At 69.9% G+C, this 56,414-nt stretch carries 50 protein-coding genes and 1 pseudogene (2 of these 51 only partly in view); 24 read left to right on the top strand and 27 right to left on the bottom strand.

All coding sequences use genetic code 11. The annotated features are described in order from the left end of the window. Positions 1-316, bottom strand: partial view of an SMC-Scp complex subunit ScpB gene (scpB, locus tag C7444_RS02520; RefSeq protein WP_110399266.1) — the 5' portion only. The gene continues 380 nt to the left of window position 1, outside the view; only the first 316 of its 696 coding nucleotides appear in the window; the start codon lies at positions 314-316; the stop codon falls past the left edge of the window. Positions 317-590: 274 nt separating this feature from the next. Continuing rightward, a complete protein-coding gene (locus C7444_RS02515) occupies positions 591-1,673 on the bottom strand; it encodes an RluA family pseudouridine synthase (RefSeq protein WP_110399265.1) in 1,083 nt (360 codons plus the stop codon). Positions 1,674-1,731: 58 nt separating this feature from the next. Here C7444_RS02515 and C7444_RS02510 point away from each other — a divergent pair, with 58 nt between their 5' ends. Beyond that, positions 1,732-2,556 carry an outer membrane protein assembly factor BamD gene (locus C7444_RS02510; RefSeq protein ID WP_110399264.1) on the top strand — a complete coding sequence of 275 codons (825 nt, stop codon included), beginning with the start codon at positions 1,732-1,734 and terminating at the stop codon, positions 2,554-2,556. Positions 2,557-2,589: 33 nt separating this feature from the next. Here the strand turns inward: C7444_RS02510 and C7444_RS02505 are convergent, their stop codons facing one another. Continuing rightward, entirely contained in the window at positions 2,590-4,569 is a 1,980-nt protein-coding gene (locus C7444_RS02505; RefSeq protein ID WP_211317467.1) for a DNA repair helicase YoaA, read from the bottom strand. Beyond that, a complete protein-coding gene (locus C7444_RS02500; RefSeq protein WP_110399263.1) occupies positions 4,566-4,769 on the bottom strand; it encodes a YdcH family protein in 204 nt (67 codons plus the stop codon). The genes C7444_RS02505 and C7444_RS02500 overlap by 4 nt, the downstream gene beginning before the upstream one ends. 54 nt (positions 4,770-4,823) lie before the next feature. Between C7444_RS02500 and C7444_RS02495 the strand changes: the two genes are divergently transcribed. Continuing rightward, a complete protein-coding gene (locus C7444_RS02495; protein ID WP_110399262.1) occupies positions 4,824-5,591 on the top strand; it encodes a PP2C family protein-serine/threonine phosphatase in 768 nt (255 codons plus the stop codon). A gap of 15 nt (positions 5,592-5,606) precedes the next feature. On the opposite strand, the gene zapE is transcribed toward C7444_RS02495, so the two are convergent. From zapE to C7444_RS02465, 6 genes are all read right to left on the bottom strand, one after another. Beyond that, on the bottom strand, positions 5,607-6,707 hold the full coding sequence (gene zapE / locus C7444_RS02490; protein WP_110399261.1) for a cell division protein ZapE: 1,101 nt from the start codon (positions 6,705-6,707) through the stop codon (positions 5,607-5,609). A gap of 95 nt (positions 6,708-6,802) precedes the next feature. Beyond that, the gene (lpdA, locus tag C7444_RS02485) at positions 6,803-8,230 is read right to left on the bottom strand and encodes a dihydrolipoyl dehydrogenase (RefSeq protein ID WP_110399260.1); all 1,428 of its coding nucleotides are present in this window, start codon (positions 8,228-8,230) and stop codon (positions 6,803-6,805) included. A gap of 11 nt (positions 8,231-8,241) precedes the next feature. Further along, entirely contained in the window at positions 8,242-8,589 is a 348-nt protein-coding gene (locus C7444_RS02480) for a PspC domain-containing protein (RefSeq protein WP_110399259.1), read from the bottom strand. A 49-nt stretch (positions 8,590-8,638) separates the two neighbouring features. Beyond that, positions 8,639-9,871 (bottom strand): 2-oxoglutarate dehydrogenase complex dihydrolipoyllysine-residue succinyltransferase, encoded by a 1,233-nt coding sequence (gene odhB, locus C7444_RS02475; protein WP_110399258.1) that lies wholly within the window; start codon positions 9,869-9,871, stop codon positions 8,639-8,641. 117 nt (positions 9,872-9,988) lie between these two features. Next, positions 9,989-12,844, bottom strand: a complete 2,856-nt coding sequence (locus tag C7444_RS02470) for a 2-oxoglutarate dehydrogenase E1 component (RefSeq protein WP_110399257.1) — start codon at positions 12,842-12,844, stop codon at positions 9,989-9,991. A 252-nt stretch (positions 12,845-13,096) separates the two neighbouring features. Beyond that, on the bottom strand, positions 13,097-14,182 hold the full coding sequence (locus C7444_RS02465) for a TIGR03790 family protein (protein WP_110399256.1): 1,086 nt from the start codon (positions 14,180-14,182) through the stop codon (positions 13,097-13,099). A gap of 88 nt (positions 14,183-14,270) precedes the next feature. Between C7444_RS02465 and C7444_RS02460 the strand changes: the two genes are divergently transcribed. Beyond that, positions 14,271-15,062: an IclR family transcriptional regulator gene (locus C7444_RS02460; RefSeq protein ID WP_110399255.1), complete on the top strand. Its 792-nt coding sequence runs from the start codon at positions 14,271-14,273 to the stop codon at positions 15,060-15,062. 35 nt (positions 15,063-15,097) lie between these two features. Here the strand turns inward: C7444_RS02460 and pbpG are convergent, their stop codons facing one another. From pbpG to C7444_RS02420, 8 genes are all read right to left on the bottom strand, one after another. Continuing rightward, the gene (pbpG, locus tag C7444_RS02455) at positions 15,098-16,174 is read right to left on the bottom strand and encodes a D-alanyl-D-alanine endopeptidase (RefSeq protein WP_110399465.1); all 1,077 of its coding nucleotides are present in this window, start codon (positions 16,172-16,174) and stop codon (positions 15,098-15,100) included. A gap of 138 nt (positions 16,175-16,312) precedes the next feature. Next, positions 16,313-17,854, bottom strand: coding sequence for a 2-isopropylmalate synthase (locus tag C7444_RS02450; protein ID WP_110399254.1), 1,542 nt, complete (start codon positions 17,852-17,854; stop codon positions 16,313-16,315). 13 nt (positions 17,855-17,867) lie between these two features. Next, positions 17,868-19,568, bottom strand: coding sequence for a 2-isopropylmalate synthase (gene leuA, locus C7444_RS02445; protein ID WP_110399253.1), 1,701 nt, complete (start codon positions 19,566-19,568; stop codon positions 17,868-17,870). Between the two features lie 202 nt (positions 19,569-19,770). Beyond that, positions 19,771-20,613 carry a CDP-diacylglycerol--serine O-phosphatidyltransferase gene (pssA, locus tag C7444_RS02440; RefSeq protein WP_110399252.1) on the bottom strand — a complete coding sequence of 281 codons (843 nt, stop codon included), beginning with the start codon at positions 20,611-20,613 and terminating at the stop codon, positions 19,771-19,773. A 47-nt stretch (positions 20,614-20,660) separates the two neighbouring features. Beyond that, positions 20,661-21,464: a class I SAM-dependent methyltransferase gene (locus C7444_RS02435; protein WP_110399251.1), complete on the bottom strand. Its 804-nt coding sequence runs from the start codon at positions 21,462-21,464 to the stop codon at positions 20,661-20,663. Positions 21,465-21,669: 205 nt separating this feature from the next. Continuing rightward, a complete protein-coding gene (gene ilvC / locus C7444_RS02430; protein ID WP_110399250.1) occupies positions 21,670-22,686 on the bottom strand; it encodes a ketol-acid reductoisomerase in 1,017 nt (338 codons plus the stop codon). A gap of 164 nt (positions 22,687-22,850) precedes the next feature. Next, positions 22,851-23,342 (bottom strand): acetolactate synthase small subunit, encoded by a 492-nt coding sequence (gene ilvN / locus C7444_RS02425; protein ID WP_110399249.1) that lies wholly within the window; start codon positions 23,340-23,342, stop codon positions 22,851-22,853. 167 nt (positions 23,343-23,509) lie between these two features. Beyond that, the gene (locus tag C7444_RS02420; RefSeq protein ID WP_110399248.1) at positions 23,510-25,291 is read right to left on the bottom strand and encodes an acetolactate synthase 3 catalytic subunit; all 1,782 of its coding nucleotides are present in this window, start codon (positions 25,289-25,291) and stop codon (positions 23,510-23,512) included. Positions 25,292-25,582: 291 nt separating this feature from the next. Between C7444_RS02420 and C7444_RS02415 the strand changes: the two genes are divergently transcribed. The 6 genes from C7444_RS02415 to C7444_RS02390 all read left to right on the top strand — a co-directional run bounded on the left by C7444_RS02415 (position 25,583) and on the right by C7444_RS02390 (position 29,033). Then, the gene (locus C7444_RS02415; protein ID WP_110399247.1) at positions 25,583-26,149 is read left to right on the top strand and encodes an RNA polymerase sigma factor; all 567 of its coding nucleotides are present in this window, start codon (positions 25,583-25,585) and stop codon (positions 26,147-26,149) included. A 32-nt stretch (positions 26,150-26,181) separates the two neighbouring features. Continuing rightward, complete coding sequence (locus C7444_RS02410) at positions 26,182-26,634, top strand: DUF3619 family protein (RefSeq protein ID WP_110399246.1); 453 nt, start codon at positions 26,182-26,184, stop codon at positions 26,632-26,634. Continuing rightward, complete coding sequence (locus C7444_RS02405; RefSeq protein ID WP_110399245.1) at positions 26,631-27,401, top strand: DUF3106 domain-containing protein; 771 nt, start codon at positions 26,631-26,633, stop codon at positions 27,399-27,401. The genes C7444_RS02410 and C7444_RS02405 overlap by 4 nt, the downstream gene beginning before the upstream one ends. Before the next feature lie 9 nt (positions 27,402-27,410). Beyond that, on the top strand, positions 27,411-27,917 hold the full coding sequence (locus C7444_RS02400) for an RDD family protein (protein ID WP_245909372.1): 507 nt from the start codon (positions 27,411-27,413) through the stop codon (positions 27,915-27,917). Between the two features lie 31 nt (positions 27,918-27,948). After that, positions 27,949-28,362, top strand: coding sequence for a diacylglycerol kinase (locus C7444_RS02395; protein ID WP_110399243.1), 414 nt, complete (start codon positions 27,949-27,951; stop codon positions 28,360-28,362). Positions 28,363-28,427: 65 nt separating this feature from the next. Further along, positions 28,428-29,033 carry an LOG family protein gene (locus C7444_RS02390; protein WP_110399242.1) on the top strand — a complete coding sequence of 202 codons (606 nt, stop codon included), beginning with the start codon at positions 28,428-28,430 and terminating at the stop codon, positions 29,031-29,033. An 86-nt stretch (positions 29,034-29,119) separates the two neighbouring features. On the opposite strand, the gene C7444_RS02385 is transcribed toward C7444_RS02390, so the two are convergent. From C7444_RS02385 to C7444_RS02370, 4 genes are all read right to left on the bottom strand, one after another. Next, the gene (locus tag C7444_RS02385; protein ID WP_110399241.1) at positions 29,120-29,458 is read right to left on the bottom strand and encodes a P-II family nitrogen regulator; all 339 of its coding nucleotides are present in this window, start codon (positions 29,456-29,458) and stop codon (positions 29,120-29,122) included. Between the two features lie 95 nt (positions 29,459-29,553). Further along, positions 29,554-31,218 (bottom strand): energy-dependent translational throttle protein EttA, encoded by a 1,665-nt coding sequence (gene ettA, locus C7444_RS02380; RefSeq protein WP_110399240.1) that lies wholly within the window; start codon positions 31,216-31,218, stop codon positions 29,554-29,556. Between the two features lie 112 nt (positions 31,219-31,330). After that, a complete protein-coding gene (locus tag C7444_RS02375; protein WP_110399239.1) occupies positions 31,331-32,185 on the bottom strand; it encodes an EF-hand domain-containing protein in 855 nt (284 codons plus the stop codon). 15 nt (positions 32,186-32,200) lie between these two features. Beyond that, positions 32,201-33,025 (bottom strand): winged helix-turn-helix domain-containing protein, encoded by an 825-nt coding sequence (locus C7444_RS02370; protein WP_110399238.1) that lies wholly within the window; start codon positions 33,023-33,025, stop codon positions 32,201-32,203. A 228-nt stretch (positions 33,026-33,253) separates the two neighbouring features. Between C7444_RS02370 and imuA the strand changes: the two genes are divergently transcribed. The 4 genes from imuA (at position 33,254) to C7444_RS02340 (ending at position 40,049) form a co-directional block, all read left to right on the top strand. Continuing rightward, positions 33,254-34,090, top strand: a complete 837-nt coding sequence (gene imuA / locus C7444_RS02365; RefSeq protein ID WP_110399237.1) for a translesion DNA synthesis-associated protein ImuA — start codon at positions 33,254-33,256, stop codon at positions 34,088-34,090. Beyond that, positions 34,023-35,555 carry a Y-family DNA polymerase gene (locus tag C7444_RS02360; protein ID WP_170130603.1) on the top strand — a complete coding sequence of 511 codons (1,533 nt, stop codon included), beginning with the start codon at positions 34,023-34,025 and terminating at the stop codon, positions 35,553-35,555. Before imuA ends, C7444_RS02360 begins: the two co-directional genes overlap by 68 nt. Positions 35,556-35,841: 286 nt before the next feature. Next, on the top strand, positions 35,842-39,435 hold the full coding sequence (locus C7444_RS02345) for an error-prone DNA polymerase (RefSeq protein ID WP_375136900.1): 3,594 nt from the start codon (positions 35,842-35,844) through the stop codon (positions 39,433-39,435). Between the two features lie 146 nt (positions 39,436-39,581). Then, on the top strand, positions 39,582-40,049 hold the full coding sequence (locus tag C7444_RS02340; RefSeq protein ID WP_110399235.1) for a type IV pilin protein: 468 nt from the start codon (positions 39,582-39,584) through the stop codon (positions 40,047-40,049). A gap of 27 nt (positions 40,050-40,076) precedes the next feature. Here the strand turns inward: C7444_RS02340 and C7444_RS02335 are convergent, their stop codons facing one another. Then, positions 40,077-41,012 carry a histone deacetylase family protein gene (locus C7444_RS02335; protein WP_110399463.1) on the bottom strand — a complete coding sequence of 312 codons (936 nt, stop codon included), beginning with the start codon at positions 41,010-41,012 and terminating at the stop codon, positions 40,077-40,079. Positions 41,013-41,080: 68 nt separating this feature from the next. Here C7444_RS02335 and C7444_RS02330 point away from each other — a divergent pair, with 68 nt between their 5' ends. The 5 genes from C7444_RS02330 (at position 41,081) to C7444_RS02310 (ending at position 50,079) form a co-directional block, all read left to right on the top strand. Next, the gene (locus C7444_RS02330) at positions 41,081-42,040 is read left to right on the top strand and encodes an AAA family ATPase (RefSeq protein WP_375136897.1); all 960 of its coding nucleotides are present in this window, start codon (positions 41,081-41,083) and stop codon (positions 42,038-42,040) included. 1 nt (position 42,041) lies between these two features. Then, the gene (locus C7444_RS02325; protein ID WP_110399233.1) at positions 42,042-43,103 is read left to right on the top strand and encodes a DUF58 domain-containing protein; all 1,062 of its coding nucleotides are present in this window, start codon (positions 42,042-42,044) and stop codon (positions 43,101-43,103) included. Next, positions 43,100-45,235, top strand: a complete 2,136-nt coding sequence (locus C7444_RS02320) for a transglutaminase TgpA family protein (protein ID WP_110399232.1) — start codon at positions 43,100-43,102, stop codon at positions 45,233-45,235. Before C7444_RS02325 ends, C7444_RS02320 begins: the two co-directional genes overlap by 4 nt. 80 nt (positions 45,236-45,315) lie before the next feature. Next, entirely contained in the window at positions 45,316-45,720 is a 405-nt protein-coding gene (gene gloA, locus C7444_RS02315; protein ID WP_110399231.1) for a lactoylglutathione lyase, read from the top strand. Between the two features lie 42 nt (positions 45,721-45,762). After that, positions 45,763-50,079, top strand: coding sequence for a DEAD/DEAH box helicase (locus C7444_RS02310; protein WP_110399230.1), 4,317 nt, complete (start codon positions 45,763-45,765; stop codon positions 50,077-50,079). 107 nt (positions 50,080-50,186) lie between these two features. Here C7444_RS02310 and C7444_RS20470 read toward each other — a convergent pair. Further along, positions 50,187-50,416 (bottom strand): annotated as a pseudogene (locus tag C7444_RS20470) (transposase); the annotation flags it as partial. A gap of 730 nt (positions 50,417-51,146) precedes the next feature. Here C7444_RS20470 and C7444_RS02300 point away from each other — a divergent pair. Continuing rightward, positions 51,147-51,368 (top strand): hypothetical protein, encoded by a 222-nt coding sequence (locus tag C7444_RS02300; RefSeq protein WP_146219329.1) that lies wholly within the window; start codon positions 51,147-51,149, stop codon positions 51,366-51,368. A gap of 121 nt (positions 51,369-51,489) precedes the next feature. Here the strand turns inward: C7444_RS02300 and C7444_RS02295 are convergent, their stop codons facing one another. Next, entirely contained in the window at positions 51,490-52,398 is a 909-nt protein-coding gene (locus C7444_RS02295) for a LysR family transcriptional regulator (protein ID WP_110399228.1), read from the bottom strand. Positions 52,399-52,535: 137 nt separating this feature from the next. Here C7444_RS02295 and C7444_RS02290 point away from each other — a divergent pair, with 137 nt between their 5' ends. Both C7444_RS02290 and C7444_RS02280 read left to right on the top strand, forming a co-directional pair. Further along, entirely contained in the window at positions 52,536-52,730 is a 195-nt protein-coding gene (locus C7444_RS02290) for a tautomerase family protein (RefSeq protein ID WP_110399227.1), read from the top strand. Between the two features lie 397 nt (positions 52,731-53,127). Next, positions 53,128-53,649, top strand: a complete 522-nt coding sequence (locus C7444_RS02280; protein ID WP_211317466.1) for a hypothetical protein — start codon at positions 53,128-53,130, stop codon at positions 53,647-53,649. On the opposite strand, the gene C7444_RS20155 is transcribed toward C7444_RS02280, so the two are convergent. Continuing rightward, positions 53,586-53,750, bottom strand: coding sequence for a hypothetical protein (locus C7444_RS20155; RefSeq protein ID WP_170130602.1), 165 nt, complete (start codon positions 53,748-53,750; stop codon positions 53,586-53,588). The genes C7444_RS02280 and C7444_RS20155 overlap by 64 nt on opposite strands. A 189-nt stretch (positions 53,751-53,939) precedes the next feature. Between C7444_RS20155 and C7444_RS02270 the strand changes: the two genes are divergently transcribed. The 3 genes from C7444_RS02270 to C7444_RS02260 all read left to right on the top strand — a co-directional run bounded on the left by C7444_RS02270 (position 53,940) and on the right by C7444_RS02260 (position 55,640). Next, positions 53,940-54,272: a hypothetical protein gene (locus C7444_RS02270; RefSeq protein WP_146219328.1), complete on the top strand. Its 333-nt coding sequence runs from the start codon at positions 53,940-53,942 to the stop codon at positions 54,270-54,272. A gap of 164 nt (positions 54,273-54,436) precedes the next feature. Next, positions 54,437-54,874, top strand: a complete 438-nt coding sequence (locus C7444_RS02265) for a DUF1801 domain-containing protein (RefSeq protein WP_110399224.1) — start codon at positions 54,437-54,439, stop codon at positions 54,872-54,874. Positions 54,875-54,899: 25 nt separating this feature from the next. Further along, the gene (locus C7444_RS02260; protein ID WP_110399223.1) at positions 54,900-55,640 is read left to right on the top strand and encodes an SDR family oxidoreductase; all 741 of its coding nucleotides are present in this window, start codon (positions 54,900-54,902) and stop codon (positions 55,638-55,640) included. 10 nt (positions 55,641-55,650) lie between these two features. Here C7444_RS02260 and C7444_RS02255 read toward each other — a convergent pair whose 3' ends face one another. Next, a protein-coding gene (locus C7444_RS02255) for a chemotaxis protein CheW (RefSeq protein WP_110399222.1) crosses the window boundary here: on the bottom strand, positions 55,651-56,414 show its 3' portion. Its footprint extends 760 nt past the window's final position; the window shows 764 of its 1,524 coding nt (coding positions 761-1,524); its start codon lies off the right edge, out of view — the gene reads right to left on this strand; it ends in the stop codon at positions 55,651-55,653.

The following is a 56,414-nucleotide window of genomic DNA, read 5'->3' as shown; positions in this document are numbered from 1 at the left end:
GGGTGACCGGTTGCCGGTAGGCGATGATGGCCAGCGTCTCCATCGTCGCGCGAGAGTACTTCGGCGGTTTCTCCGGGTGCAGCCGGTCCATGAAGACACGGATCTCCGCCCGGCTCTGGTAGCGCCAGCCGGAGGCCACGCACACCAGCTCCACGCCACGGTCCATGCAGTCGCGCACCAAGTCATCCAGCAGCGCCCGTATCGTGTCGGCCCCGACCGCCCCCTCGAACAGCGCACGCATCTCCCGCACCGCCATGGGCTTGTGCGAGCAGATCAGGGCCGCTTCGAGGACGCGTCGGGCATCCCGGGTATTCATCTAATTGATCGATCGAACTTCGGAGGATGGAGCCGCCACTGCAGCATCGGAGCCGACCAGCGGCCGTCCAGCCTCGGTACCTTCAGGTAACTTCAAGCAGGGGCCGGACAGCGATTCCATTCAGGGGAGGAACATCCGCATCCGGCATGACAGTCGGTCAGAGCACCCGAGCCAGTGCGTCGGCACCCGGTGGGCGAAGGTCACTGGCCTTGACCGTCCGGCACCTCGAGCCGCGGACCTGGCGTCGCTCGTGGCCGCGTGGACCGGGGCTGCATCAGCGCACTGCTGGCGTGCATTGTCCGTCATTGTAGCCAAATGCGGCGAAGACGGAGGCCTGATCACCGGCCATCGAGGCCCAGGCCTGGGCCAGATCGTCAGGAAGTGGCGCTTCGAACACCATCCAGGCCCCGGTGACCGGGTGATGCAGCGACAGCCGGGCCGCATGCAGCGCCTGCCGCTGCAGGCCCAGCACCGGCTTGCCGCCGTAGACCGCATCGGCCAGCAGCGGATGGCCGGCCTGCGACAGGTGCACGCGGATCTGGTGCGTGCGGCCCGTGTGCAGCTTGCAGTGCACGGCCGCCACCGAGGCCCGACCGCCCTCGGGCGTCGCCACCGCCAGCACCCGCACGTCGGTGCGGGCCGGCTTGCCCGAAGCCACCACCGCCATGCGCACCCGGGAGACCGGATCACGCCCGATCGCCGCCTCCAGGGTGTGCACCGACCAGGCGGGGCGCCCGTGGATCAGCGCCAGGTACTCGCGCCGGACCTCGCGCGCGGCGATCGCGCGCACCAGCGCCGTCTGCGCCTCGAGCGTCTTGGCCACGACCATCAGGCCCGACGTGTCCTTGTCGAGCCGGTGCACGATGCCCGCCCGCGGCAGGCCGGCCGCAGCGGCATGGTGGGCCAGCAGCCCGTTGAGCAGCGTGCCCGACCAGTGACCGGCGGCAGGGTGCACGACCAGGCCGGCGGGCTTGTGCAGCACCAGCAGCGCCGCATCCTCGTGGACCACGTCCAGCGCCATCGGCTCGGGCCTGAACGCCGTGCTGTGGGCCGTCGGCTGCAGCACCACGGCGATGACCTGGCCGGCCGTGACCTTGCGCGACGCACTGGCCAGCACCTGGCCGGCGCAGCGCACGTGACCCGCCTCGATCAGCGTCTGCAGGTGGCTGCGCGAGAACTCCGGCGCCACCCCCACCAGCCAGCGGTCGAGCCGCAGACCGTGGGCCGCCGCATCGACGGTGGCCGTGCGCGTTTCGGGCTCGCCGCCCTCGGCCAGGCCACCACCGGGATCGACGCCCTCCTCCGTGTCTTCGAGCTCTGCGGGGAATTCAGGCGGGACGCCAGGGGACCGGTTCATATAATCCAACTTCTTCTTCTGAAACGAGCCGGGCCTGCGACCGCCGGCCACTGTGAACATGCTCAAGCTTCGTCTACCCGCGGCCCGCTTCCTGTGCTCCCTCTTCGCGACCGTCGTGCTCGCGGCTTCGGTGACAGGCTGCGCCTCGGACCCCAAGAACAAACCCGAGACGAAGAACGTCGCGAAATTGTACGAAGAAGCGCGCGAGGAACAGGCCGCCGGCGCCTACGAGCGGGCCATCAAGCTCTACGAGCAGCTCGAAGGGCTGGCCGCCGGCACGCTGCTGGCCCAGCAGGCACAGCTGGAGCGGGCCTACCTGCTCTACCGGTCGGCCGAACCCGCCCAGGCACTCGCCGTGACCGAACGGTTCCTGAAGTTCCACCCGACCAGCCCGGCCGCCGACTACGCCTACTACCTGCAGGGCCTGATCAACTTCAACGACGACCTGGGCCTGCTGGGCTCGCTGGCCAAGCAGGACATGTCCGAGCGTGACCAGCGTGCCGCCCGCGAGGCCTACGACAACTTCGTCCAGCTGGTCGACCGTTTCCCGGATTCGAAGTACGCCCCGGACGCCCGCCAGCGCATCAACTACATCGTCAACGCGCTGTCGGCCTACGAGGTGCATGTGGCACGCTACTACTACACCCGCGGCGCCTACGTGGCGTCGGCCAACCGGGCGCAGAGCGTGCTGCAGGATTTCCGCGCCGTGCCCGCCAGCGAGGAGGCGCTCTACCTGATGGCCGCCAGCTACGACCGCCTGGGCATGACCCAGCTGCGCGACGATGCCGTGCGGGTGCTGCGCACCAACTTCCCGAAGAGCGCCTGGCTGGACCGCATCGGCGCGGACTTCCAGGTCGAGAAGCGCTGGTGGACGCTCTGGTGAGCTGATGCCGCGACCCCGCAGGGACGCGGCGCCTCAACGTCCCTGCGGCACGGGGGCGGCCAGCGCCTCCAGCCACTTCAGCGCCTGCGGCTCGGTCCCGAGCAGGGGCATCGGCGGCAGCGCCGCCAGCAGCCGCCGACCATAGCCCATGCTGACCAGCCGGGTGTCGCAGATGACCAGCAGCCCCCGGTCGGACTCGCTGCGGATCAGCCGGCCGGCCCCCTGCTTGAGCGAGACCGCCGCCTCGGGGATGAAGTAGTCGTTGAAACCCGTGCCGCCGGACGCCTCCAGCGTGCGGCAGCGGGCCTCCACCAGCGGATCGCCGGGTGGCGGGAACGGCAGCTTGTCGATGACGACGCACTGCAGCGCCTCACCCGGCACGTCGATGCCCTCCCAGAAGCTCTGGGACCCGACCAGCACCGCCCGAGGTGCCGCCAGGAAACGCGCCAGCAGGGCCCGCTTGGGCCCTTCGCCCTGCACGACCACCTCGATCGGCCCGGCCAGCGTGGCCAGCTGCGCACGCAGGCGGGCCCCGATCGCCTGGAGGGCCCGCAGCGTCGTGGTCAGCACGAAGGTGCGTCCGCCCAGCGCGGCGGCGCAGCGGGCGGCGAGATCGGCGACCGCATCGCTGTGGACCGGATCGGCCGGGCGCGGAAACCGCGTCGGCACGTACAGGCGGGCATGGGCGCCATAGTCGAACGGGCTGCCCGCCCGCACGATGCGCGCCTGCTCCAAGCCGGCGCTGCGGGTGAACCAGCTCAGCTCGGCATCGTCGCCCAGCGTGGCCGAGGTGAAGATCCAGGCCCGCCGGGCCCCGTCGACCTGCGCACGCAAGGACTCCCGGATGTCCAGCGGCGATTCGATCAGGCGCACCTGATGCTGGCCCAGGTCGATCCAGCGCACCTGGCCGGCCTCGGGCGGGCGGGCAAACGCGCCCGCCTGGGCCTGCAGCGCGATGGCCCGCTCGGCCAGGCGGTCCAGGTCGGGGGCACTGCCCGCGACGCCCTCCAGCGCCTGCAGGCTGGCCTCGCAGGCGGCCTCGACCGCCGCCAGCGCGGCCTCGAAGTCCGGCTGGCCGGCCCGCAGGTCCCAGCGCAGGCGAGACGCCTGGCGCAACGGCCCGGCACTGGCCAGCCGCAGGTCACGGGCCACCGTCTCGCACTGCGCCGCCAGCTCGCGCCAGGCACCCAGGCCACGCGCGCGGGACAGGCCCACCGTCAGCAGGTCACGCGAGAACTCCAGCAGCTGACCGCTGCCCAGCGAGCGACCCAGGAACTGGATGCCGGCCTCGTTGAGCTGGTGAGCCTCGTCGAACACCAGCGCATCGACCGTGGGCAGCAGTTCGGCCATGCCGGTGTCGCGCAGCGTCAGGTCGGCGAAGAAGAGGTGGTGGTTGACCACCACGATGTCGGCCTGCAGGGCCTCGCGGCGCGCCTGCATCACGTGGCAGAGGCGGAACTCCGGGCAGTCGCTGCCCAGGCAGTTGTCGCGGGTCGAGCTGACGATCGGGATGATGGGCGAACGCTCGTCCAGGCTGTCGAGCTCGGCCAGGTCACCGGTGCGGGTGCCCAGGGCCCAGGCCTCGATGCGGGCGAGCATGCGCAGCGCGGAGCGGTCCGACCACTCCTCGGTCTGGCGCGCGTGGGACAAACGGTGCTGGCACAGATAGGACGAACGCCCCTTGAGCAGCGCCACCTGCACCGGCAGGCCCAGCGCCCGCACCAGGCGAGGCAGGTCACGCAGGAAGAGCTGGTCCTGCAGGCTCTTGGTGGCCGTGCTGACCAGCGCCCGCCGGCCCGACAGCAGCAGGGGCACCAGGTAGGCGTAGGTCTTGCCGACCCCCGTGCCAGCCTCGGCCACCAGGGCACTGCGCTCGTCGAGCGCCTGCGCCACCGCATCGGCCAGATCGGTCTGCACCTCGCGGGGCAGGAAGCGGGCATCCGAGCGCGACAGCAGGCCCCCGGGCGCGAAGGCCTCGGCCACCTCGTCCCTCAGCAGGGAATGCACCGTCATGCGGGCTCGCCCGGATCGAGCTGCTGCTCCAGGCTGGCGATGTGGTCACGCAGCGCCAGGCGGCGCTTCTTCAGGCGCCGCACCTGGAGCTCGTCGATCGGCTGGATCTGCGCCAGCCGGTCCAGCGTGTCGTCCAGATCGGCGTGTTCGATGCGCAGTTCGATCAGGCGTCGCTGCGGAGAATGCAAGTTGTCATCCATAAGCGTGCATCATGACCGGACCCGGGGGGCAAGGAAGGATTATAGTTTTTGCCCATGATCGCCACACCTCCCAGCTACCGCCTGTCTGCGGCCACAGCCATCGACCGGGGTGATCGGCTCTATCAGCAGGATCAGGTCGAAGTGATCGCTCACCCGCGCACCCAGGGCTGCCTGCTGGCCGTGCTGGCCGACGGCATGGGCGGCAAGAGCGGCGGGCGCAAGGCCGCCGACCAGGTGCTGCTGGTCGCCCAGCAGCTCTTCGACCGGTTCTCGCCCGCCAAGGATGCGCCGGTGGACCTGCTGCGCAAGCTGGTCCTCGAATCGCACGTGATGATCAAGCTGACCGCGATCACCGCGGAGCAGGAGCCGCACAGCACGATCGCCGCCGCCCTGGTGCTGCCCAACCGCGAATGCCACCTCGTGCACGCCGGCGACTCCCGCGTCTACGTCTTCCGCGGCGCCGAACTGGTGGCGCGCACCTACGACCACTCGCTGGTCCAGCGCATGGTCGACCAGGGCGAGCTGAGCGAGGCCGAAGCCAACGACCACCCCCACTCCAACCTGCTGACGGGCTGCCTGGGCGCCGACGAGGACCCGCCACTGACCTTCGGGCGCATCGATCACCTGGAGGTCGGCGACACGCTGCTGGTCTGCAGCGACGGCCTCTGGCACTACTTCACCCCCCGCGAGCTGGGTTCGATCCTGAATGCGCTGCGCCCGCGCGACGCCAGCCAGATGCTGATCAGCAAGGCGCGCCAGCGGGCCCGCGGGGGTGGCGACAACCTGTCGCTGGCCATCGTCAAGCTCGACAGCCTCGACTGAGGCCGTCGCCTCCGCTCAGGTCAGCGAGGTATCGACGTCCCGGCGCTCCAGCGACAGGAACTCCTGCGACTGCATCTCGTTGAGCCGGGAGATCGTGCGCGGGAACTCGTGCGACATCGGGCCCTCGGTGTAGAGCTGCTCGGGCGGCACCTCGGCCGACATGATCAGCTTGACGCGGCGGTCGTACAGCACGTCGACCAGCCAGGTGAAGCGCCGCGCTTCCGACGCCAGCCGCGGCGGCATCATAGGCACGTTCGACAGCAGCAGCGTGTGGAACTGCGAGGCCAGCTCGAGGTAGTCGTTCTGCGAACGCGGCCCGCCGCACAGCTGCCTGAAATCGAACCACACCACCCCGCCGGCCTTGCGGCGGGCGTGCATCTGGCGGTGCTCGATGTTCATCACCGGCTCCTCGTCACGGGCCTCGGCCAGCTCGCTGAAGGCCTGCTCCATCGCCGCATCGGCCGAAGCCCCCAGCGGCGTGTGGTAGAGCTGCACATGCTGCAGCGTGCGGCGGCGGTAGTCGGTGCCGTTGTCCACGTTGATGACCTCGAGCCGGGCCTTCAGCAGCTCGATGGCGGGCAGGATGCGGTCGCGGTGCAGCCCGTTCGGGTACAGCCCGTCGGGGTGGAAGTTCGAGGTGGTGACGATGGAGACGCGGTGGGCGAACATCGAGTCCAGCAGCCGGTGCAGGATCATCGCGTCGGTCACGTCGGCGACATGGAACTCGTCGAAGCAGATCAGCCGGAAGCGCCGCGCGATGCGCTTGCCCAGCTCGTCGAGCGGATTCTGGATGCCCTTGAGGTCCTGCAGCTCGCGGTGCACCTCACGCATGAACTCGTGGAAATGCAGGCGGGTCTTGCGCGTCAGCGGCACGGCCTGGAAGAAGCTGTCCATCAGGAAGCTCTTGCCGCGCCCCACGCCACCATACATGTAGACCCCGCGCGGGATCGGCGGGCGCACCAGCGCCTTGGTGATGGCATTGCTGCGACGGGCCTTGTAGGCCGCCCACTCGTCCTGGCAGCGCTGCAGCGCGGCCACGGCATTCAGCTGGGCCGGATCGGCCTGGTAGCCCCGCTCGGCGAGGGTCTGGTGGTAGAGCTCGGTGACGGTGGTCATGGTCGCAAACGCCGGGTTCTGGAACGGAAAAAGGGGCGGCTCGCGCCGCCCCTGTCTGCCCTGCGGGGTCGTGCAGGCAAGAGGCCTGCGCCGCCTCAGAAGTTGAGGGTGCGCTTGTCCACGGCCAGTGCCGCTTCCTTGGTCGCCTCGGACAGCGACGGGTGCGCGTGGCAGATGCGGGCGATGTCCTCGGCCGAGGCCTTGAACTCCATCGCGACCACGGCTTCGGAGATCAGCTCCGAGGCCATCGGGCCGACGATGTGCACGCCCAGGATCTCGTCGGTCGTGGCATCGGCCAGGAACTTGACGAAGCCGGTGGTGTCACCCAGCGCACGCGCGCGGCCGTTGGCCAGGAACGGGAACTGGCCGGACTTGTAGGCCACGCCATCGGCCTTGAGCTGCTGCTCGGTGCGGCCGACCCACGCGATTTCCGGGCTGGTGTAGATCACCCACGGGATGGTCGCGAAGTTGACGTGACCGTGCTGGCCGGCGATGCGCTCGGCCACCGCCACGCCTTCTTCCTCGGCCTTGTGCGCCAGCATCGGGCCGCGCACCACGTCACCCACCGCCCACACGCCCGGCAGGTTGGTCTTGCACTCGGCGTCGACGACGATCAGGCCACGCTCGTCGAGCTGCAGGCCGACCGCTTCGGGGTTCAGGCCGATGGTGTTGGCCACGCGGCCGATCGAGACGATCAGCTTGTCGACCGCCAGCGTGACTTCCTCGCCCTTGGCGTTGGCATAGGACACGACCACACCTTCGCCCTCGGCGTCGACCTTGGAGATCTTCACGCCGAACTCGAACTTCAGGCCCTGCTTGGTGAAGGCCTTCAGCGCTTCCTTGGCCACGCCTTCATCGGCGGCGGTCAGGAAACCGGGCATGGCTTCGAGGATGGTCACCTCGGCACCCAGGCGGCGCCAGACCGAGCCCATCTCCAGGCCGATCACGCCCGATCCGATCACGCCCAGCCTGGCGGGCACCGCGCCGATGCGCAGCGCGCCGTCGTTGGACAGGATCTTCTCTTCGTCGAACGCTGCACCCGGCAGCGCGCGGGCGTTGGAGCCGGTCGCGACGATGACGTGCTTGGCGGTCAGCACCTCGCTGGCCGCACCCGCGACGTTGATCTCGTAGCCACCTTCGACCGCCTTGGCGAACGAGCCGCGGCCGTGGAAGAAGCTGACCTTGTTCTTCTTGAGCAGGTACAGGATGCCGTCGTTGTTCTGCTTGACGACGCTGTTCTTGCGGCCGACCATCTTCGAGACGTCCATCTTCAGGTCGTTCAGCGTGATGCCGTGGTCGCCGAAGTGATGGGCCGCGTGCTCGTAGTGCTCCGACGACTGCAGCAGCGCCTTCGAGGGAATGCAGCCGACGTTGGTGCAGGTGCCCCCGGGAGCGGGGCCACCCTTGTCGTTCTTCCATTCGTCGATGCAGGCGACGTTGAAACCGAGTTGTGCCGCACGGATGGCAGCGATGTAGCCGCCGGGGCCGCCGCCGATGACGACGACGTCGAATTGCTTGGACATGTGGGAGTTTCCTATCTGGCCGAGAACGGCACGGGCGTGGACGACGTGTCCTCTTCAGGCACGAAGATCCACAGCAGAAGGTAGAGCAGGACGCCGGTGCCGGCGAACAGGAACAGCAGCGCGAAGCACAGCCGCCAGATCCAGGCCTGTGCGCCTGTCAGGCGGGCGAGTCCGCCGCACACACCGGCGACCCAGCGGTCGTCGAGCGACCGCCTGAATCGGTTGACGACCCCGACCGCGGCAGGAGGTGCGGCGGGTGCCTCCAGGATCCTGCGCTTGGCCAGCTCGAACTCTTCCGGATCGAGCACGCCACGTTCACGCAGTTGCTCCAGCTTGAGAAGGTCATCGGCAAGGCTCATCGCAGGCTCCTCGGGGGCGGTGGGTCGTCAGGTCATGGACAACCGGACCTCAGATGTCGAACAGCAGGCGGGCCGGATCTTCCAGCGCTTCCTTCATCGCCACCAGGCCCAGCACGGCTTCGCGGCCGTCGATGATGCGGTGGTCGTAGGACATGGCCAGGTAGTTGATCGGACGCACCACGACCTGACCGTTCTCCACCACCGCGCGGTCCTTGGTGGCGTGCACGCCCAGGATGGCCGACTGCGGCGGGTTGATGATCGGGGTCGACAGCATCGAGCCGAAGGTGCCGCCGTTGGAGATCGAGAACGTGCCACCGCTCAGGTCGTCCATCGAGATCTTGCCTTCCTTGGCCTTCTGGCCGAACTCGGCGATCTTCTTCTCGATCTCGGCGAAGTTCATCTGGTCGGCGTTGCGGATGATCGGCACGACCAGGCCACGGGGCGAGCCGACCGCGATGCCGATGTCGAAGTAGCCGTGGTAGACGATGTCGTTGCCGTCGACCGAGGCGTTGAGCACCGGGAACTTCTTCAGGGCGTGCACGGCCGCCTTGACGAAGAAGCTCATGAAGCCCAGCTTGACGCCGTGTTCCTTCTCGAACTTGTCCTGGAACTTCTTGCGCATCTCCATCACCGGGGCCATGTTCACTTCGTTGAACGTGGTCAGGATGGCGTTGGTCGACTGCGATTGCAGCAGGCGCTCGGCGACACGGGCGCGCAGGCGGCTCATCGGCACGCGCTGCTCCGGACGGTCACCCAGCTTCATCGGGACCGGTGCGGCCACGGGGGCCAGCGCCGCCTTGGGGGCTGCGGCCACAGCGGCGGCGGGCTTGGCGGCGACGGCGGCCAGCACGTCACCCTTGGTGACACGGCCGTCCTTGCCGGTGCCGGCCACGGCAGCGACCGACAGGTTGTTGTCGGCCAGCAGCTTGGCGGCGGCAGGCATCGCCACGTCGCCCTTGTCGACGGCAGCGGCGGCCGGTGCAGCAGCCGCTGCGGCGGCCACGGGCGCGGCGGCGGCCGGCGCGGCAGCGCCCGCCTTGGCGTCGGTGTCGATCTGGGCGATCACCTGGTCGCTGACCACGGTGCCGCCGTCAGCCACGACATGGGCGACCAGCACGCCGGCGGCCGGGGCCGGCACCTCGAGCACGACCTTGTCGGTCTCGATCTCGATCAGGATCTCGTCGATCGCCACGGCTTCGCCGGGCTTCTTCTTCCATTGCAGCATGGTTGCCTCGGCAACCGACTCGGACAGCTGGGGGACTTTGACTTCTACGATGGCCATGATGATTCGATTCTTGTGGGGTTCAGATCCGAAGAGCGCGCTCGCACCGTGCCACGCAGACGCTCCCGGAGGAGCGCCTGCGCGCCGGACTGCCGCGACGCGCTGCGTCGCAACAGGTTATTTGGTCAGGACAAAGCCCTTGAGCTTGCCGAAGGCCTGGTCCAGCAGCGCCTTCTGCTGTTCCTGGTGCAGGTGGGCATATCCGACCGCCGGGGAGGCGGAGGCCGGACGGCCGGCGTAACCGAGACGCTGGCCGTCGGCCATGTTCTCGTGGATGTAGTGCTGGACGAAGAACCAGGAACCCTGGTTCTGCGGCTCGTCCTGGCACCACACCAGATCGCTCAGGTTCGGGTACTTCTTCAGCTCGGCGCTGAAGGCCTTGTGCGGGAAGGGATAGAGCTGCTCGACGCGGATGATGGCCACGTCGAACGCCTTCTTCTCCTCGCGCTTCTTGACCAGGTCGTAGTAGACCTTGCCCGAGCAGGCGATCACGCGCTTGACCTTGGCCGCATCGATCTCGGCCTTCTGCTCGGCGATCACCGTGCGGAACTCGCCCTTGGTGAACTCGCTGACCGGCGAGGTCGCGTCCTTGTTGCGCAGCAGCGACTTGGGCGTGAAGATCACCAGCGGCTTGCGCAGCGAACGCACCATCTGGCGGCGCAGCAGGTGGAAGATCTGGCTGGCCGTGGTCGGCTGCACGATCTGCATGTTGATGTCGGCGGCCATCTGCATGAAGCGCTCCAGGCGGGCCGAGCTGTGCTCGGGGCCCTGGCCTTCATAGCCGTGCGGCAGCATCATCGTCAGGCCGTTGACACGACCCCACTTGACTTCGCCCGAGGCGATGAACTGGTCGATCACGACCTGCGCACCGTTGACGAAGTCGCCGAACTGGGCTTCCCAGATCGTCAGCGTGTTCGGCTCGGCCGAGGCGTAGCCGTATTCGAAGCCCAGCACCGCCTCTTCCGACAGGATCGAGTCGATCACCGTGAAGCTGGCCTGGCCATCGGCCACGTGCTGCAGCGGGATGTAGGTGCCTTCGTCCCACTTCTCGCGCTTCTGGTCGTGGATCACCGCGTGGCGGTGCGTGAAGGTGCCGCGGCCGCTGTCCTCGCCCGACAGGCGCACCGGGTAGCCGGCGGCCACCAGCGAGGCGAAGGCCATGTGCTCGCCCATGCCCCAGTCGACGTTGACCTCGCCACGACCCATCGCGGCACGGTCGTCGAACACCTTCTTGACCAGCGGGTGCATGTTCACGCTGGCGGGGATGGTCGTCAGGCGTTCGGCCAGGCGCTTCCACTCGGTCAGCGGAATCGCGGTGTCGGCCGCATCGGTCCACTTCTTGCCCAGGAACGGGGCCCAGTCGACCGCGAACTTGCTCTTGAAGTTGCTCAGCACCGGATCGACGGTGTGGCGGCCCTCGTCCATCGCGGCACGATAGGCCTTGACCATGTCGTCGCCCAGCGTGTCGCCCAGGCCTTGCGCGGCCAGCTTGTCGGCGTAGAGCCGACGCGTGCCCGGGTGCGCGCTGATCTTCTTGTACATCAGCGGCTGGGTCAGCGCCGGCGTGTCCTGCTCGTTGTGGCCCAGCTTGCGGAAGCAGATGATGTCGACGACGACATCCTTCTGGAAGGTCAGGCGGAACTCCAGCGCGAGCTGGGTGGCCAGCACGACCGCTTCCGGATCATCGCCGTTGACGTGCAGCACGGGGGCCTCGACCATCTTGACGATGTCGGTGCAGTACAGCGTGGAGCGCAGGTCGCGCGGGTCGGAGGTGGTGAAGCCGATCTGGTTGTTGATGATCAGGTGCACCGTGCCGCCCGTGGAGTAGCCACGGGTTTCCGACAGCATCAGCGTTTCCTGGTTCACGCCCTGGCCGCCGAAGGCCGAGTCGCCGTGCACCAGCACCGGCAGCACCTGCGCGCCCTTGGTGTCGCCACGACGGTCCATGCGCGCGCGCACCGAACCTTCGACCACCGGGTTCACGATTTCCAGGTGCGACGGGTTGAAGGCGAGGCTCAGGTGGACCGGACCGCCCTGGGTCGAGATGTCGGAGCTGAAGCCCTGGTGGTATTTCACGTCACCGGAGGGCAGGTCTTCCGGCGCGGTGTGATCGAACTCGGCGAACAGGTCCTTGGGCATCTTGCCCAGGGTGTTGACCAGCACGTTCAGGCGGCCGCGGTGGGCCATGCCGATGACGATCTCCTGCACGCCCTTGTCACCGGCGCGCTGCACCAGCTCGTCCATCGCGGCGATGAAGCTCTCGCCGCCTTCGAGCGAGAAGCGCTTCTGGCCGACGTACTTGGTGTGCAGGAAGCGCTCCAGGCCCTCGGCGGCGGTCAGGCGATCGAGGATGTGCTTCTTCTGCTCGGCGTTGAAGCTGGCCTTGGAGCGGATGGTCTCCAGCTTCTCCTGCCACCAGCGCTTCTGCGTCTGGTCGGTGATGTGCATGAACTCGGCGCCGATCGTGCTGCAGTAGGTCTCGCGCAGAGCCTGCAGGATCTGCCGCAGCGTCATGTTCTCGGACTTGCCGAAATAGGTGTTCGCGGCGCTGAACGTGATGTCCATGTCGGACTCGCTCAGGTCGTAGAACGCCGGCTCGAGTTCGGGGATGCGGGGACGTTCCTGGCGCTTGAGCGGGTCGAGGTCGGCCCAGCGGGCACCGACGTTGCGGTAGGCCGCGATCAGCGACTGGACGTGGACCTGCTTGCGTGCGACCGCCAGGTCGGCCGAGCTGGCCTTGACCGTGAAGGCGTTGGACTTGGCACGCTGGGCGAACGATTCGACGACGGGAGCGTGAGCGACGTCACGGTTGTCGGTGCCATCGACGGCAGGCACATGCTGGAGCGCGTCGAAGTAGTCGCGCCAGTTGTCAGGCACGGAGCCCGGATTGTCGAGGTAGGCCTCGTACATCTCTTCGACGTAGGGCGCGTTGCCCCCGAACAAGTACGAGTTCGACCTGTATTGCTGCATCATCTTTCGCTCACCTTATGCCCCGGTACCCGGAGCTTCGATGGGTTGAACAACCTTCCGCGACACGGCTTGACCGGTTGGCGGATTGCGACCCGCCTTGACTGTTGCCAGAGAAGGGGACGGGAAGGACCTTTAAGCCAGGAGATCGACTTTAGCACCCTGCGTACGGCAAGCGCCCTGGGTTCTTACGTACCCTTGTCACGCTCTGTCGCCAAAATGATGCAGTCCGCGCCCTGCGATGGGGCGCCTCGTCGCTCACGGCGCATAAGTGGCAAAAGGCGCGGCCAGCGGATCGCCGACGAACACCCCCTGGGCAGGCCACGCCACGCTCTTCCAGTAGGCCTCGAGGGCGCTGCCGCCCTGCATGTAGTGCAGCAGCAGGATCTGCGGGTGCGGAAACTTCTGCAGGTGGTTGCAGGGCTCGCTGACCGTGCCGTAGCTGGCGGTCACCCCGGCATCGATCCAGGTCAGGATGCTGCTCTGGCCCGTCCCGCCCTCGAGCACGCCGCCGAACGAGGTCAGGTGATCGGCCAGCGCCCCGGGCACCCAGCGGATCGAGTCGAGCGGCCCCAGCACCGCCAGCCCGGTCTGCATCAGCAGCACACGATCGAGGTCCCTGGGGTGGTCGGTCTGGTCGATGTGGGTCTGCACCGGCATGCGGCGCAGCACCCCCGGGGGCGGGAACAGCCGCGCCCTCACGCTGCGCTGGGCATCGCGGGTGATGACGAAGTGGGCATGGGTCATCGGCGCCCCCCGCAGCAGGCTGTGGTCGGACGCCAGACCCCGATCGATCAGCGCATGGGCCTGCGCCACGCCGGAGGCGGCCAGCAGCATCGATGGCCGGATGCCGTGATCGGTCCAGGGCCGGGCACTGGCGGAATTGAAGTAGGGCGAAGGCCGGCGTGACGCGGCACAGGTCTGGGCACAGGCATCGGGATCCAGGCCCAGGCTCAGCGCCGCGGTGATGGACTGGCACTGAACGGCATAGGGCTGCACCCAGGCCAGCGCCAGCGCCTGCACACGATCACCGAAGAAGCCGTCGACCTCGGCGCGCAGCGCCTCCAGCTCGGCCACCGACAGCCGGGCCTGCCGGGGCAGACGCACCCGCAGCACCCGGGAGGGCGCGATCTGGCGCTTGTGCACGTAGTACTCGCCCACGGCGACCGAATAGGGATCGTCGCTGTTGATCACCACCCCGAGCTCGCTGGCGGAGATGCGCCCGCTCACCCGGGGCACCGGACGCCACTGCAGGCGCAGCTCGGCCTTGGCGGCGGCCGGCGCGCCCTGCGCATCGGCACCCTCGGCCCGGGCCGGAGCGGGCGCGACGGACAGCAGGAACATCGCGGTCAGAAGTGCCGCGAGCAGGCAGGATCGGATCGATTTCGGTTTCGCCATGTAAAAATGACTGTCCAGACCACTGTTAGGCACTATGACCAAGAAGGAAGGCAGCACCCCGACCATCCAGGTGCTTGAACGCGTGTTCTCCCTGCTGGACGTGCTGGCCACGCATCAGGATCCGGTCTCGCTCAAGCAGATCAGCGAGCATACCGGCCTGCACCCGTCGACCGCGCACCGCATCCTGAACGATCTGGCCGCCGGCCGTTTCGTCGACCGCCCCGAAGCGGGCAGCTACCGCCTCGGCATGCGCCTGCTGGAGCTGGGCAATCTGGTGAAGGCCCGCCTGGATGTGCGTGATGCCGCGCTGGGACCGATGCGCGAGCTGCACAAGCTCACCCACCAGCCGGTCAACCTGTCGGTGCGGCAGGGCGACGAGATCGTCTACATCGAGCGCACCTACTCGGAACGCTCGGGCATGCAGGTGGTGCGCGCCGTGGGCGGACGGGCACCGCTGCACCTGACCTCGGTGGGCAAGCTCTTCCTCGCCCATGACGACCCGCAGCGCGTGCGCAGCTACGCCACCCGCACCGGACTGGCCGGCCACACCCGCAACAGCATCACCGAGATGGGTCCGCTTGAACGCGAGCTGGCACGGGTGCGCCAGACCGAGGTGGCGCGGGACAACGAGGAGCTGGAACTCGGCGTGCGCTGCATGGCTGCAGGCATCTACGACGACCAGGGCAAGCTGATCGCCGGCCTGTCGATCTCCGCACCGGCCGATCGCCTGGAGGAGGCGTGGAGCCAGCGGCTGCACGAGACGGCCGCGCAGATCTCGACGGCACTGGGCTTCCGGGCCGACCGCCACGAAGCCCCCGAACACTGAAACCGACGGCCCGCATCCGGGCCGATCGGCTCAGTTCACTGGCGCACCGAGGTCTGCATGACCCCGCCCGACAGGGCACGGGCACGCGGCGCCTCGGACTCGACCCACTGGCGCACCCGCTCGGCATCGCCCAGGCGCGAGTACTTGCCGGTCGAGTCCAGGAACACCATGATCAGCTTGCGACCCGCCAGCTGCGCCTGCATCACGAGGCAGCGACCGGCCTCGATGATGTAGCCGGTCTTCTGCAGGCCGATGTCCCAGGACGGGCTCTGCACCAGCCGGTTGGTGTTGTGGTACTGCAGCGTGCGCTTGCCCACCGACACCGCCAGCTCGGTCGAGGTCGAGAACTCGCGCAGCAGCGGCTGCTGATAGGCCGCCTTGACCAGACGAGCCAGATCGGAGGCACTGGACTGGTTGCGGCTGGACAGCCCCGTCGGGTCGACGTAGCGCGTGTCGTTCATGCCCAGCTGGGACGCCTTGCGGTTCATCGCGGCGACGAAGGCCGTCAGGCCGCCGGGATAGTGGCGACCCAGCGCATGGGCCGCCCGGTTCTCGGAGGACATCAGCGCCAGGTGCAACATCTCCTCGCGCGACAGCTGGGTGCCGACCGCCAGGCGGGAGCTGCTGTTGCGCTCGGTGTCGATGTCGTCCTCGGTCACCTCGAGCACCTCGTGCAGCGGCTGCCGGGCCTCGACGACGACCAGGCCGGTCATCATCTTGGTCAGCGAGGCGATGGGCAGCACCGCCTGCGAGTTCTTCGCGAACAGCACCTCGGAGGTGTCCTGGTCCATCACCAGCGCGACGCTGGACTTCAGGTCGAGCGCATCGGGCGTGTCACGCAGGCCGAAGACCTCGCCATAGGACGGCCGGGCCACGGCAGCCACCGCCACGGCACCCGCGCCGACCGCGACCTTGCGGCGCAGCGACGTCCGGGAGACACGCGACTTCTCGACGGCACCGACCTTGGCCGCAGCCGCCTTCTTGAGCACGCGGCCGGCGGCCGGACGCGCCTTCTTCGCCCCCGCCGCCTCGGCAGCGTCGGGCACGGCCACCGACAACGCGGCGACAGCGACCGACAGGCACAGCGACAGGAACGATTGCCGGAACTTCATCTGGATGACCCTGGTGGACTGCAAAGCTTTGATGATTCAACCACTTGGAATGGTTATTTCAAGTCTAGGTGAAAGTTGAAACATCGGCAACGCATTGATCCTGCGAAGAGTTTCCACTTTCACCGACAGTTCTCGGAATCAGCCCTGCGCCGCGACCTTCTCGTTCTTGCTGTGCAGCTTGTTGAGTGCCGCCAGATAGGCCTTGGCCGAGGCCACGACGATGTCCGGATCGGAGCCCACGCCATTGACCACCCGACCGCCCAGCTGCAGGCGCACGGTGACCTCGCCCTGCGACTCGGTGCTGCCCGAGGTGATCGCGTTGACCGAGTACAGCAGCAGCTCCGCCCCGGAGGCGACGACGGACTCGATCGCCTTGATGCTGGCATCCACCGGTCCGTTGCCGCTCGAGGTCACCACGTGCTCCTGGGTGCCGGCCGAGAAGGTCACGCTCGCCTGGGGGCGCTCGCCCATCTCCGACTGCTGGGACAGCGCCACCAGACGGTAGTGCTCCTGCTCGCCGGTGCGCGTGTCGTTGCCGACCAGCGCCAGGATGTCCTCGTCGAAGATCTCGCTCTTGCGGTCGGCCAGGTCCTTGAACTTCAGGAAGGCGGCATTGACGTCGGCCTCGGACTCGAGCGTGATGCCCAGCTCCTGCAGGCGCTGCTTGAACGCATTGCGCCCGGACAGCTTGCCCAGCACGATCTTGTTGGCGCTCCAGCCCACGTCCTCGGCACGCATGATCTCGTAGGTGTCACGCGCCTTGAGCACGCCGTCCTGGTGGATGCCCGAGGCGTGCGCGAAGGCGTTGGCGCCGACCACCGCCTTGTTGGGCTGCACGACGAAGCCGGTGGTCTGCGCGACCATGCGCGAGGCCGGCACGATCTGCGTGGCATCGATGCCCAGGTCGAGGCCGAAGTAGTCGCGGCGGGTCTTGACCGCCATCACGATCTCCTCGAGCGAGCAGTTGCCGGCGCGCTCGCCCAGGCCGTTGATGGTGCACTCGACCTGGCGCGCGCCGCCCAGCTTCACGCCGGCCAGCGAGTTGGCCACCGCCATGCCCAGGTCGTTGTGGCAGTGCACCGACCAGATCGCCTTGTCGGAGTTGGGCACCCGCTCGCGCAGCGTGCGGATGAAGTGGCCATACAGCTCGGGCACGGCATAACCGACCGTGTCCGGGATGTTCAGCGTCGTCGCGCCCTCGTCGATCACGGCCTCGAGCACGCGGCAGAGGAAGTCGACATCCGAGCGGTAGCCGTCTTCGGGCGAGAACTCGATGTCGCCGCACAGGTTGCGGGCGAAACGCACCGACAGGCGCGCCTGCTCGAGCACCTGGTCGGGCGTCATGCGCAGCTTCTTCTCCATGTGCAGCGCACTGGTGGCGATGAAGGTGTGGATGCGCGCCGAGTTCGCGCCGGCCAGCGCCTCGGCGGCGCGCGCGATGTCACGGTCGTTGGCCCGCGCCAGCGAGCAGACGGTGGAGTCCTTGATCACGTTGGCGATGGCCTTGACGGCCTCGAAGTCGCCGTTGGACGAGGCGGCAAAACCGGCCTCGATCACGTCGACCTTCAGGCGCTCGAGCTGGCGGGCGATGCGCAGCTTCTCGTCGCGGGTCATCGAGGCCCCGGGCGACTGTTCGCCATCGCGCAAGGTGGTGTCGAAAATGATGAGCTTGTCGGTCATGATGGGTTCGTCCTCAGAAGGGGGTCACGGCCTGGACGACCGCGGAAGGGATGTGTGGCCGGGCACGCTGCCAGCCCGAGAGCACCGCCTGGATCGAGGCGGTCACGATGTTGGCATCGATGCCCACGCCGAACTGCACCGGCGACGCGCCCACGCGCAGCTCGACATAAGCCGCGGCACGGGCGCCCGCGCCGGCACCGATCGCATGCTCGTGGTAGTCGAGCAGCTCGATCGGCTGACCGACCGCACGGCCCAGCGCCGCGACGAAGGCATCGAGCGGGCCGTTGCCCTCGCCCGACAGCGCCTGCCAGCCCTGCTCGTCCTGCCACTCGGCGGCGATGCGGACCCGCCCGTCACCGGCACCGGGCTCCTGGCGCCAGCCCCGCAGCGAGGCCGGCACGGTGCCCAGGCCGTAGGTGCGCTCGAAGAGGGCCCAGAGGTCGGCGGCGCCGACCTCGCGCCCTTCCCCGTCGGTGAGGGCCTGCACCGCCTGGCTGAACTCGATCTGCAGGCGGCGCGGCAGCTCCAGCCCGTACTCGTTCTCGAGCAGGTAGGCGATGCCACCCTTGCCGGACTGGCTGTTGACGCGGATGACCGCCTCGTAGCTGCGGCCCAGGTCCATCGGGTCGATGGGCAGGTAGGGCATGTCCCAGAGATCGCCGTCGCGGCGCGCGGCGAACGCCTTGCGGATCGCGTCCTGGTGCGAACCGGAGAACGAGGTGTAGACCAGGTCACCGACGTAGGGATGGCGCGGATGCACCGGCAGCTGGTTGCAATGCTCGACCGTGCGGCGGATCGCGTCGATGTCGGAGAAGTCCAGCCCCGGGTGCACCCCCTGGGTGTAGAGGTTGAGCGCGATGTTGACCAGGTCGACGTTGCCGGTGCGCTCGCCGTTGCCGAACAGGCAGCCCTCGATGCGGTCGGCGCCGGCCATCAGGCCGAATTCACCCGCAGCCGTGCCGGTGCCGCGGTCGTTGTGCGGATGCACCGACAGCACGATCGAGTCGCGCCGGGCCAGGTGGCGATGCATCCACTCGACCATGTCGGCGAAGATGTTGGGCGTCGAGTGCTCCACCGTCGAGGGCAGGTTGATGATGCACTTGTGATCGGGCGTGGGCGCCCAGACCTCGGTGACCGCATCGACCACCCGGGCGGAAAACGCGAGCTCGGTGCCCGAGAACATCTCCGGCGAATACTCGAAGGTCCAGCGCGTGGCCGGACGCCGGGCGGCGAGGTCGCGGATCATGCGGGCATGGGTCGTGGCCAGCGCCACGATGCCGTCCTCGTCGAGGCCCAGCACCACGCGGCGCATCACCGGCGCGGTCGCGTTGTAGACGTGCACGATCACGTTGGCCGCACCGTCGACGGCCTCGAAGGTGCGCTCAATCAGGTGCTCGCGCGCCTGGGTCAGCACCTGGATGGTGACGTCGTCGGGGATCAGGCGCTGCTCGACGAGCTGGCGCACGAAATCGAAGTCGGTCTGCGAGGCCGAGGGGAAACCGACCTCGATCTCCTTGAAGCCGATGCGCACCAGCATCTCGAACAGGCGCAGCTTGCGGGCGGCATCCATCGGCTCGATCAGCGCCTGGTTGCCGTCGCGCAGATCCACGCTGCACCACAGCGGCGCCTGGCTCAGCACGGCATCGGGCCAGGTCCGGTCGGTCAGGCGAACCGGAGCGAAGGAACGGTATTTCTGTGCGGGGTTCTTCAACATGCTCATGGCGTGACGTGGATTTGCTGTTGGCAACGCCGCACCAGAAATACAAACGGCCCGCTGCGTTGCGCTATGGCGGGCCGTTGATCCACAAAGGGTACAGATGTGACTGATCAGCGCGCCCGAGGAGCTCCTAGCAGCAGTAGCGAAAGGGGGCTGAACGAAAAAGTCATCGAAACACTATATCACGCAGGATCAGGCCTCAACGGTGCAGGCCCTCTTCGTCGGGCTCGTCGGTGGACGTCGCGATGACGCTCACCGGTCGACCCTTGGCCCGCTTGAAGCCGTAGACCGCATAACCCGACAGGCCGTACACCATGAACACGCCGAACAGCACCAGCGGCGGGTGCAGCGTGATCACCGCGATGCCCAGCGCGATCGCCACGATGACGATGAAAGGCACCGAGCGCTTGAAGCTCACGTCCTTGAAGCTGTAGAACGGCACGTTGGTGACCATGGTCAGGCCCGAGTAGAGCGTCAGGCCGAAGGCCAGCCAGGTGAGCCAGTCACCCTGCCCCGCAGGCCTGAAGCCGACATCGTCCATCACCCAGATCAGGCCGACCACCAGGGCCGCGGCGGCCGGACTGGGCAGGCCCTGGAAGAAGCGCTTGTCGACGACGCCGATGTTGGTGTTGAAGCGCGCCAGGCGCAGCGCCGCACCGGAGCAGTAGACGAAGGCCGCGATCCAGCCCATCTTGCCCAGGCCCTTGAGCGCCCATTCGTAGACGATCAGCGCCGGGGCGGCGCCGAACGAGACCATGTCCGACAGGCTGTCCATCTGTTCGCCGAAGGCGCTCTGCGTGTTGGTCATGCGCGCGACCCGCCCGTCCAGGCTGTCGAGCACCATCGCGCAGAAGATGCCGATCGCGGCCTGATCGAAGCGGCCGTTCATGGCCATCACGATGGCGAAGAAGCCCCCGAACAACGCGGCCAGCGTGAACAGGTTGGGCAGGATGTAGATGCCTTTGCGGCGCGGACGGGTGGGCGCAGGCCCCTCCAGGTCATCCTCGTCGTCGAGATGATTGCGTGGGATGGGATCGTTCATGACCCGATTATCGCGAACCTGCCCGCCCACCCGCCGCGCGACCGTGCTCAGCCTCGGCAAAGGTAGTAGATCCAGGGGTCGGACAGCCGGCCCAGCGCCGCCGCATCAGCGGCACGCCGCCCCTCGAGATCGAAGGCCTCCACCGGGGTGAACCCGCTCGCCTGCAATTGAGCCAGATGCGCGCCCGGTCGCACGTAGCAGGTCCGGGCACCACGCTCGTCGTCGATCAGCTCCATCAGCGACTCGCCGTGGAACGGCCAGCGATCGGCATTGAGCCGCCGGACCATCGACCAGAAGCGCCAGGCCTCCCAGGTGGCCCGCCAGCCGCTCCAGCCGATGGCCCGGCGACGTTCGGTCCAGTTCAGGTTGTGGGAGGAATGCACGAACAAGCCGCCGGGCCGCAGCACGCGCCGACACTCGGCCAGCGCCCGCAGGCGATCGATCCGGTCGACCACGTCCAGCCCGTTGAAGCTGAACACCACGACATCGAAAGACGCCTGCGCAAAGGGCAGCTCACGCGCCTCGGCGACCTCGAACCGCACGTCCCGCTCCAGGCTCAGCGCCGCGAACCGCTTCCGGCAGGCCTCGACCATCGGCGCCGCGTAGTCGACCCCGACATAACGCCGGCACCGTCGCGCCAGGTGAGGCGTCGTGCGCCCTCCGCCCACGCCCAGATCGAGCACGTCAGCCCCGTGCAGCGCACCGGCCAGGTGATCGAGGATGACCTGCTCCGGGCGCTGCAGCAGCGTCTTGCCGGCGTAGTAGCGGACAAAATCGTCGCTGCTGTAGAGGTCTTTCCAGGGGTCGCGGGAGGTCGGCGCAGGCAGCATGGTGGCGTGAAGGCAGGACATGGACGTCCGGCTTAGATACAATTGTTTACATTGGTTCACCCCGGATCGCGACGAACCCGCACCCACCCGCCACCACCCTGACGCTCGACGAGGTCAGGACGGAACACCCATGAAAAAGGCAGCCCGCAGGCTGCCTCTTGGTCCTCAATCCTGATCATCCAGCAGTGTCCCGCAGGCCGGTCGGGCCTGCGGGACGGCCATCCGATCAGTTGCGGCTCTTGTCGACCAGCTTGTTGGCCTTGATCCAGGGCATCATGTCGCGCAGCTTGGCACCGACCACCTCGATCTGGTGCTCTTCGGTCAGGCGGCGACGCGAGATCAGGGTCGGGGCACCGGCCTTGTTCTCGAGGATGAAGGACTTGGCGTATTCGCCGGTCTGGATGTCCTTCAGGCACTGGCGCATCGCGTTCTTGGTGTCTTCGGTCACCACGCGCGGGCCGGTCACGTACTCACCATACTCGGCGTTGTTCGAGATGGAGTAGTTCATGTTGGCGATGCCGCCTTCGTAGATCAGGTCCACGATCAGCTTGAGTTCGTGCAGGCACTCGAAGTAGGCCATCTCCGGAGCGTAGCCGGCTTCCACCAGCGTCTCGAAACCAGCCTTGATCAGCTCGACGGCACCGCCGCACAGCACGGCCTGCTCGCCGAACAGGTCGGTCTCGGTCTCTTCGCGGAAGTTGGTCTCGATGATGCCGGCCTTGCCGCCGCCGTTGGCAGCCGCGTAGCTCAGGGCCAGGTCACGGGCACGGCCGGTCTTGTCCTGGTAGACGGCGATCAGGTGCGGCACGCCGCCACCCTGGGTGTAGGTGCCGCGCACGGTGTGGCCCGGGGCCTTGGGGGCGACCATCCACACGTCGATGTCGGCACGCGGCACGACCTGGCCGTAGTGCACGTTGAAGCCGTGGGCGAAGGCCAGCGAAGCGCCTTCCTTCAGGTTCGGGGCCACTTCGGCGTTGTAGACGGTGGCGATCTGCTCGTCGGGCAGCAGGATCATGACCACGTCGGCCGACTTCACCGCGTCGGCGATCTCGGCGACCTTCAGGCCGGCGTTCTCGGCCTTGGCCCAGGAAGCGCCACCCTTGCGCAGGCCGACGGTGACCTTGACGCCCGAGTCGTTCAGGTTCTGGGCGTGGGCATGGCCTTGCGAGCCGTAGCCGATGATGGTGACGTTCTTGCCCTTGATGAGGGACAGATCGGCGTCCTTGTCGTAATAAACCTTCATGGTCTTCTCTCTCGAATGAATCGCGGGGCAATGGCAGATGAACAGAGGGCTGGCAGGTCACGGAGGACCCCACCAGAAACCTGTCGCCGAGCCGCCCCAGAACAGGTTTCCCACCCCCTCGGGGGCCGGCGCGCACCCGTGAGGGCGCACGCCGTGGGTGCAGGTCAGACGCGCAGGATGCGCTCGCCGCGACCGATGCCGCTGGTGCCGGTTCGCACCGTCTCCAGGATGGCCGTGGCGTCGATGGCCTGGATGAAGGCGTCGAGCTTGTCGGAGTCACCCGTCAGCTCGATGGTGTAGGTCTTGTCGGTCACGTCGATGATGCGGCCGCGGAAGATGTCGGCCATGCGGGTCATCTCCTCGCGCTCCTTGCCGACGGCACGCACCTTGATGAGCATGAGCTCACGGGCGGTGAAGCTGCCCTCGGTCAGGTCGACGACCTTGACCACCTCGATGAGGCGGTTCAGGTGCTTGGTGATCTGCTCGATCACGTCGTCGGAGCCGGAGGTGACGATGGTCATGCGCGACAGCGAGGCGTCCTCGGTCGGCGCGACCGTCAGGCTCTCGATGTTGTAGCCACGGGCCGAAAACAGCGCGACCACGCGCGACAGCGCGCCGGGCTCGTTCTCGAGCAGCAGGGCAATGATGTGTTTCATGCGGTTCTCCACGACACACCCCTCACGCGGCCGGCGGTAACCGGCAGCGCCTGGGTGCGAAGGTTCAACTCGGGGACAGGAAAAAGGCGGACGGCTTGCCTGTGCAGGAGCTGGATCCGGCCGGCCGGGGCAGCGGTAACCGCCCCGGCCGCCGGATCCCGGCTCGATCACAGGTCCTCGGAACCCAGCAGCATCTCCGAGATGCCCTTGCCGGCCTTGACCATCGGCCAGACGTTTTCGGTCTGGTCGGTGCGCACGTCGAGGAAGACGGTGCGGTCCTTCAGGCGGATCAGCTCCTTGAGCGCAGGCTCGACCTCGGAAGGCCGCTCGATCTTGATGCCGACGTGGCCATAGGACTCGGCCAGCTTGACGAAGTCGGGCAGCGCTTCCATGTAGCTGCTGGAGTAGCGGCCCTGGTAGTCCAGTTCCTGCCACTGCCTCACCATGCCCAGGTAGCGGTTGTTCAGCGCGATGATCTTGACCGGCGTGCGGTACTGCTGGCAGGTCGAGAGCTCCTGGATGTTCATCTGGATGGAACCCTCGCCGGTGATGCAGAACACGTCCGCGTCCGGCTTGGCCAGCTTGATGCCCATCGCGTAGGGCAGGCCCACGCCCATCGTGCCCAGGCCGCCGGAGTTGATCCAGCGGCGCGGCTCGTCGAAGCGGTAGTACTGCGCGGCCCACATCTGGTGCTGGCCGACGTCCGAGGTGACGTAACAATCGGTGCCGCGCGTGAGCTCCCACAGGGTCTGCACCACGTGCTGCGGCTTGATGACCTCGTCGGAGTTCTTGAAGTTCAGGCACTCGCGACGGCGCCAGTCGGCGATCTGCGACCACCAGGCGTTCAGGTCGGCCGGTGCGGCACGCTGCTGCGACTCGCGGATCTGCACGATCAGCTCCTGCAGCACGTCCTTCACGTCGCCGACGATCGGGATGTCGACCTTGACACGCTTGGAGATCGACGACGGATCGATGTCGACATGGATGATCTTGCGCTCCACCGAGGCGAAGTGCTTCGGGTTGCCGATCACGCGGTCGTCGAAGCGTGCACCCACGGCCAGCAGCACGTCGCAGTGCTGCATGGTCATGTTGGCCTCGTAGGTGCCGTGCATGCCGAGCATGCCCAGGAAACGCGGATCGGTCGCCGGCATCGCGCCCAGGCCCATCAGCGTGTTGGTGACCGGATAACCCAGCAGGTCGGCCAGCTCGCGCAGCTCGGCCGACGCGTTGCCCAGGATCACGCCACCACCGGTGTAGATGTACGGGCGCTTGGCGCTCAGCAGCAGCTGCACGGCCTTGCGGATCTGACCGCCATGGCCCTTGCGCACCGGGTTGTACGAACGCATCTCCACCGTCTCGGGATAGTGGAACGCGGTCCGGTTCAGCGAGACGTCCTTGGGGATGTCGACCACGACCGGGCCCGGACGACCGGTGCGCGCGATGTGGAAGGCCTTCTTCAGCGTCGCGGCCAGGTCACGCACGTCCTTGACCAGGAAGTTGTGCTTGACGATCGGGCGGGTGATGCCGACGGTGTCGCACTCCTGGAAGGCATCCAGACCGATGGCGGCCGTGGGCACCTGACCGGTGACGATGACCATCGGGATCGAGTCCATGTAGGCCGTGGCGATGCCGGTCACGGCATTCGTCACGCCCGGACCCGAGGTCACCAGGGCCACGCCGACGTTGCCGGTGGCACGCGCATAACCATCGGCCGCGTGCACGGCCGCCTGTTCATGGCGCACCAGCACGTGCTGGATGGTCTCCTGCTTGTAGAGCGCATCGTAGATGTAGAGCACCGAGCCGCCGGGGTAACCCCAGATGAACTCGACGTTCTCGGCCTGCAGGCAGCGCACGAGGATTTCCGAGCCGTTGAGCTCGGGAGCGGAAGCTGTATCGCGGGAGGCTTGTGCCGATGCGGCACGCTTGTGTTCCGCGGCAGACATGTCCATGTTGAACCTTTCGGGTTTTCTCTGACGAAAATCGATCGGTGCTCCTCCTCGCGCCCTTCACTCGCCAGTGACGGACTCGCCCTCGTGGGGCGGACTCGGAGCCTGCGCGGTCAGAAACGGCGGCGTCCGGGGTCGGACGACCGATTGAGACCAGACCCGTACGGTGTACGGGGCGCACATTATTGCACTAACACGAGGGAATGCCCCCGGGCGGTGCCCCTCGGCTGTGCGCCGGGCACCACAATGCATAATCGCCTCCCCCACCACCGGGCTGCTGAACGACCCTCCCCCTTGGCTGCAGACAACGACCTGTCCGATTTCCTTCAAAGTGTCGAGAAGCGCGCGTTCAAGCGCACCGTCTATGCGGTGCGCGACGACGAGGCCGCGCTCGACATCGTGCAGGACGCGATGATCCGCCTGGCCAACCGCTACGCCGATCGGCCGCCGGCCGAATGGCCGATGCTGTTCCAGCGCATCCTCTCGAACGCGACGATGGACTGGTTCCGCCACCGCAAGGTCAAGCAGGCCGCGGAAGTGAACTTCTCCGACATCGAGGCGCGCAGCGGGGATCCGGACTTCGACCTGCTGGAGATGCTGTCGACCCAGAACGGCAGCATGGGCGAAGAAAGTGCCGCTCAATCCTACGAACGGGTGCAGGCCTTGCTCCAGATCGAGCAGGAAGTCGAGAAATTGCCGAACCGTCAACGGGAGGCCTTCCTGATGCGTTACTGGGAGGAACTCGACGTCGCCGAAACCGCCAGTGCCATGGGGTGCTCCGAAGGCAGTGTGAAGACACACTGCTCACGGGCGGTCCATGCACTGGCCAAGGCATTGCGAGCACGAGGAATTTCACTGTGAACCGCGTCGTGACACACACACAAGACACATCGATGGACAGCGAGATCCTGGAAGCCCGGTTCGGGCTGAAGGTGGCCGCCCACCTGAGCATGGCGGCCCAGGACCTGCCGCACGACATCTCCGAGCGCCTGCGCGTCGCACGACAGCAGGCGGTGGCTCAGGCCCGCTCCCGGGCGCTGTCCACCAGGCGCCACCCGGTGAGCGCCGAGGCCAGTCCTCGCCTGAACCTGTCGGGTGGCGTGGCCGGGCTGGGCTGGCAGGGCCGGCAGGGTGACCCGTGGTGGCTGAGGCTGGTGTCGATCATCCCGGCGGTGCTGCTGGTGCTCGGCCTGCTGGCCGCCTCGGAATGGCAGCAGCAGGAGGAGCTGTCGGCCGCCGCCGACATCGACGTGGCCCTGCTCGGCGACGACCTGCCCCCCGACGCCTACAGCGACCCCGGCTTTGCCGAGTTCCTGCAATCCCCCCCGGGCAACTCGCTGCAATGAAGCCTTTCCTGGCCCGTCGTCCGTCCACCCTGGCCAGGGTCTGGAGGGTCGTGACCACCGTGCTGCTGCGAGGCCTGGTCCTGTGCGCGGCCCTGGCCGTGGGCGGTGCAAGCGCCTCGACCTGGGGCGGACCGGCCTGGACCGAGCTGTCGGCGCGTGACCAGCACATCCTGGAACCGCTGGAGCCGCGCTGGGCGCAGTTCGACGCGGCGCGCAAGCAGAAATGGCTGAACGTGGCGCAGCAATATCCCCGCCTGTCCCCGGCCCAGCAGGCACGCATGCGCGAGCGCATGCTCGCCTGGACCGACCTGAGCACCGCCGAACGCAGCACCGCCCGGATCCAGTTCGGCGAGGTCAAGGTCCTGCCCTCGGCCGAACGACAGGCACGCTGGGAGGCCTATCAGGCGCTGCCCGAGGAACAGCGCCGGGAGCTGACCCGCCGCGCCGCCGAGCGCCAGCAGGCCCTGCCACCGTCGGGCCATCCGGCCAGCGCGAACCTGGGCAAGGTCCAGCCCAAGAACAACCTGATCGAGACCTCGCCCCGCAGCGGCGTGCGCAACCGGGCGGTCGGCCCCGGCCTGGTCCAGGCCAGCGTCGGCGCCAGCACGCGCCGCATCAACGAAGAGACGATCACCCCGCGCCACCAGCAGGCCGGCATGCCCAAGATCATGGTCTCGCCCGAATTCATCAACGTCCACACGCTGCTGCCGCTGCGAGGCCCGCAGGGCGCAGCCGCCACCCCTCCCTCCGCCCGCAGCAGGAACTGAGTGCCGATGATGTCCGTTCCGTCCCTGAAACGGCGGTTCGCCGCGCTCGTCTACGAAGGTGTGGTCCTGTTCGGCGTGACGATGGCGGCAGGCCTGGTCTTCGCCCTGCTGGCGGACCAGCGCCACGCGCTGAGCTGGCGCGGTGGCCTGCAGCTCTTCCTGCTGGCCGTGCTCGGCCTGTACTTCGTCTGGTTCTGGACCCATGGCGGGCAGACGGTGGCGATGAAGGCCTGGCACATCCGGGTGGTGGGCCCCGACGGCGCCCCGCCCTCCACCGGACGGGCCCTCGGGCGCTACCTGCTCAGCTGGCTGTGGTTCGCGCCGTCGCTGCTGGTGATCGGTCTGAACGGCTGGCATGAGAGCGGCCCGATCTGGACGGCCCTGGGCATCGGCATGCTGGCCTACGTGCTGCTGACGCTGGTCCTGCCCGGGCGGCAGTTCCTGCACGACCGGCTCGCCGGCACCCGGCTGGAGCTGCACCGCCCGGCCCCCCGACCGGCCAGGCCCACCCGATGAACTGACAGATTCGACGGGCACAATCGCCGCCATGTCGAACCCCCACAAAGGCCGCACCGGCCTGGACCGCATCCGGCACGCGCTCGGCTATTCGATCGAAGGCCTGATCGCGGCCTACCGCGGCGAGAGCGCCTTCCGCCAGGAGACCTGGCTGACCGTGCTGCTGCTGCCGCTGGCCTTCTGGGTCGGCCGCACCTGGGTGGAGATCGCCCTGCTGGCCGGCAGCGTGCTGCTGGTGCTGGTGGTCGAGCTGCTGAACTCGGCCGTCGAGGCCACGGTCGACCGGATCTCCTTCGAGCTGCACGACCTGGCCAAGCGGGCCAAGGACTTCGGCAGTGCCGCCGTGCTGCTGTCGCTGCTGCTGTGCGGCATGGTCTGGCTGGGTGCGCTCTGCGCCGAGTGGCCACGCCTGCTGGGGGATCTGCGCTCCCTGATCCCGGCCTGAGCCCCCTGCGGTGGCATGATGCCGATCCCGCGCCCGCCGGGCGTCTTCCAGGCCGACCGTCCGCCATGTCCACCTCGCCGAACCCGTCCCCCCGCCCGACCTCCATCTGCGTCTACTGCGGCTCCCGCGACGGCGCGGATCCGGCCTACGCAGCGGCGGCCCGGGCACTGGGCGAGGCCATCGGCCGGCGTGGCTGGCGCCTGGTCTACGGTGGCGGCAAGGTCGGGCTGATGGGCATCGTCGCCGACGCGGCGCTGCAGGCGGGCGGCACGGTGCTGGGGGTCATCCCCGAACACCTGCTGAAGCTGGAAGTGGGCCACGGCAGCCTGACGCAGCTGCAGGTCGTGCAGACCATGCACGAGCGCAAGCACCTGATGGCCGAAGCGGCCGACGCCTTCGTCGCGCTGCCCGGGGGCATCGGCACACTCGAGGAGCTCTACGAGGTCTGGACCTGGCAGCACCTGGGCTTCCACCGCAAGCCGATCGCGCTGCTGGACACCCGCGGCTACTACCAGCCGCTGCTGGCCTTCATGCGCCACACGGTCGAGCAGGGTTTCGTCAGCCCCGCCCAGGCGGCCGTGCCCCTGGTGGCCAGCGACGTCGAGCGCCTGCTCGAGGCCCTGGAGCAGCACCTGGGCGCGGCACAGCCGAGCGACTACCGCCGGATCTGAACGGCCCCCACGCCACGACCAGCCATGAAAAAAGCCACCAGGCACAGGCCGGTGGCTTCTTCATGGGGCGGGTCGGACCCGCCGGATCAGACGGCCGCTTCGTCGGTCTCGCCGGTGCGGATGCGGATGACCTGCTCGACCGAGGTGACGAAGATCTTGCCGTCGCCGATCTTGCCGGTCTTGGCGGCCTTGACGATCGCCTCGACGCAGCGGTCGACGTCAACGGTCTTGACCACCACCTCGATCTTCACCTTCGGCAGGAAGTCGACCACGTACTCGGCGCCGCGGTACAGCTCGGTGTGGCCCTTCTGGCGGCCGAAACCCTTGACCTCGGTGACGGTCAGGCCGGTCACGCCGACTTCGGCCAGCGCTTCGCGGACCTCCTCGAGCTTGAACGGCTTGATGACAGCGGTGATCTGTTTCATGAACTTGCTCCGGATGCGATTGAAATCAATTTAACCGATTTGCCGTCCGCCGGCAGCGCGGGGTTTGCACCCGGGCCGCCAGCGCGGGAGAGGGATCACCGGAGGGCCTTGTAGCGGAAGCGCTTGGGACGGGCACCCTCTTCGCCCAGTCGCTTCTTCTTGTCGGCTTCGTACTCCTGGTAGTTGCCGTCGAAGAAGACCCACTGCGAGTCGCCTTCGGCTGCCAGGATGTGGGTGCAGATGCGGTCGAGGAACCAGCGATCGTGGGAGATCACCATGGCCGAGCCGGCGAACTCCAGCAGCGCCTCTTCCAGCGCGCGCAGGGTCTCGACGTCCAGGTCGTTCGACGGTTCGTCGAGCATCAGCACGTTGCCGCCCTGCGCCAGGGTCTTGGCCAGGTGCAGGCGGCCACGCTCACCGCCGGAGAGCTGGCCCACCAGCTTCTGCTGGTCGTTGCCCTTGAAGTTGAAGCGGCCGATGTAGGCACGGCTGGGCATGACGAACTTGCCCACGACGATGTTGTCCAGGCCGCCCGAGACGTCCTGCCACACCGTCTTGCTGTCGTCCAGGCTCTGGCGGCTCTGGTCGACGAAGGCCAGGCGCGCGGTCTTGCCGATCTTGACCTCGCCGGTGTCGGGTTTCTCGACGCCCTGGATCAGGCGGAACAGCGTCGACTTGCCGGCGCCGTTCGGGCCGATGATGCCGACGATGGCCCCCGCGGGCACCTTGAAGCTGAGGTTGTCGATCAGCACCCGGTCGCCGAAGCTCTTGGTGACGCCGTCGAACTCGATCACTTCATTGCCCAGGCGCTCGGCCACCGGGATGAAGATCTCGTTGGTCTCGTTGCGCTTCTGGTATTCGACGTCGCTCAGCTCCTCGAAGCGGGCCAGACGCGCCTTGCTCTTGGCCTGGCGGCCCTTGGCGTTCTTGCGGACCCACTCCAGCTCCTGCTTCATCGCCTTGGCGCGGGCGTCCTCGGTCTTCTGCTCCTGCTCCAGGCGCTTTTCCTTGCCTTCGAGCCAGTCGGAGTAGTTGCCCTTGTACGGATAGCCTTGGCCCCGGTCGAGTTCGAGGATCCACTCGGCGGCGTTGTCGAGGAAATAACGATCGTGGGTGATGGCCACCACGGTGCCGGAGAAACGTTGCAGGAAGTGCTCCAGCCACTCGACCGATTCGGCGTCCAGGTGGTTGGTGGGTTCGTCGAGCAGCAGCATGTCGGGCTTGGACAGCAGCAGGCGGCACAGCGCGACACGGCGCTTCTCGCCGCCCGACAGGTTGCCGATCACGGCATCCCACGGCGACAGGCGCAGCGCGTCGGCGGCGATCTCGAGCTGCAGCTCGGTGTTCTCGCTGCCGGCCGCGGCGATCACGGCCTCCAGCTCGGCCTGCTCGGCAGCCAGCGCGTCGAAGTCGGCATCGGCCTCGGCGTAGGCGGCATAGACCTCTTCCAGGCGCTGCTTGGCGGCGATCACGCCACCGATGCCTTCTTCGACGGCCTGGCGCACGGTCTGCTCGGGATTGAGCTGAGGCTCCTGGGGCAGATACCCGATCTTCAGACCGGGCATCGCGGTGGCTTCGCCCTCGATCTCCCGGTCGAGGCCGGCCATGATCTTCAGCAGCGTCGACTTGCCCGAACCGTTGACGCCGAGCACGCCGATCTTGGCGCCGGGGAAGAAGGACAGCGAGACGCCCTTCAGGATCTGCCGCTTCGGCGGCACGATCTTGCCGACGCGGTTCATGGTGAAAACGTATTGGGCCATGTTGGGTGGTGCTCTGCAAAGGAGGGCAACGGCGACGACGGCCACCGGTTGCCAGGGACGCGAGGGTGCGCCCGATCCGATATTGTCGCCGCTTCCCCGCCCTCCCCGGGCCTCAGGCCGTCAGATTCACGCTCTGCACCCCCGTGGACAGCCCCGCGGACCCGTCCGTGGACGGGTGGGCTGCCGTCGTGGACGCCCCCACGCCCAGCCGGTCGAGGGCCGCGCCGATCTCCTGCTGCAGCCGGTCGCGCAGGCCGCCGAATTCACTGCGGCTCAGGCGCTGGTCCCCGTCGCGGTCGATCCGGGCGAACAGGTCGTTCGATGGCGAGGCCGGCGCGGGCGCCTGCAGGGCGCCTGAAGACAGGCCCTCCTGGATCGTCTGGAGCATGCGCTCGGAGAACGCCGACAGCTCGTCGGCGCTCACCGTGCCGCTGCGGTCGCTGTCCATGCCGTCGAGCAGCTCGGCGCGCCGACGGGCCTCGGTCGCGGCCGAAGGATCGGCCGTGGCCGTGGTCGCGGCGGTGCTGCCGGAGGCCGTGGCCGCGGTGGACGCCTGCGCCGCGGTGCCGGAGGCCGCACTGCTGCCGGATGCCGTCGAGGCCGTCGAGACCGCACCGGCACCCGCCGCTGCGGTCGTGCCAGCAGCCGGCCGGGTCTGCGCGGCGAAGCGGGTGGTCGACAGCCCGCTGGTGTTGAACTCGGAGGGCGGCGACGCACGGGCCGGACGCTGGCCGCCCCGCGTGGCGGACGTGGCGCCGGACGCACCCGGAGCCGTGGCCCCGGAGCTCGTGGAGGGGGTGGCCGCCGTGGTCGTCGTGGCCGCGGCCGCCGAGGTCGCGGCCGTCTCCGCCGGGAAGGCGACGGCGGCACTGCGGTCCGCGGTGCGGCCGGCACGGGCCGGGCGGGCGCTGGCCGCCGTGTCCGTCGCCGCGGTGCTGCGGCCGGTGTTGAGGCGCTGGATGCTCATGGGTCGCTCCCGGGCTCAGACGCCGAAGGCGTCGAACAGATAGCCCACACCCCGCACGGTGTGGATGTAGCGTGGTTCACGCGGATCGTCGTCGAGCTTGTGGCGCAGGCGCGAGATCAGCAGATCGATGCTGCGGTCGATCACGTCGACGCCCCGCCCCCGCGCCTGGCTGAGCAGCTCATCGCGGCTGAAGACCCGGCGCGGTCGCATCAGGAACGCCTGCAGCAGCCGGCACTCGGACTGCGTCAGCACCACCACCAGCCCGGTGGGCGCCACCAGGCGGCGGGTCGACGGCTCCAGCCGCCAGCGGCCGAAGCTCAGGTGCTCGACGGCCGAGTCATCGGCAGGACCGTCCGCGCGCACGCGGCGGCGCAGCACCGAACCCAGCCGGGCGGCCAGTTCACGGGCCGGCACGGGCCAGTCGAGGCAGACATCGGCACCCGACTCCAGCGCCAGCAGCCGTTCATCGATCTGCGGGCTGCGGCTGACCCAGACCACCGGCGCCGGGGTCGCGCCTTCGCGCGTGGCCTCGAGGCGGCGCAGGGCCTGCAGCGCCTGGGCATTGCCGCGGCCCAGCGCCAGCACGACCACGTCGTGCGATGCGGGCAGCTCGCGCAGCGTCGGCCAGACCGGCAGCCAGTCGGTCTGCATGCCGCAGGCCTGCAGATAACCCAGCGCCTGATGGTGCAGCGACAGGCTGCCCGAGCGCGGCGGCACGCTCTCGCACACCATCGGATGGCTGCTGCCGGCCTGCCAGACCGGCCCCTCGGCATCGTCGGGCATCGCCCCCAGCCACAGCACACGGCCGCTGCAGTCCATCGCGGCAGATCCGGTTCTCATCCTTGCACTCCTCGGCGTTTCAACATCACGGCACCGAGTCTGCGGGGCCGGCCCGGCCGCCCAGGCGCCGAACAGCGCCACTGAAACCCGGCGCTTTACCTGGGGTTTACCAGAGAGCAACAGAGCCTCACGGACCGGGGGCTCGCGCCCCGTGCGGACCTTCTCCCTCACGCCTCCAAGTCAAAATACTGTATAAACATACAGCTCAACAGGATTCAGGGATCCACCATGAACATGCGGGCCAGCACCCCGACACCCGCAGGCGGACCGGCCGTCGACGCCGGACTGCCCGGCGCCGTGCGGGCGGCGCTGTGGCACGGCGACCAGTTCGCCGCCCCCGTCCGGCCCGCCTGCCCGACCGGCCATGCGGCCCTCGATGCCGAGCTGCCCGGTGGCGGCTGGCCCCGTGGCACGCTGACCGAGCTGCTGCTGCCCGGCCCCGGCCAGGGTGAGCTGCGCCTGCTCGCGCCGGCACTGGCGCGCCTGGGTGCCGAAGGCCGGGAGCTGGCCTGGATCGGCCCGCCCCACCGCCCCCACACCCCGGCCCTGCAGGCCCTGGGGCTGCAGCTCCGCCACCTGCTGTGGGTGCAGGCCGAGCGGGCCGAAGACGCCGCCTGGGCCGCCGAGCAGGCCGTGCGCTCGGGCGGCTGCGGCGCCGTGCTCTGGTGGACCGATGACCACGACACCACCGGCCGGCAGGCCCTGGGCGAGCGGGCGCTGCGCCGCCTGCACCTGGCCGCCCAGCACGGTGACGGCCTGCTGCTGGTGCTGCGGCCCGGTGCGCGGCAGGCCGGATCGTCCCCGGCGCCGTTGCGGCTGCGGCTGCAGGCCGCCGAACCGGGCTGGATCGAGCTGCAGGTGTTCAAGCGGCGCGGCCCGCCCCAGACCACGCCGCTGCGGCTGGACCTGCGTGCCTCGCTGGGCGCCCCGCTGGCGCACCGGCTGCAGCAGCCTGCGGGGCGACCGCCCACCCCTGCACCCCGAACCCCGTCTGCCCATGGAAACGCTCTGGCTCTGCCTTCACCTGCCGATGCTGCCGCTGGACGCGCTCGGGTCCCGGCCTGAAGCGGCAGGCCGCGGCGCGCTGGTCTGGGACCGCGAGCACGGCAGCCAGCAGGTGCGGGTGGCCGATGCAGCCGCGCAGGCCCTGGGAGTGCGGGCCGGCCAGCACCTGGGCACCGCACGGGCGCTGGCCCCGCAGGCCCTGGTGCTGGCGCGACAGCCCGAGCGCGAGACCGCCCTGCTCGAGCGGCTGGCGCTGAGCCTGGGCGTCCTGACGCCGGCCCTGGTGCTGGAGCCGCCCGACGTGCTGCTGGAACTGCACGCCAGCCTGCGCCTGTTCGGCGGGGTGCGCCCGATGCGCCGCCTCGCCCATGCCGTGGGTCGCGGCGCCGGCGTGCAGGCCTGCAGCGCTCTGGCCGCGACCCCGCTGGCCGCCCGCCTGCTGGCCCGGCAAGCCGCCGGCAGGCCGCACCACGGCCTGCGCCTGGCCAGCACCCGGCGCCACCTGCAGCCGCTGCGACTCGAGGCGCTGCTGGCGCTGGATCGGCCCGAACTGGCCGGTCACGGTCGACGTTCCCTGGAGATGCTGCAGGCGCTGGGGGCCCGGCGGCTGGCCGATCTGCACCAGCTGCCCCGCGCCGGCCTGCAGCGCCGCGGCGCCGGTGCCTGGCTGGAGCTGCTGGACCGCGCCGAAGGCCGACGCCCCGACCCGCCCCGCTGGTGGAGCGCGCCCCAGGCCTTCAGCCTGTCGGTCGAGCTGCCGCACCGGGCGGAATCCGTCGCCCCGCTGGAAGCCGCGGTCGCGCCGCTGGTCACGGCGCTGTGCGGCTGGCTGGCGCTGCGCTGGCTGGCCGCGCAGCGCCTGGTGCTGGTGCTGCGCCACGAACATGGCGCCCGCCGGCAGGTGCCCGACGAGGTGCTGGAGATCGACCTCGCCACCCCCTCGCGCGAGGCCCGGCACCTGCTGACCGTGCTGCGCGAACGCCTGCAGCGCCTGCCGCTGGCCGCTGCCGTCGACAGCCTGCGGCTGGAGCTCGGCCGCGGCGTGCCCGACGCCGGCCGCCCCGGCAGCCTGCTGCCCGATCCGCAGGCCGGTACGCTCGAGCACGCCACGCTGATCGACCGCCTGCGCGCCCGGCTGGGCCACGACCGGGTGATGCGCCTGAGGCCCCAGGCCGACGCCCGCCCGGAAAAGGCCGAACAGCGCATCGCGCCGGAAGACTGGCACGACCCCGCCAACCCCGCCCCCGGCGCCACCACGCCCCCGCGGCCGGTCTGGCTGCTCGACCCGCCCCGGCCCCTGGCCGTGCACGACGACCTGCCGCTGCACCAGGGCCGCCCGCTGCAGTTGCTGACCCGGGCCGAACGCATCGAGACCGGCTGGCACGACACCCACCTGGTGCGACGCGACTACCACGTCGCCCTCGGCCAGGACGGCGTGCTGCACTGGGTCTACCGCGAACACGCCCGCCTGGGCGAGCCGCTGCTGCACCCGCCCCGCTGGTTCCTGCACGGCCTGTTCGGCTGAGCGGCCCTCCCGCGCCCCCCGTCCCATGCCTCCCGCCACCCCCTGCCCACCGCCCGCATCGCCACGGCGTCCCCTCCCCGCGGCCGCCCCCGGGGAAACAGCAGTGCGGCATGGTGCCAGTGCCCATCCAAATTCAAATCCAAATCCAAGCCCAAGCCCAAGCCCAAGCCCAAGCCAAATCTCAGGCTCAGGCTCAGGCTCAGGCTCAGGCTCAGGCTCAGGCTCAGGCTCAGGCTCAGGCTCAGGATCGGATCCAGCGGCAGGCCCAGGTTCCGGTCGGAGCGGACTGCCCGCTTATGCCGAACTGGTCTGCCGCAGCAACTTCAGCTTCCTGCGCGGGGCCTCGCATGCGGAGGAGCTGGTCAGCCGCGCCGCCTCGCTGGGCTACACCGCCCTGGCGATCACCGACGAATGTTCGGTCGCGGGGGTGGTGCGGGCGCATGAAGAAGCCCGTCGCCTCAGTGCGCCGACCGACACCAGCTCCAGCTCCAGCTCCAGCTCCAGCTCCAGCTCCAGCTCCAGCTCCAGCTCCAGCTCCAGCTCCAGCTCCAGCTCCAGCCCCAGCCCCAGCCCCAGCCCCAGCCCCAGCCCCAGCCCCAGCCCCAGCCATGACGAGCATGCCCGCGGCCTGCAGCTGATCATCGGCGCCGAGTTCGTGGTGCAGGTCGACGCGGCCGAGGCGATCGGCGCGCCCGGACGGCCGGACCAGCCCGGGCGGATCGTGCTGCTGGCGCGACACCGTGAAGGGTATGCCTGGCTGTGCGGGCTGATCTCGCTGGCGCGGGGCCGCTGCGCCAAGGGAAGCTACCGGCTGCACTGGAGCGATCTGGCCATGCCCGTGGCCGCCGATCCGGCCGAGGCGCCATCAGCATCAGCATCAGCATCAGCATCAGCATCAGCATCAGCATCAGCATCAGCATCAGCATCAGCATCAGCATCAGCATCAGCATCAGCGCCAAGCACGAGCACGAGCACGAGCACGAGCACGAGCACGAGCACGAGCACGAGCACGAGCACGAGCACGAGCACGAGCTCCGGCTCCGGCTCCGGCTCCGGCACGGACACCGAGCCTGCACCAGGCTGCTGGGCCCTGCTGCTGCCTGGGCACGACCAGGGCCCCGACACCTGGATCGGGCAGCTGGCATGGCTGACGGCCTGCTTCGGCGCACACACCCGGCTGGCCGCCTGCCTGCTGCGGCATGCCGACGACATGCTGCACGGTGCGCAGCTGCGGGCCGCCAGCCGTGCCAGCGGGGTGCCGGTGGTGGCGGTCGGCGACGTGCACATGCATGTGCGCTCGCGCAAGCCGCTGCTGGACACGCTGACGGCCATCGGCCTGCGCACGCCACTGGCCGACTGCGGCCACGCGCTGGCGCGCAACGCCGAGCAGCACGTGCGCTCGCGCCTGGCGCTGACGCAGCTCTACCCGCCCGCCTGGCTGGCCGAGTCGGTGCACATCGCCCGGGGCTGCCGTTTCCGCCTCGACGAGCTGCGCTACGAATACCCCGACGAGATCGTGCCCGCCGGCCACACCGCCACCAGCTGGCTGCGCCACGAGACGCTGGCCGGTGCCGCGCGGCGCTACCCACCGCACCGCCACCCCGGGGGCATGCCGGCGGCCGTGGGCGAGCAGATCGAGCGGGAGCTCGCGCTGGTGGCCGAGCTGCGCTACGAGGCATTTTTCCTGACGGTGCACGACATCGTGCGGCACGCCCGCAGCATCGGCATCCTGTGCCAGGGGCGGGGCTCGGCGGCCAACTCCGCGGTCTGCTACTGCCTGGGCATCACCGAGGTCGATCCGTCGCGGAGCACGCTGCTGTTCGAGCGTTTCATCAGCCGCGAGCGGGGCGAGCCGCCCGACATCGACGTCGACTTCGAGCACGAACGGCGCGAGGAGGTGATCCAGTACCTCTACCGGAAGTACAGCCGCCACCGCACCGCGCTGGCGGCTGCCGTCTCGACCTACCGCGTGCGGGGGGCCCTGCGCGACGTGGGCCGGGCGCTGGGCCTGGATGCGCTGGTGGTCGCCGCGGTGGCCCGGTCCTGCCAGTGGTTCGACGGCCATGGCGCGATGGCCGAGCGTCTGCTCGAGCAGGGGCTCGATCCGCAGGCGTCCGTGGTGCGGCACTGGATCGAGCTGAGCACCACGCTGCTGAGCTTTCCGCGCCACCTGTCGCAGCACAGCGGCGGTTTTGTCATCGCCCGCGACGCGCTGGCGCGGCTGGTGCCGATCGAGCCGACCGCGATGCCCGGGCGCTCCATCATCCAGTGGGACAAGGACGATCTGGAGTCGCTCGGCCTGCTCAAGGTCGACGTGCTGGCGCTGGGCATGCTGACCGTGCTGCGCAAGAGCCTGGACCTGGCCAACGCCTGGCATGGCCGCAGCGTCGCGGCCTGGCAGGCGGCGCCGCACCGGCCCGGCCTCGAGCCCTGGACGCTGCAGCACCTGCCGCGCGACGACGCCGCCACCTACCGCATGATCCAGCGCGCCGACACGGTGGGCACCTTCCAGATCGAGAGCCGGGCGCAGCAGAGCATGCTGCCGCGACTGCGGCCCGGCACGTTCTACGACCTGGTGGTCGAGGTCGCCATCGTGCGCCCCGGCCCGATCCAGGGGGGCATGGTGCACCCCTACCTGCGCCGCCGCCAGGGCAAGGAGGCGGCCGACTCGCCCTACCCCGCGCTGGACGCGGCGCTGGCGCGCACGCTGGGCGTGCCGATCTTCCAGGAGCAGGTGATGCAGGTCTGCATGATCGCCGCCGGCTTCAGCGCCGGTGACGCCGACGGCCTGCGCCGCGCGATGGCCTCCTGGCGGCGCCAGGGCGGGGTGCACCGCTACCACGACCAGGTGGTCGAGGGCATGGTCGAGCGGGGTTACGCCCGCGACTTCGCCGAGGGCATCTTCCGCCAGATCACGGGCTTCGGCGAATACGGTTTTCCGGAGAGCCACGCCTGCAGCTTCGCCCTGCTGGCCTGGTTCAGCGCCTGGCTGAAATGCCACGAGCCCGAGGCCTTCCTCGCCGCGCTGCTGAACTCGCAGCCCATGGGCTTCTACGGCCCGTCGCAGCTGGTGCAGGATGCGCGGCGCCACGGGGTCGAGGTGCGGCCGATCGACGTGGGCCACAGCCGGCGGGACTGCACGCTCGAGGCCCGCACCGACGGCCCGCGCCCGGCCGTGCGGCTGGGGCTGCGGCTGGTCGCCGGCCTGTCCGGGCCCGGGGTCGAGCGGCTGGAGCAGGCCCGCGCCGACGGCCCCTGGCTCGACGTGGCCGACCTCGCCCGACGCGCCCGGCTGGAGGCCGCCGACCTGCAGGCGCTGGCCCGCGCGGACGCGCTGCACGGCCTGGCCGGACACCGGCGCCAGCAGGTCTGGGCGGCGGCCGCCCCGGCCGCGGGGCGCCAGGGCAGCCTGCTCGCGACCGCCCCCATCCTCGAGCCCGACCCGGTGCTGCCGGCGGCCCCCGAGGGCGAGGCGGTCTGCCTGGACTACATCGCCACCGGCCTGAGCCTGCGCCGGCACCCGGTGGCGCTGCTGCGCCCGCGGCTCGCGCGCCAGGGCGTGCGCTCGGCCGCCGAGCTCGCGCACACCCCCGACGGCCGGACCGTGCGCGCCTGCGGGCTGGTGATCAGCCGCCAGCAGCCCGGCACGGCCCATGGCACGGTCTTCGTCACGCTGGAGGACGAGACCGGCCCGGTCAACGTGATCGTCTGGAAGGACCTGCGCGAGGCCGCGCGCCGCGCGCTGATCGGCTCGCGCCTGCTGGCCGTGGTCGGCACCTGGCAGCAGCGCGACGGCGTGGCCCACCTGCTGGCCCGCCGGCTGATCGACGCCAGCGCGCTGCTGCGCGGGCTGCCGGTCGCCTCGCGCGATTTCCACTGAGGCGCGCCGAGGCGGCTCCCACCACGGCCAGCGGGGCGGGGCTGGTTTCAAAAGGCAACGGCCGGGGCCGATCGAAGGAGCGGGTGCAGGCTCGACGTAGGATCATGGCCTGCGATCCTGCACCGTCGGCGCCCGCTGCATCCACCATGACCCTGACCCCTGCCCGTCCGACCCCGCCCGCCCGCCCGGCCGCGGGCTTCACGCTGATCGAGCTGCTGGTGGCGGTGGCCATCATCGGCATCCTGGCGACCCTCGCGCTGCCGTCCTACACCGCCTACCTGCGCCGTGGCGACAGCGCCGAAGGGCTGGCCGCGCTCAACGCCTACCGCGCGACGATGGAGCAGTACTACCAGGACCGGCGCAGCTACGGCACCGGCACCTTCTGCGCCGGCACGACCAGCGCCAGCGTGCCGCCGAGCAACACCGGCCTGTCTCATTTCACGATGGGCTGCGCGCTGACGAGCGCGGGCTACACGCTGACGGCCACCGGCAGCGGCCCGCGCACCACCGGCTACGTCTACACGCTCGACCAGGCCGGCACCAAGGGCACCACGAAGTACGCCGGCACCACCGTCAGCAAGGCCTGCTGGGTGGTCAAGGGCGGCGAGTGCTGAGCCCCGGGCGCGACCTCGACCGCATCCTCAGACGCCGGCCAGCACCCGCAGGTGGGCCGCGACGCTGCGGGCCAGCGAGCTGAGCGAGTAGCCACCTTCCAGGCAGGAGACGATGCGGCCGCCGCAGTGGCGCGCGGCCACGTCGACCAGCTGCTGCGTGATCCAGGCGTAGTCGGCCTCGACCAGGCCGAGCTGGCCCAGCTCGTCCTCGCGGTGGGCATCGAAGCCGGCCGAGATGAAGATCATCTGCGGGCGGAACTCCTCGAGCCGCGGCAGCCACTGGCTGCGGATCAGGTCGCGGATCTCGCCGCCACGGGTGTAGGCCGGGATCGGCAGGTTGACCATGTTCTCGCCCATCGGCACCCCGCCGCTGAACGGATAGATCTGGTCCTGGAAGAAGCTCACCATCAGGATGCGCTCGTCCCCGGCGACGATGTCCTCGGTGCCGTTGCCGTGGTGCACGTCGAAGTCGACGATGGCCACCCGCTCCAGCCCGCGCACGTCCAGCGCATGGCGCGCGGCGATCGACACGTTGTTGTAGAAGCAGAAGCCCATGGCCTGCGAGCGGGTGGCGTGGTGGCCGGGCGGACGGATCGCGCAGAAGGCGTTGATCGCCTCGCCGTCGATGACCGCGTCGGTGGCGGCCACCGCCGCACCGGCCGCACGCAGCATCGCCTGGCGGGTGCCGGGGCAGACGTTGGTGTCCTGGTCGATCGCGGTGTGCTCGCCGGTCTCGACCGCCTGCTGCAGGAACTCGTCGAGCTCGAGCAGATAGCCCTCGGAGTGCGCCAGCGTCAGGTCGTGGTGCCGGGCCAGCGGCGCGTCACGCCGGGTCAGCGCGATGTCCAGCCCGGTGGCCAGCAGGTGGTCCTCGATGGCGTCGAGCCGCTGCGGACATTCGGGATGACCGGCGCCCATGTCATGGCCACGGCAGTCGGGATGGGAGAAATAGGCAGTCGTCATGGTCTTTTGACACAGGCAGCCCGGCAGGCCGACCATGTTGTCTCTCTCGTTCGGTTATGGTCTCCATGATGAGCCCACCACATCACACGCAGCTGACACGCTCCGTGGACGCCCTGGTCCGGCGCCTGGAACAGCTGCATCGGCAGATTAGCACGGTCATCGTGGGCAAGGACGAGCAGATCCGCAGCAGCCTGGCCTGCCTGCTGGCCGGCGGCCACCTGCTGCTCGAGGACCTGCCCGGCGTGGGCAAGACCACGCTGGCGCATGCGCTGGCGGTCTCGCTCGGCCTGCACTTCTGCCGCGTGCAGTTCACCGCCGACCTGATGCCCAGCGACCTGGTCGGAGTCAGTGTCTACGAGCGCGCCGAGGAACGTTTTGTCTTTCATCAAGGGCCGGTCTTTGCCCAGGTGCTGCTGGCCGACGAGATCAACCGGGCCGGGCCGCGCACCCAGAGCGCGCTGCTCGAGGCGATGGAAGAGCGGCAGGTCAGCCTCGACGGCATGACCCACCCGCTGCCCGCGCCCTTCTTCGTCATCGCCACGCAGAACCCGGCCGAGCAGCTCGGCACCTTCGTGCTGCCCGAGAGCCAGCTCGACCGCTTCCTGATGTGCCTGTCGATGGGTTATCCCGACGCCGCCGCCGAGCGTGAGCTGCTGGCCGGCGAGGACCGCCGCGAGATGCTGCGCCACCTCGCCCCGGTGATGAGCGCCAGCGAGCTGGTCGCCGCCCAGCAGCTCGTGCCGCAGCTGCATGCGGCGCCGGCGCTGCTCGACCATGTCCAGGCGCTGCTGGCGGCCAGCCGCTCGGGCGAATGGTTCGTGCACGGCCTGTCGCCACGCGCGGGCCTGGCGCTGCTGCGCGCGGCGCGCGCCCATGCGCTGCTGCAGCAGCGCACCCACGCCACGCCGGCCGACGTGCAGGCCGTGGCCGTGCCGGTGCTGGCCCATCGGCTGCAGGTGCGCAGCGGCGCCAGCCGCGGCCGGCGCGCCCAGCTGCAGGCGATGGTGGAATCGGTCGGCCTGGTCTGACGTGGCGAAGCGGCCGACCCGGTGGCGCGCCTGGTGGGAGCAGCGCCACCCCCGCACCGACACGCTGCGGCTGACGCAGCGCAACGTCTACATCCTGCCCACGGCCACCGGCTGGTGCTACGGCGCGCTGCTGGCCGTGCTGCTGCTGGCCTCGATCAACTACCAGCTCAACCTCGGCCACCTGCTGACCTTCGTGCTGGCCGGGGCCGGCGTGGTCGCGCTGCAGGCCACCCATGCGGTGCTGCGCGGCCTCGACGTGCGGCTGCTGGCGCCGCTGCAGGGGCCGGCCGGCGGCGCCCTGCCGGTGCGCATCCGGCTGCAGGACCCGGCCCCGCGGCGCTGGCCGAGCCCGATGCGCCTGGGCCGCCACGGCCTCACGCTGCGCTGGCGGGACGGCGCCGGCGAGCCGGTCCAGGTCGACGTGCCCGACGGACAGGCGGCCGAGGTCGAGCTGGCCTGGAGCCCGGCGCGGCGCGGCCTGCAGGCCCTGCCCGCGCTGACGCTGGAGAGCCGCTTTCCGCTCGGCCTGTTCCGCGCCTGGACGGTGTGGCGCCCCGCCACGCCCGCGGTGGTCTGGCCGGCCCCGGAGATCGGCGCGCCCCCGTGGCCCGCGCAGGAGGGTCGCCCTCGACCCCTCTCCCGCGCGCCCGCCACCGCGGCCCGCGAGCCCGACGAGCCCGATGGCGTGCGCCCCTGGCGACGGGGCGACAGCCCGCGGCAGGTGGCCTGGAAATCGAGCGCGCGCCTGCTCGCCAGCGGGGGCGGGCTGCTGGTGCGCGAGCGCCCGCGGCCGGCGGCCGATCCCCGTGTCCACCTGCGCTGGGCCGACACCCCGGCCTCGCTCGACCCCGAGGCGCGGCTGTCGCGGCTGTGCGCCTGGGTGCTGATGGCCGAGCGGCAGCGGCTGCCGTGGCGCCTGGACCTGCCCGACGGCCCGCCGCCTTCCGCCCCCGGCCCGTCGACCAGCGCCGACACGCCGGTCACGAACCCGGCCCCCGGGCGTGATGCCGCGCTGCACCGGCTGGCCTGCTGGGGCCTGCCGGCGCCTGGAGCCGCCCCATGACCCCGGGCGCGCTGAACCCGTCCACCTGGAGCCGCGACACCCGCGACACGCTCTACCTGCTGCTGGTGCTGGCCTGGACGCTGGCGCCCCAGGCCGCCCGGGTACCGGCCTGGGCGATGGGCATGGCGGCGCTGGCGCTGCTGCTGCGCGCGACGTTGGCCATCACCCGGCGGCCGCTGCCCGCGCGCTGGATCACGCTGGCCGCGCTGCTGCTGGCCTGCACCCTGACCTGGACCAGCCACCGCACGCTGCTCGGGCGCGACGCCGGGCTGACGCTGCTGGTCGTGCTCGCCGCGCTGAAGACCCTGGAGCTGCGGGCCCGCCGCGACGCCACCGTCGTGTTCTTCCTCGGCTTCTTCCTGGTGCTGGGCAATTTCCTGCACACCCAGTCGCTGGCCGTGGCGCTGGCCATGGGCGTGTCGGTCTGGGGCCTGCTGGGCGCGCTGCTGCTGTCGAACATGCCGGTGGGCCGCCCGCCGCTGGGCCAGGTGCTGGGCCTGTCGGCGCGCCTGCTGCTGCTGGGCACGCCGCTGGTGCTGGTGCTGTTCATGCTGTTTCCGCGCCTGGGGCCGCTGTGGGGCCAGCCCGGTGACCTGGGCGGGCGCTCCGGCCTGTCCGACCGCCTGCGCCTGGGCGAGGTGGCCGAGCTCGCGCTCGACGACGGGCTGGCGATGCGAGTGCGCTTCGACGGGCCGGTGCCGGCCGCGGCGCAGCGCTATTTCCGCGGCCCGGTGCTGGCCGACATCGACGCCGGCGGCCAGTGGACCGCCCGGCCCGCCGCGGTGCAGCAGCTCGCCGGCGAGGGCGGTGCGGGGTTCGACGAGCGCCGGCTGCCGGCCCAGGCGCTGGGCAGCCCGCTGGCCTACGAGGTGGTGGTCGAGCCGCTGCGGGTGCGCAGCCTGCCGCTGCTGGAGATGAGCATCGAGGCGCCGCGGGTCGAAGGCTCGGACCGGCGCTTCACCGTGCAGCCCGATGGCGTGTGGATGAGCGACCGGCCGCTCGACGACCGCCTGCGCGTGCGCAGCCAGGCCAGCTCGCAGTGGCGCTACCCCAGCGCCGAGGCCCACCCGATGGCTCGCCAGGCCCTCGGCGCCGACCTGGCCCTGCCCGACGGCGCCCATCCCCGCACCCGGGCCTGGGCCCGGCAGATCGCCGCCGGCCTGCCGCAGCGCGACGCCACCACGCTGGTCGAGGCCCTGCTCGCCCACATCCGCCGCAGCCCCTACCGCTACACCCTCGAGCCCGGCACGGTGCCGGCCGGCGCCGATGCGCTCGACCACTTCTGGCTCGACGGCCGCGCCGGCTTCTGCGAGCACTACGCCGCCAGCCTGGTCGTCGTGCTGCGGGCCGCGGGCGTGCCCGCGCGCATCGTCACCGGCTACCAGGGCGGGCAGATCAACCCGGTCGACGGTGTGCTCGAGGTGCGCCAGTCCGATGCCCACGCCTGGGTCGAATACTGGCGCGACGACCGCGGCTGGGTGCGCGCCGACCCCACCGCCGCGGTCGCCCCCGAACGCATCGAGCGCACGCTGCGCCTGGGGGCAGCGCCCGGCCTGGTCGGCCAGGTGCTGTGGCGCGGGGGCGAAGCACCCGCCTGGACCCGCCGGGCCGGCGAGCTCTGGCGTGCCGTCGACCACCGCTGGAACGACTGGGTGCTGGGCTACACCCCCCAGCGCCAGCGTGACCTGCTGCGCTCGCTGGGCTGGCACGAGGTCGACGTGGCCGGCCTGGTGCGGCTGCTGGGCCTGCTGATCGGCGGGGCGGCGCTGCTGGGCCTGCTGCCCGCGCTGTGGTGGGCGCGCCGCACCGGTGGTGGGGCCCGCGCCGGGCGGCCCGATCCCTGGCTGCGCACCTGGGCCCTGGTGCAGCGCTCGCTGGCCCGCCGCGGCATGGTCCTGCCGCCGCACTGGCCGCCACGCCGTGTCGCCGATGCGGTGCAGCAGCGCTGGGGCGCCGACGGGCAGGCGCTGGCCCGGGCGCTGCTCAACTTCGAGGACGACCGCTACGCACCGGCGGACGCCTCCCGTCGCCCGCAGGCGCCGCGCCCGGCCCGGCGGCAGCTGCTGGGCCTGGTGCGCCGGCTGCCCGCCCGGCCGGTCGAGCCACCAAAATCGCCCCACCCGTCACGCTGAACCGCCCGCTTCGGGACAATGCCAGCCACTGCCGGCCTTCCCTGCCACGTCTCCCCTTCCTTCCCACGGAGCCCCCTGCCATGCAATTCCTCCACACCATGCTGCGCGTCGGCAACCTGCAGCGCTCGATCGACTTCTACACCCGGGTGCTGGGCATGAAGCTGCTGCGGGTCGTGAACCGGCCCGCACAGCAGTACGACCTCGCCTACCTCGGCTTTGCCGCCAACCCGGAACAGGCCGAGCTGGAGCTGACCTACAACCACGGCGTCGACCGCTACGAGCTGGGCACCGCCTACGGCCACATCGCCATCGGCGTGGCGGACGCGGCCGCCACCTGCGAGGCCGCGCGCCGCGTGGCCGCCGAACTGGGCGGCGCCGTCACCCGCGAGGCCGGTCCGGTGCTCGGTGGCGACACCGTCATCGCCTTCCTGACGGACCCCGACGGCTACAAGGTCGAGCTGATCCAGCACGGGACGATGACTTGAGCGCATTCCGCTGAACCTGCCGCGCCGGAGACAATCCCCGGCATGCCCTCCAGCCCCGCTCCCACCCCCGCCGATGCCGGCCACTTCGACCTCGCCCGCCTCGACCCCGACCAGCGGCAGCTGCTCTCGGCGCTGGCGCTGGGCTCGCTGCACCGGACCCGGGCCTGGGTGCACGGACTGCTCGACCGGCTGGGCGCACGGCGCGCCGACGGCCAGCGCTTCGGCACGGACCACGTGCGCGCCGGCATGGAGCAGCTGGCCCGCACCGGCTGGCTGAGCGAACACCCGCACCGCGCGGGCTGCTGGCGGGTGCACCCGGGCGCCTTCAGCGCCGTCTACCTGCAGGCGCTGCAGGGCCATGACCACGACACGCTGCGCGCCGCGCTGGCCAGCGCCGAGAAGCTCGGGCCGACGCTGACCGGCAGCCACGGGCATTTCCCCAACCTCGAGGCCGCCGTCGCGATCACGCAGCTGGCGGCCTTCGGCGGACGCCCGCCCGCCGAGCTGCACGGGCTGCGCTCGGCCTGCAGCTGGGGCATGGGCTGGGACGACGTGCTCGAGCGGGCGGTGCACGATCCGCTCGACGAGCTGCTGTTCGCCCGGCTGCACCCCGGCCTGCAGGCCGAGGTGCTGGCCGACCGCCTGACGGTGCTGCTGACCCACTGGCAGAACCCGGGCGGCCTGCCGGTGGTGGCGCTGAGCGAGGCGCTGCTGGCGCGCGCGCGCACCGAGCCGGACCTGGCCATGAGCTGCGAGAACCTCGGCCTGCCGCTCTACCTGGCCGAGTTCATGCTGATGGCCGGACGCTTCGACGAGGTCGGGGCCACCCTGGCGCCGATGACGCGGCCCACCGCCTGGCGCGCACCCGAGGAGGCTGCCAGCTGGCAGCAGGTGGCGCAGGCCATGCAGGCGGTGATCGACTTCCGCCACGGCCGCTGGGACGCCTGCATCGCCGGCTACGACGGCGTGCTGGCCCGGCTGCGGGCGGACACCGGCAAGCGCAAGGGTCTGCTGCCGCTGGCGCTGATGGCGCCCTTCGTGCTCGCGCTGATGGCGCGCCAGGACCCTGCCGAGCTGCAGCGGGCGCTGAAGTTCTGCCTGAACGAGGGCGGCAAGCGCCAGCCGGTGCCCGACACGCCCTGGGGCGTGCTCGCGCTGGCCCAGCAGATGCGCCTGGGCGAGGCGCGGCGGGACCCGGGCGAGTTCCGCGCCGTCAGCCGCGTGCCGCAGCTGCACACGCTCGACTTCTGGCGCTGGCTGGTGCGCGCCTGGCTGACCGACGCCGGCAGCGCGCCACCCGAACTGGGCGAGGACCAGCTGCGGGCCGCCGACTTCCTGCGCAACCGCCTGACCCAGGTCGGCCTGACCGACCTAGCCGACCAGCTCGAGGGCGCGCTGGCCGTGCTGCAGGGCCGCCCCGCACCGGCCCGCTTCTTCGTCGCCCGCAGCGCCGAGGGCTGGCGCCACGCGCTGGCCGCGCTGGCCGCCATCGCCACGCCCGAGGCGGTGCGCGCGCCCGCGGGCACCACGCTGGTCACGCACGAGTCGCGGCTGATGTGGGTCATCGACATCAACGAGCAGGGCGCGCTGCGCAGCATCCTGCCCTTCGAGCAGAAACACGGCCTGCGCGGCTGGAGCAAGCCCAAGGCGGTGCCGCTGTCGCGCATCGTCAAGACCGAGTCCCTGCCGCCGCACGACGCCGCGGTGGCGCGCTGCATCCGCCAGAGCAGCTGGGACCGCACGCTGCGTCTGGACCTGGCCGCCGCCGCGGTGGCGCTGATCGAGCACCCCTGCCTGGTGTTCGACGACCTGCCCGAGGTGCTGGTCACGCTGACCGAGGTCAGCCCGCAGATCGACGTGCAGGACCAGGGCGACCAGCTGCTGGTGCGGCTCATCCCCGCGCCGCGCTGGACCGAGGACGAGAGCGAGGAGCCGCTGCCCGCCGGCCTGCGCCGCCTGAGCCTGAGCGCCAGCGAGCTCAAGGAGGTCGACGCGCTGCGCACGCTGACCCTCGAGCGTACCGAGCCGCAGCGGGCCCAGCTGATCCGCCTGAACCCGGCGCAGAAGCGGGTGGCCCAGCTCGTGGGCCGCGGCCTGAGCCTGCCCAAGGAAGCGGCCGACCAGCTCCAGCCGGTGCTGCAGGGCCTGGGCGCCCATTTCCAGATCCACAGCGACGACGCCCCCGCGGGCCGCGAAGTGCCGTGCGAATCGCGCCTGCGCGCCGAGCTGACGCCGCAGGGGGCCGGCGTGACGCTGCGGCTGGTGGTCGCCCCCTTCGGCGGCAGCGGCCCGCGCCTGAGCCCGGGGCTGGGCCGCGCCCGGCTGATCACCGCCGTCGACGGCGAGACGCTGGGCGTGCAGCGTGACCTCGCCGCCGAGCGCAGCCACCTCGAGACCGTGCTCGACGCCTGCCCCATGCTCACGCCGCTGCCGCCGATGGCCCCCGCCGCCTGGGACCTGGAGACCCCCGACGAGGCGCTCGCGCTGCTCGAGCGCCTGCACACGCTCAACGCGGTGATGGCGCTGGACTGGCCCAAGGGCAAGCCGATCCGGGTCGACGGCGTCGGCGTGGCGCAGCTGCGGGTCAACGTCAGCTCCGGCTCCGAATGGCTGGCGCTGCAGGGCGGCATCACGATCAACGAGCAGCTCGTCACCAGCCTGGACCGCCTGCTCGACTGGAGCGCCCACCAGAAGAGCCGCTTCATCCCAATGGGCGAAGGCCGCTTCCTGGCGCTGACCGAAGAGCTGCGCGCCCGCCTCGAGGACCTCGCCAGCGTCGCGCAGCCGGGCAAGCCCGCAGCCAGGGGCGGCGAGCCCGTCACCCACGTGCCCCCGGTGGCCGCCGAGTGGCTGGACCGCACGCTGGCCGGTGCCGACGTGAACGTCGACGTGGCCTTCCGCGAGCGCATCGACCGGCTGATCGTCGCGCAGTCGGTCCAGCCGGCGCTGCCGCGCACGCTGCAGGCCCAGCTGCGCCCCTACCAGGAAGAAGGCTACCAGTGGGCCATGCGCCTGGCCGCCACCGGCCTGGGCGCCTGCCTGGCCGACGACATGGGCCTGGGCAAGACGCTGCAGGCCCTGGCCGTGCTGCTCGCCCGCGCCGCGGACGGCCCGGCGCTGGTGGTCGCGCCCACCTCGCTGATCGGCAACTGGCAGGCCGAGGCCCACCGCTTCGCGCCCACGCTGCGCCTGCTGCCCTATGCCGAAGGCGACGCCGGTGGCGACCGGGCCGCGCTGGTGCGCGGCGCCGGCCCGGGCGACGTGGTGCTGGTGTCCTACCAGCTGCAGCAGCTCGACGCCGCCACCTTCGGCGAACGCGCCTGGCACACGCTGGTGCTCGACGAGGCCCAGGCCATCAAGAACGCCTCGGCCAAGCGCAGCCAGGCCGTGCACGAGCTGAGCGCCGATTTCCGGCTCGCGCTCTCGGGCACGCCCATCGAGAACCGGCTCTCCGAGCTGTGGTCGATCATGCGGGTCTGCAACCCCGGCCTGCTCGGCTCGCTGGCGCTGTTCAACCTGCGCTTTGCCGTGCCCATCGAGCGCGACCGCAACCGCATCGCCCAGCGCACGCTGCGCCGGCTGATCGCGCCCTTCATCCTGCGGCGCACCAAGTCGCAGGTGCTCGACGACCTGCCCCCGCGCACCGAACTCAGCCTGCTGGTCGAGGGCGACGCCACCGAGCGCGCCCACTACGAGGCCCTGCGCCGCCAGGCCCTGCGCGACGCCGAACGCGCCATGAAGTCCGACGCCCCCGGCCAGGCCCACCTCAACATCCTCGCCCAGCTCACCCGCCTGCGCCGCGCCGCCTGCGACCCGCGCCTGGTCACCCCCGACCTCAGGACCCCCGGCGCCAAGGTGCGCGCCTTCGGCGAGCTCGCCGCCGAACTCACCGCCAACGGCCACAAGGCGCTCGTCTTCAGCCAGTTCGTCGACTTCCTCGCGCTGCTCAAGGAGCCGCTCGACGCCGCCGGCATCCCCTACCAGTACCTCGACGGCAGCACCCCCGCGGCCGAACGCACCCGCTGCGTCGCCGCCTTCCAGGCCGGCGAAGGCGAGCTCTTCCTCATCAGCCTGAAGGCCGGCGGCTTCGGCCTCAACCTCACCGTCGCCGACTACGTCGTCATCGCCGACCCCTGGTGGAACCCCGCCGCCGAAGACCAGGCCAGCGGCCGCGCCCACCGCATCGGCCAGCAGCGCCCCGTCACCGTCTACCGCCTGGTGCACCAGGGCACGCTGGAAGAGAAGATCGTCGCCCTGCACCAGGACAAGCGCGAACTCGCCGACAGCGTGCTCGAAGGCAACGAGGTCAGCGGCCCGCTGCAGGCGGAGGAACTGGTGGCGTTGATGCTGGGGGATTGATCGCCGGCGATGCGATGAGGCCATGCCTCCGTGATTCACGGCACGGAAGCGCGACGTGCATCACTCCGAACGGGGGTGCGTCGACTGGACGCCCCCTGATGCCACGGCTAGAGCGTGTTATGAACTTCTCCCAAAGCCAGCACTACTGCGGTCTTGGGGAGCATGAGGATGGCGAAGACAACGAGATGCAGGCGGGCAACACCTGAGGCAAGCGCTCGAAATCGCGGCTGAGACGGCGAAAGTGCAACAGCCACCCGAAACTGCGCTCGACCACCCAGCGCCGAGGCAGCAATACAAACCCCGCTCTCGCCTCGGGCAGCTTGACAATCTGCAAGTCGGTGCTGATGCACCTGTGTCGCACAACCCCTTGATCACGGCGATGGACTGGCATTGACGGGCCTCACCGACATGGATGATCGAACGCATATCGCCCACCACCAACTCGCAGCAGCCCGCCTCGTCCCTGCGGACGAACTGCAGGTAGACACCCCATGAATCAACTATTTTTCTTCGTCGCTGCAGGCCTGTCTTCCACATGTGCAATGGCAGCCCCGCTACTCACCATCGCATGCGAAGTCCCAACCGGCTCACACATCCAGTACGGCTCTCATCCATCAGAACGCGTACAGGCCCAGAACGCAGGCCGACCTGAGCCAACCTCACGCTTGACGGGGCCTGTCCCTGATGGGCTGACATTCCTCCCAACTTTTGTAGTGAACCCGGCTCGCACCAGCGTCAAAGTCACGTGGCATGAAACGCCGGCCGATGTCGCAAACCGAGAGCGAACACTGAGTCTCGGCGTTCCTTACTGTTGCGCACCACCAGCAAGCTCAACGGCAAGGGTAGTCTTGGTCTCTGCCGAACAGATATCAGCAATCGAGGTCACTCCTGGAGCAGGCACATCGCTGTACTCCTTTTTTCCCGACCTTGGCACCGCATTCATGTCGATTCACCAACATGAATCAAGCGGCAAGTCCACACGACAACTGTCGTTGTTCTCTTCTTGCAAGTACACCTGGGCACAGCGATGACCCTGGAACGTGCAGCGGGAGAAGTTCCGGGAGGACATGGCCCACGCGCTGAAACCGCTGACCGGCATGTCGCCCGCGCAACTGGAGGCCTACCAGCGTCGGATGAGCAAGCCGGCCTCGCTGCAGCGGGAGTGCCGGCGCCTGGAGGGCGAGGTCGTGGCACTGAAGGGTGAGGAACGGTCGGGTCGGGGGGATCGGGCTCAGATCGGGATGCGACTGCAGGACGCCCAGCAGAAGTTGCTGTATCTGCGGTGCTGATCGGTGATCGGATTGCTGCTGCGCCCGATCCGGCCTCTCCAGGCGCTGCGCACCTTGAGTCTCCACCCCGCTTGAAGCGGCTCCCCCATCGTTCAGGGCGGGCGATGCATGCCGACCGTCCCTAGCTGAAGCGCCCCGCTGCGGCGCAGGCCAGCAGTTGATCCACCACATGACGCAGCCGGGGGCTCAATTGACCCCGGTGCGGCCAGACGGCGTGGATCTCCACGTCAGGTCCCGCCACATCGGCCAGGACCTCTTGCAGCGCACCTGCGGCGAGTGGTTCGCGCACCATGAAGATGGGCAGCTGCAGCAGGCCCAGTCCGCCCACCGCGGCATCGACCATGGCCTCGCCGTCGCTGAGCTGGTGCGTGGCCGGCGGTGTGCAGGAGCGGGGAGTGCCGCCATCGCGCACGGACCAGACCACCGGAGGCCCGCTGGGGGTTCCGACGATGCAGCGATGTGCCGACACGTCGGCCAGCGTCTGGGGCACTCCGTGGGCCTGCAGGTATCGCGGCGAAGCACAAATGACACGCCGTTGGTGGCTGAGGCGCCGAGCCACCAGGTGGCTGCTGTCCGCCAGCCGGCCAAAGCGGATGGCCAGGTCCACGTCCTCGCGCAGCAGATCGCTGGTCGCATCCGTGAACGTCAGCGTCAGACTGAGGCCGGGATGCGGCCGCACGATGTCCATCAGCGCGGGCAGCAGCACGCGCCGTCCAAACGACACCGGCATGTCGATGTGCAGTCGTCCGCTCAATACCTGGTGGCTGGACGACAGCGCCGTCTGGGCGGCCGTGACCTCATCCAGCGCGGACAGGCAGGCGGCCAGATAGGCCTCTCCGTCGGCGGTCAGGCGCGTCAAGCGCGTGGTTCGATGAAAGAGCTTGAAGCCCAGTCGCGTCTCCAGGCGGGTGATGGCCTTGCCCACGGCCGACTTGGTCAGGCCCAGCTTCTCGCCCGCCTTGGTGAAGGTCGCCATCCGCGCTGCCGTCACGAACACGGCGACGCCGGAAAAGGGGTCATGCTCGTCCAATGTGTCCTCCAGAGATACTTTGTGTCGAAAATCATTCAATTATGTTCTTGAATTTCAACTATACGATGGCAGGACCGTCTCGAACACCCTGCACCCGCAGTGGAGCCGAGATCTCATCCCCCTTGAAGGAGTTACCCATGCCCGTCGTTCGTGTCAGCTGGTTCGAAGGAAAGGACCAGAAGCAAAAGGCCGCTGTGGCCGCCGAGATCACGCAAAGCATCGTCGAGCACACCGGCACCGATCCCGACTACATCTACGTGATCTTTGAAGACGTGAAGGCTTCGGACTGGGCGGGCGCCGGCAAATTGTTCGGAGCAGCCAGCCCGAGTTGAGCCCGGCCGGTCGTGCCCTCCATGCGCTCCATGCGCTCCATGTCGATGCCACGTGGACGGAGCGCTGGTTGGCCTGCAGCCTTCGGACGCGCCCGTGATGCTCGTGACCGTGGGCCACCCGGCGGCTGGCAACCGGCCCCGAAAGCCACGCCAGCCGGTGGCACAGGTGCGGTCCTTCGCCTGAGCAGCGCTCGGCTCGGAGCCTTCCGTCGGCTCACCGGGCAGGAGTGGACTGGCGCTGAAGAGGAAGATGAACTGCGTCCGGCGCCGTCGCGGGGTGCCTTCGAATGGCACCCTTCACGCGTGATCAACGTTGCGGGACGAGGTTCCGGAAGGGATGATCGGCGTGCTGCTGGAGACGCTCGGGCGTCTGGCATCTGGCTCGAGGACGCACGCCATGACCGACCGCTACCAAGTGACTGGCGCCGAGGGTGAGTTTGAACCTGGATCGAATGAACAGGTGCTGCGCAACCGGGTCGGCATCCAGTCACCGGACGACATGGCCGATCTGGAGCTGGGGCTGCTGGCCCAGTTCTACGATGAAGTGCTGTTCGACCGTTTTCCTGATCGGCAGCTCCTGGTGCAGGACCTGAAGAGCTGGCACCACCTCTGGCTGGGCAATGTGTACAGCTGGGCGGGTCAGGAACGTTCGGTCAACATGGTCAAGAGCGGATTCATGTTCGCTGCGGCAGGACAGATCTCCAGGCTGCTCGATGAATTCGAGGTCAGGTACCTGATGCGCCTGGGAACGTCGCAAGCCCGACTACATCGCAGCGATTCACGCCGGACTTTCCGGCCGCTACGGCCCGATGGGCCAGCTGGTCGCCGAGGCCATGGCCGCCAGCGACGGAGACCTCAGCGAGCCAGCTTGATGTGGGCGAAGCGGAGTGAAGGCTGGCGCAGCTTCTGCTCCAGCTGAGCCAGGGCCTGGCCGGTTTCAACGGCCGTCGAGCTGGCCACGGCACGCATCACGGCCTGCGGGCTCGGCTTCTTGCGCTTGGGTTCCGCGGCTTTGAGCATGGTGAGATCCTGCATGTGGAGAGACGACACTTTACCGAAGTTCGAGTCCGCTGGCGGCCCCATCGGGCAGAGGTGCCACGCCATCTCCCGAGCGATTTTCGTGATGGACGGCCCGCACTTGATGGTTGACGCCAGGCTTGCTGCAGTGCAACATAGGGTTACTACTTAATTTGCACTGTCAAGGGCTCCATGCGCCAATTCCATCTCTGTCTGATCGCCGTCGTGGCGAGCGTGTCCTCGTCGGCCGCACTGGCGGCCAGCGCCGAGCCGGCGACCGGGGCGGCGCCGTTCAGCGCCATCGATCCCAACACCTTCATCCTCGGCCACCCGGCCAGCCCGCGCTGGAAGGCGGCGCACAGCGGTGGTGAGCATCCGGCGGTGCTGGTCGCCCGCCGCGCGCTGCAGCCGGCGTCGATCGACACGAACCGGTTCATCGTGCAGCCACCCGCCAGCGTGCGCTGGCTGGCCAGCGGCGAAGCGGTCCAGGCCCAGCCCACGGCGGTGGCCACCCTCGCCCCCTGACGGCGACGGGGCCATCGACGACGGGCTGCCGTGGCGCCACCGCCGGCAGCCGTCATACACTGCCAGCCCCGGACACGCTGGCGTGCCGGGTGACCCGGCCGATCGGAAGCGCCCTGCTCCATGGCCGGCCCGCACCATGACCCGGACGTCGACCGGAAGGCCCCATGAAATCAGATGAAGTCGACGACTTCCTCGGCGCGCTGTGGATGAGCGACGAGCCCCGCTACCAGCTCGTCAAGCGCGTGCGCGAACTGATCCACTCGGTGGATCCGAAGATCTCCGAGGAGGTCAAGTACGGCGGGCTGCTGTATTCGGCCCGCTCGCCGTTCTGCGGCCTGTTCTCCTACGAGCGGCACGTGGCGCTGGAATTCAGCCGCGGCGCGGAGCTGCCCGATCGCCACCAGGTGCTCGAGGGCGAAGGCAAGCTGCGGCGCCACATCAAGATCGACAAGGTCGGCGACCTGTTCAAGAAGAACGTGCGCGAGTATGTGTCGCTGGCCTTCCTGGCCGCTTCGCAGCCGCTGCCGCGCAAGGGCGCTGCCGCCCGCGCGGCGGCTGGCGTGGCCACCCCACCGGTGCCCGCGGGCCCGGACGCGGCCTGAACGATCGATGGCAGGGACGGCGGACATGAAGAAGGTCGCTCTGGTCACCGGCGCCTCGCGCGGGCTGGGCGCCGTCATGGCGGTGGCGCTGGCCGCCGACGGCTGGGCGGTGGCGGTCAACTGCGCGCACGACCTGCTGGGCGCGGCCCGGGTGGTGGCCGACATCCGCGAGGCAGGCGGCGTGGCGACGGTCGCGCCCTTCGATGTCACCGACGCCGAGTCGATCGAGGCGGGCCTGGAGCAGATCCGCGCGGAGATCGGTCCGGTGGACCTGATCGTCAACAACGCGACCGGGCCGCAGCCGGAGATGCCGATCATGGCGCAGTCGTGGCAGGCCTGCCTGGACCAGCTCCACTTCTTCGTCAAGGCGCCCCTGCTGCTGCTGCAGGCGGTGCTGCCCGACTGGCGCCTGCGCCGCAGCGGGCGGGTGATCAACATCGGCTCGGAAGTGGCCGAGCTGGGCAGCCCGGCCTTCGCCCCCTATGCGGCGGCCAAGGGGGCGATGCTGAGCATGACACGCTCCTGGGCCAGCGAGCTCGGTCCCGAGGGCATCACGGTCAACCTGATCGCGCCCGGCTGGGTGCCGGTGGAGCGCCACGCGGGCGCCAGCGAGGCGGCGCTGCAGTCCTACCGGTCGCGGGTGGCGCTGCCGCGCATGGGCCAGCCTCAGGACGTGGCGGCGATGGTGGTCTTCCTGGCCTCGCCGGGGGCGGACTTCATCACCGGCCAGCGGCTGGCGGTCAACGGCGGGCGCACGCTGGGCTGAGCCAGCGGCGTCAGGCGGCCTGCGCCTGCAGGGCCCGGGCGATGCGCTCCAGGTCCAGCATGCGCAGCATGCGCCGGGTCTCGCTGCTGCCGACCTGGACCAGCTGGCGGGTCTGCAGCGCCTGGGTCAGCTCGTCGTGCTGGTGCAGGCCCATGCGGGGCAGTCCAGGCTCCCAGTCGGCGGGCTCGATGGTGCGCAGCGAAGGCACGGCAAAACCGGTCAGCACCTCGTCGGCCTCGACCACCAGCACGCTGACGGCCGAGCAGACCTCGGGTGGTGCCAGGCCGAGCAGGCGGCTCAGGCACATCACCGGGATGGAGCGGCCGCGGTGGGCCAGCAGGCCCAGCAGCGCCCCGCGCAACTCGAAGATGGCCAGCTCGGGCACATAGGGCAGGATCTCCTTGACCTGCTCGAGCGGCGTCGCGGTCTCGCCGCCCAGCGCATAGGTGACCATCGCACGCTGTCCGGTGGCCTGCTGCACGCCGGGCACGAAGGAGCGCACGTCGGCGCTGCTCGAGGCGGTGCTGATCGAGGCCAGCGAGACCAGCTCGGCACACTGGCGCAAGGCGGGTCCGTCGATCAGCAGGTACTGGCTGACGGCGACGCCGTCCCGCTCGACCCGGCCCTCGGGCAGCGCCGTGGTGGGCAGGGCCCCGGCGAACAGGCGGGGCTGCGGCAGGGCGTAGGCGGGCACCTTCATCACGCGGTCGGGCAGGATGCGCACGACGTCGACCACCTCGTCGACCAGGAAGGCCAGCAGGCCGGTGTCGAAGC

The sequence above is a fragment of the Sphaerotilus hippei genome (genome assembly GCF_003201595.1).
Lineage (GTDB): Bacteria > Pseudomonadota > Gammaproteobacteria > Burkholderiales > Burkholderiaceae_C > Sphaerotilus > Sphaerotilus hippei.
The sequence above is the reverse complement of the archived record's forward strand: the minus strand, read 5'-3'. Positions and strand labels throughout refer to the sequence as shown.

What these genes read in the sequence shown, in the direction of transcription:
- C7444_RS02515 (WP_110399265.1), bottom strand. Translation starts at nt 1,673, where the DNA reads ATGAACCGGTCCCCTGGCGTCCCGCCTGAATTCCCCGCAGAGCTCGAA.
- C7444_RS02510 (WP_110399264.1), top strand. Translation starts at nt 1,732, where the DNA reads ATGCTCAAGCTTCGTCTACCCGCGGCCCGCTTCCTGTGCTCCCTCTTC.
- C7444_RS02505 (WP_211317467.1), bottom strand. Translation starts at nt 4,569, where the DNA reads ATGACGGTGCATTCCCTGCTGAGGGACGAGGTGGCCGAGGCCTTCGCG.
- C7444_RS02500 (WP_110399263.1), bottom strand. Translation starts at nt 4,769, where the DNA reads ATGGATGACAACTTGCATTCTCCGCAGCGACGCCTGATCGAACTGCGC.
- C7444_RS02495 (WP_110399262.1), top strand. Translation starts at nt 4,824, where the DNA reads ATGATCGCCACACCTCCCAGCTACCGCCTGTCTGCGGCCACAGCCATC.
- zapE (WP_110399261.1), bottom strand. Translation starts at nt 6,707, where the DNA reads ATGACCACCGTCACCGAGCTCTACCACCAGACCCTCGCCGAGCGGGGC.
- lpdA (WP_110399260.1), bottom strand. Translation starts at nt 8,230, where the DNA reads ATGTCCAAGCAATTCGACGTCGTCGTCATCGGCGGCGGCCCCGGCGGC.
- C7444_RS02480 (WP_110399259.1), bottom strand. Translation starts at nt 8,589, where the DNA reads ATGAGCCTTGCCGATGACCTTCTCAAGCTGGAGCAACTGCGTGAACGT.
- odhB (WP_110399258.1), bottom strand. Translation starts at nt 9,871, where the DNA reads ATGGCCATCGTAGAAGTCAAAGTCCCCCAGCTGTCCGAGTCGGTTGCC.
- C7444_RS02470 (WP_110399257.1), bottom strand. Translation starts at nt 12,844, where the DNA reads ATGATGCAGCAATACAGGTCGAACTCGTACTTGTTCGGGGGCAACGCG.
- C7444_RS02465 (WP_110399256.1), bottom strand. Translation starts at nt 14,182, where the DNA reads ATGTTCCTGCTGTCCGTCGCGCCCGCTCCGGCCCGGGCCGAGGGTGCC.
- C7444_RS02460 (WP_110399255.1), top strand. Translation starts at nt 14,271, where the DNA reads ATGACCAAGAAGGAAGGCAGCACCCCGACCATCCAGGTGCTTGAACGC.
- pbpG (WP_110399465.1), bottom strand. Translation starts at nt 16,174, where the DNA reads ATGAAGTTCCGGCAATCGTTCCTGTCGCTGTGCCTGTCGGTCGCTGTC.
- C7444_RS02450 (WP_110399254.1), bottom strand. Translation starts at nt 17,854, where the DNA reads ATGACCGACAAGCTCATCATTTTCGACACCACCTTGCGCGATGGCGAA.
- leuA (WP_110399253.1), bottom strand. Translation starts at nt 19,568, where the DNA reads ATGTTGAAGAACCCCGCACAGAAATACCGTTCCTTCGCTCCGGTTCGC.
- pssA (WP_110399252.1), bottom strand. Translation starts at nt 20,613, where the DNA reads ATGAACGATCCCATCCCACGCAATCATCTCGACGACGAGGATGACCTG.
- C7444_RS02435 (WP_110399251.1), bottom strand. Translation starts at nt 21,464, where the DNA reads ATGTCCTGCCTTCACGCCACCATGCTGCCTGCGCCGACCTCCCGCGAC.
- ilvC (WP_110399250.1), bottom strand. Translation starts at nt 22,686, where the DNA reads ATGAAGGTTTATTACGACAAGGACGCCGATCTGTCCCTCATCAAGGGC.
- ilvN (WP_110399249.1), bottom strand. Translation starts at nt 23,342, where the DNA reads ATGAAACACATCATTGCCCTGCTGCTCGAGAACGAGCCCGGCGCGCTG.
- C7444_RS02420 (WP_110399248.1), bottom strand. Translation starts at nt 25,291, where the DNA reads ATGGACATGTCTGCCGCGGAACACAAGCGTGCCGCATCGGCACAAGCC.
- C7444_RS02410 (WP_110399246.1), top strand. Translation starts at nt 26,182, where the DNA reads ATGGACAGCGAGATCCTGGAAGCCCGGTTCGGGCTGAAGGTGGCCGCC.
- C7444_RS02405 (WP_110399245.1), top strand. Translation starts at nt 26,631, where the DNA reads ATGAAGCCTTTCCTGGCCCGTCGTCCGTCCACCCTGGCCAGGGTCTGG.
- C7444_RS02400 (WP_245909372.1), top strand. Translation starts at nt 27,411, where the DNA reads ATGTCCGTTCCGTCCCTGAAACGGCGGTTCGCCGCGCTCGTCTACGAA.
- C7444_RS02395 (WP_110399243.1), top strand. Translation starts at nt 27,949, where the DNA reads ATGTCGAACCCCCACAAAGGCCGCACCGGCCTGGACCGCATCCGGCAC.
- C7444_RS02390 (WP_110399242.1), top strand. Translation starts at nt 28,428, where the DNA reads ATGTCCACCTCGCCGAACCCGTCCCCCCGCCCGACCTCCATCTGCGTC.
- C7444_RS02385 (WP_110399241.1), bottom strand. Translation starts at nt 29,458, where the DNA reads ATGAAACAGATCACCGCTGTCATCAAGCCGTTCAAGCTCGAGGAGGTC.
- ettA (WP_110399240.1), bottom strand. Translation starts at nt 31,218, where the DNA reads ATGGCCCAATACGTTTTCACCATGAACCGCGTCGGCAAGATCGTGCCG.
- C7444_RS02375 (WP_110399239.1), bottom strand. Translation starts at nt 32,185, where the DNA reads ATGAGCATCCAGCGCCTCAACACCGGCCGCAGCACCGCGGCGACGGAC.
- C7444_RS02370 (WP_110399238.1), bottom strand. Translation starts at nt 33,025, where the DNA reads ATGAGAACCGGATCTGCCGCGATGGACTGCAGCGGCCGTGTGCTGTGG.
- imuA (WP_110399237.1), top strand. Translation starts at nt 33,254, where the DNA reads ATGAACATGCGGGCCAGCACCCCGACACCCGCAGGCGGACCGGCCGTC.
- C7444_RS02360 (WP_170130603.1), top strand. Translation starts at nt 34,023, where the DNA reads ATGGAAACGCTCTGGCTCTGCCTTCACCTGCCGATGCTGCCGCTGGAC.
- C7444_RS02340 (WP_110399235.1), top strand. Translation starts at nt 39,582, where the DNA reads ATGACCCTGACCCCTGCCCGTCCGACCCCGCCCGCCCGCCCGGCCGCG.
- C7444_RS02335 (WP_110399463.1), bottom strand. Translation starts at nt 41,012, where the DNA reads ATGACGACTGCCTATTTCTCCCATCCCGACTGCCGTGGCCATGACATG.
- C7444_RS02330 (WP_375136897.1), top strand. Translation starts at nt 41,081, where the DNA reads ATGAGCCCACCACATCACACGCAGCTGACACGCTCCGTGGACGCCCTG.
- C7444_RS02320 (WP_110399232.1), top strand. Translation starts at nt 43,100, where the DNA reads ATGACCCCGGGCGCGCTGAACCCGTCCACCTGGAGCCGCGACACCCGC.
- gloA (WP_110399231.1), top strand. Translation starts at nt 45,316, where the DNA reads ATGCAATTCCTCCACACCATGCTGCGCGTCGGCAACCTGCAGCGCTCG.
- C7444_RS02310 (WP_110399230.1), top strand. Translation starts at nt 45,763, where the DNA reads ATGCCCTCCAGCCCCGCTCCCACCCCCGCCGATGCCGGCCACTTCGAC.
- C7444_RS02300 (WP_146219329.1), top strand. Translation starts at nt 51,147, where the DNA reads ATGGCCCACGCGCTGAAACCGCTGACCGGCATGTCGCCCGCGCAACTG.
- C7444_RS02290 (WP_110399227.1), top strand. Translation starts at nt 52,536, where the DNA reads ATGCCCGTCGTTCGTGTCAGCTGGTTCGAAGGAAAGGACCAGAAGCAA.
- C7444_RS02280 (WP_211317466.1), top strand. Translation starts at nt 53,128, where the DNA reads ATGACCGACCGCTACCAAGTGACTGGCGCCGAGGGTGAGTTTGAACCT.
- C7444_RS20155 (WP_170130602.1), bottom strand. Translation starts at nt 53,750, where the DNA reads ATGCTCAAAGCCGCGGAACCCAAGCGCAAGAAGCCGAGCCCGCAGGCC.
- C7444_RS02270 (WP_146219328.1), top strand. Translation starts at nt 53,940, where the DNA reads ATGCGCCAATTCCATCTCTGTCTGATCGCCGTCGTGGCGAGCGTGTCC.
- C7444_RS02265 (WP_110399224.1), top strand. Translation starts at nt 54,437, where the DNA reads ATGAAATCAGATGAAGTCGACGACTTCCTCGGCGCGCTGTGGATGAGC.
- C7444_RS02260 (WP_110399223.1), top strand. Translation starts at nt 54,900, where the DNA reads ATGAAGAAGGTCGCTCTGGTCACCGGCGCCTCGCGCGGGCTGGGCGCC.